This window comes from Paenibacillus pasadenensis (assembly GCF_023715725.1).
GTDB classification, from domain to species: domain Bacteria; phylum Bacillota; class Bacilli; order Paenibacillales; family Paenibacillaceae; genus Paenibacillus_O; species Paenibacillus_O pasadenensis_A.
This window is the reverse complement of sequence record NZ_JAMBOT010000005.1, coordinates 172,488-230,158: the sequence shown is the minus strand read 5'-3', so window position 1 is coordinate 230,158 and position 57,671 is coordinate 172,488. Positions and strand designations below refer to the sequence as shown.

Here is a 57,671-nt window from a genome sequence, read left to right as displayed (position 1 = left end):
CGCTCTTTTATAGGCCCTCCCCGAAGTGAGAACAGTCACATCGCGGCTGAAGGCCATTTGCTACAGTAAGGGCAAACGGGAGGAGGGAAGTATCATGGATCAAAACGACATCTTAGCGCCGGAAACTGCGCCCGGCAACTCGTCCGTCTTTTCCGCCGACAGCTTCAGCAAGCTGTCGGCGCTCATGCGCAAACACCGGATTGCTGAGGGAAGCCCAATTTTCTGGGAAGGTGAAGCGGCCGAGTACTGGTATTATCTAGAGCATGGGCATGTTAAAGGCACCAAATCGAGTGCGGAGGGCAGAGAATTTACAATGTACCGCTACAAACAAGGGGATTTTTTCGGCCAGCTCGGCTTTGACGGCGAACCGGTCCAGAATTTTAGCGCCATCGCCGCTACAGATTGCGTCATCAGCTTCCTGCCGCGCGGCGAGCTGGAGTTCGCGCTTTGGCGCTTCGGCAATCTGGCGCTGGAATGCATCGGTTGGATGAGCCAGATGAACCGCCTTACGCAAACGAAGCTGCGCGATCTGATGCTGTACGGCAAACCCGGCGCGCTTTGCTCCACGCTGATTCGCATGGCCAATACGTACGGAATTTCATGTGAGGACGGTACTTTAATCGGTCAAAAGGTAACTAACAGCGAGCTGGCGGACAGCATCGGCGCGGCACGCGAAAGCGTTAACCGGATGCTCGCCGACTTCCGCCACGCAGGCGCAGTGTCCATGCGGCAAGGGCATATCGTCATCCATGACCTAAACTACCTGATGCAGCAATGCCATTGCGAGAATTGCCCGAAGGAAATATGCCGGGTGTAACCTTACTAAAAATGCGGCAAGCCCCTTGTGGGACTGCCGCATTTTTGACCGACAACCGTTACCTTAAAACTCTTTCGCCATCTCCGAAGCCTGCTGCAGCGCTCTATCTTTGATTTCCTGCGCTTGCTCTTTATACTGCGCCATGCCTTCCACATAGATGCTTTGGAAATCCTCAATGCCAAGAAGCTTCAAAGCCGCTTTCAAGTAATGGCTGCTAAAGTTCAGCTCCTGATGCTTTCCATGCGACAACACGGTCCCGGAGGCTTGAATCTGAACAACCTTTTTTCCGGCAACCGCCCCAACTAAACCGTCCAGTCCTCTAAGGCCGTTATCGGCATGCATGATCGTCATACCGGGCACAGTAATCAAATCAAGATATGCCTTCAACACCGGCGGAAATAACAGATTCCATACCGGGTTCGCGATAACGATTTTATCCGCCGCGACGAATTGCTCGACCAGCCCCCATGCGCGAACGGATTTTGCCTTAGCCTCGGGGCTTAGCTCATCAAAGGACGGACCGCTTGGCGGCTGCCCCCAACGTTGCAGAAGATCGGCGTCTAGTTGCGGAATATCGGATTTATACAAGTCCAAATGTACAATTGTATCTTCCGGATTAAAATCGCGGTAAGTCTTCATAAATTGCCGGCTTACAGAGAGGCTAAACGTATCGGCCTCAAACGGATGAGCGGTTACATAAAGCAATGTTGTCATTTAAATTACCTCTGCTTTCATTGTTTGATTTGGGTTACACGGTGTTGCCTTGATCGAGTTGACAGGCATCAGAGCATCCCATTAAAATGATAGAGACAGGTCTGTATCATATTCCATAACGAAATAATACAGACAGGTCTGTACCGTGTCAACTCATTTTTATTTTGAGGAGGGTAATTATGACCAAAAAAGAATCCGCCAAGGAGCGGATTTTAGGGGTAGCCTCCGAGCTATTTTATACGGAGGGTATACGCGCTGTTGGAATTGACCGGATTATTGCGGAATCGGGAGTTGCCAAAGCCAGCTTTTACCGGAACTTTGCAACAAAAGATGATCTGGTTGTTGCCTTTCTGGAGCAGCGCCAGCTGCGCAGCCTGTCCAAAATTGAGGAGGCCAGAAAGCTTTACCCGGAGGAGCCGGTCAAGCAGCTTCATTTTCTCGTCAAAGTGTTGTCGGCAAGCATCCGGCAGCCCGAGTTTCGCGGATGCCCTTTCACGAATACGCTGCTTGAGTTCCCTGACTCCGCTCATCCCGGACACCGGACAGCTTTGCAATGCCGCGTAGATCATGAGACGGAAGTTTCCGAGATTGCCCGGCAAGCCAAGGCGAGGAATCCGGAGGCTTTAGCGGCGCAGCTGGAAATGCTTTACGGCGGCGCGATTGTGGACGCCTATATCCGCAAGCCGTCATCGGACAACGATAATTTTTATAACGCGGCTATGGTATTGATTGAATCTCAGTTGACCTAAACAAAAACGGCAGATTCCACCGGGGATCTGCCGTTTTTTCCAGTCATTATTTGCGGCCGTTAACCGCCTTCTCAGCCGCCTCAACGGTATGTTTAAGCAGCGTCGCAATCGTCACGGGGCCGACTCCGTTTACAATAAAGTCCGCTCGTTTGCCTACTCCTTCACGACAAGCCCAAATATGCCCGCTACTATAAAAGCCTGCTCCCGCGAAATGATGCAGCCCCGCAAATCCTCCGGCCTTGCCGCCAGGCTGTTGAATTCGCAATCGCTTAAGTCTATGCCCTTCAGCTCCGTGCCGAGCTGGGCCCGGTCAAGCTTGCAGCGGTGAAACTCCGTTTTGGACAGCTTGGACATGCCAAAATCGGAGCTGTTCATGGAGCTGTCCGCATAAACGATCCCTTTGGCCGTGGAGGCCCGAAAGTTCGCGTAATCGAGCAGGCAGTCCTCAAACAAAATATTGCGGAGCGTACAATCGCTCAGATCGACGCCGAGCATTTTGCAGGAACGGAACTCCGCCCGGTGAATAACCGCCCCGCTAAGGTCCACATTGGACAGATCGCATTTCTCAAAAACGACGTCGGTCAGCTCAATTTCCTGCAGCTTCACGGATGAGAACGTAACATGGCGGAATTTCACACCGTCAAAAACAACTCTGGACGCTTCCAGCTCCTCAATCCGCTGCTCCTCAACCAATCCCGACTCAAACATTTCTCTCGTGCCGAATGCCGCAGGAAGCGTCAGCTCGGACAGCTCTCCCGGCAGCCTCGGCGTTTCCAGCTTTAATCTTTTGCGTCCCTCGCTCATTTCAATCCCTACTCTCTAATCAGGTTCAGGTGTTACGATCCCAGTCTCTTTTGGAAGATTCGACGTTATTCGGTATAATGAAGTATATCGAAATGAACAGGAGATTTAAAATGAACCTGATTGGAAGAAACGACGCTTGCCATTGCGGAAGCGGAAAAAAGTATAAAAAATGCTGTCTGCAAAAGGATGAACAGCAAAGAAGAGATAACGTCATTCCTTTCCCAGGAGCCAAAAAAGCCCCGAAAAGCGAGTATACCCGGGAAAAGCTGCTGCAATCGATTCACACCGGCATGGAATGGAAATCGGACATTTATAAGGAAGTAGCGGCAACTTTCATTGAGGAAGTCTTCCAAAGCTATCCGCTTCATAACGAAATTTCACGTAAACTCGCCTCCGATATTTTAACGGATTGGAACCAGTATACAGCGAATGTTGAGCCGAACTTCCGGAAGCCTGGCGGGTATGCGGCGGCGCTTGAATACCTTTTTGCCAACAGCATCGAAGCTGAGGTGACGCAGCAAGAGCTGGCGAAAAAACACGATGTTTCCACGGGGACGCTGGGACGCAGCTTGAACCAATTTTATGACTATGTAGAGGAAAACGGCGCATTGGAGACAGTTCCGCAAGCAGGTGGCGCCGCTTCCTCCGTCGCCGTATCGATGCGGGAGAGCGAGGAGCAGATGCGGCTCATCCACGAGCTGCTGGCGCAGCAAAATTTTGAGACGGCTGAGCAAGCGCAATCGTTCGTGAACAATTTGCTGCGTCAGGGACCTCCGAAGCTGAAGGCCAATACCGGAAGCCCAGCTCAACAAGCCCGCGAGCTGCTTATGGAGGCCGACCGCGAGACAAGCCCGGCCCGTCGGAAAAAGCTGGCTCAACAGGCCATCGCCTTGGATTCCGGCAATGCCGACGCTTACCTGCTGCTCTCCCAGGAAGCGAATACGCTTGAGGAATCGCTTCGCCTCGCCCAAACGGGCATGAGCGCGGCAGCGGACAGTCTTGGCGAGGTTTATTTTAAAGAGAATACCGGCCATTTCTGGGGTCTGATTGAAACGCGTCCATTTATGCGCATCAAATTTGCCTATGCGCGTCTGCTGCAAGCGGCGGACAACGAAGCTGCGGCAGCCGGTCAATATGAAGAACTGCTCCAGCTATGTCCAAACGACAATTTGGGCGCTCGTTACGAGCTGCTGGCTATTTATTTAAATCAGGGCGAGCTGGAGCCTGCGCAGCGCCTGCTTGAAGAGCATCAGGAAGAGGCTTCGACTGTTATGGTATACGACCGGCTGGTGCTCGAATACCTTTTGAACGGCGAAAGCCGGGAGCTGGGTATCCTGGCCGATGCGGCCCGGAAGGCGAATCGGTTTGTGCCCGTGTATGTAACCGGCCAAAAGAAGCTGTCCCGAATCCGCAACGACTACGTTTCTCCTGGAGACGAAGGCGAGGCAGAGGAATATGCGTACAGCCATCGGCAGCTGTGGGCCAAGCCTGAGCTGGACGGGTTGAAAGTGTTGCTGACAAAAAGATAGGCGTCTCGCCATGAAAAAAGGACCTGTTCCGCTGTAATCACAGCGAAGCAGGTCTTTTCATGCTTCAGGCTATTGTGTGCAGGTGATGCCCTACTCCACGTTAAAGTCAAAATAACGCTTTGGATAAGGCTCTTTTTCCAGCGTGTAATGCCACCATTCCTTGCTGTACGCTTCAAAGCCGCTGCGCTCCATCGCCCGCTTCAGCACCGATCTTGCCAGCGCCTGTTCCTTGCCGATTTTTTTCGTGCCGTGGCTGGAAATGTCTCCGAAGAAATCATATGGAGAGCCCATATCAACCTCTTTGCCGGTTTTCAGGCTGTACAGCGTCAGATCCACCGTGCTGCCGCGCGAATGGCCGGAGCGCGAGGAAATATAACCAAGCTTGAACGTTTTGGACTTGTCCACCTGCGGGTAAAACTCTTTTTTCATCTTCTGGTCCTTCGGGTCCTTCGACCAGGCGACAAACTGCTGCACCGCCTTGGCCGGACGGTAGGCGTCGAATATTTTCAGCCCGTAGCCTTTGAGCGCGAGCCATTGCTGCACTTCCTTCAACGCGGCTGCAGCCTGTTTCGTCATGATCGCCAGCGGAGCATTGTACCCGTTAATTTTGCGCCCGACAAAGTTATGCTCGCCGAAGTACCGAATCTCGTATTGAGCATTCGGAATGACCTCGTCCAAATAAACAAAGCCGGACGGCAGCTTGTTCTTTTTCTGAACCGGCTGCGGTTTCGGCGAGGGAGACGGCTTAACCGGCGGCTGAGGCGAGACGGAAGGTTTCAATGTTGCGGAAGGCTGCGCCGTTGAGGAAGTCAGCGCTGCCGGAACGTTGCTTGGTGCCGAGGATTCGGGCAACTCCTGGCTCGCAGATGGCTTGTTTTCTGCTGCTTGAGTTGTTATATCCGCTGTGTCTGAATTGTTTGTGCGGCTACCGTCTGCTTGCCCGCCTGTCTCCGCTGCGCCGCAGCCCGTTAATAGAATAAGAGACAGCGGGAGGAGTACGGCGCTTTGAGTTAGGTATCTGCGCATCGGTTAAGACCTCCTTGGGTGCAAGTAAGTTCTTTTAGTATACCCTTAACCTTAGCGGGAGGAAAAATTGAAAAAGAAGAATTATCTGGAGCGCCGCCCCTTGGCCTTACCCGACAGCTTATTAACGCCAACGCCTCCGCTGCCTCCGCCAACCGCCTGCTGCTGCTTGGTTCTCGGGCTGTCGATAGCCGAGTTGGTGCCTCCCGTGCTGTACTTGCCTGCGCCGCTGGCAACCTGGGTTGCGGAAGCTTGACCGTCGCGCCGCACTAACTTCACGACCTGATCGTTAACAACAATTATCGCTTCTTTGCCTCTTGCGGATCGGCCTCCGTTTGTTCTGTTGCCTTTGGCTTTGCGCAGCTGCCCTTTATTCATTGCTTTTCCGCCAGCGCCGATGCTTTCCTGCTGAAACGTATCGGGAGAAGCGATAGCGGCGTTGCTGCCCGCTGCGCTGCTTTTTCCTGCGCCGCTCGCAATTTGCGTTGTGTTGGGAGCATTTGTGAATTGCCGGTTGTACACAACTACGACACGCTGCATGTCTTTTAGCGGAACTTTGGACACGATGCGGCTTCCCGGCTTTTTAATAACAACAATAAGCTCTAGCCCTTGACGGCTCACTTCTACCATTCCTCTCCATCTTTACAATCTAGTGTATCGTATGAAAGGCAGAAGGAAGTTGTACGGGCGTTTATAATAATTGAACATCAGCGTCCAAAGAAAATCAAAGTATGGATTAACAATAAAATGTTAGACTGAGAAAATTAGTATTAGAGGCAGCTAACGCTTCATTAAGCTAACGGGCAGGCTAATTTAACACAACTTTGATTTAAAGGCAGGAAGTTTAAACAGAAAGACAAATTGGGTTTTACAGATACAATTTTGAAGGAAGAGGTGCTCACAATTCGAATTCATATCATTGGGGGCTCAGGGAGCGGCAAATCTTATGTCGCGTCTTTATTGAGCGGAAAGCTCGGCATCCCGCATTATGATCTAGACGATATTTTCTGGCATAATCAGTCGAACGAATACGGAGTCAAAGCACCGGAAGAAGAGCGGGACCGTCAGCTCAAAGAGATCATCGGTTTCGATTCATGGATCGTTGAAGGTGTGTACAGATCGTGGGTTGAGCCGAGCTTTGCCGCCGCGGATAAGATCGTCGTTTTAATGACAACTTTACCCGTTCAGGAAGAACGAATATGGAGGCGCTATGAAGAGCGCATTACAGGGATCGATCCAAGCAAGAAGCGCGAGACATTAGAAGGTATCCACAATTTGTTGACATGGAATAAAGACTACAATTTGATAAAGCTGCCTGATTTGATCAGCCGATGGGAATATAAAGACAAAATGATTCTCGTTCACAACAACCTGGATCTTCTTGAACTTGAATTAATATGAATTCGAGCTCTCGTTATTAAACTAACGGGAAACGTTAGTTTAAGGCCAACAGAGGCAGTCTAAGACTTTATTTATCAAGTCTTGGTCTGCCTCTGCTTTTATTTATTAAATTAATAAACCGCGCTAAATCAACGACTCCCATCTAATACTTTATTTCGCAAGGTTCCCGGCCGGGGATGAGTCTAAAACCTTTTTTCTAACTACAAATGGTTACGAGTTTGCTTCGCTAACCAGGCGTGCAAGTCCGGGTTATTGTATGTTTCATACATGACCTGATGGTCGTGTTTAAGTCCCGTATAATAAGTAGCCTTCACCTTTCCGCCAGCTATTGTTAATGCCTCGACCATTTCCTCTGTTCCGGAGCAAGAGACAACATCGTCGTCTACACAGTGGAAGGCCCATACTGGCATGTCCATTAACGTACGGGCTCGGTCTGGATCGTACCATCCTGACAGCGGGACGGCCGCTGCAAAAAGTCCGGGCATTTTCGAAGCGTAATGCCACGCCCCGTTGCCCCCCATGCTAAACCCCGTTACGTAAATTCGTTTGGAATCGACCCTGTACTTCGTTACCGTTTCATCCACCAAAGCCATAACGGTATCAAATTCCGTGATCCAATCCGAATCGGCCGGACATTGCGGCGTAAGGACGATATACGGGAATTCCTGGTTGTTTTCCGCAATCCGGTTCATACCGTACCCGTCTAACTTATGAATATCCTCGCCGCGTTTTTTTGCCCCGTGAAGAAATAAGAACAACGGATAGTTGCTGTCATCGTGGACGAGATAGTCATGCGGCAGAAACAGCTGAAAGTTTAATTGTGTTTGCTGCGGCGAACTTTGTATGCAATTCTCAACCGGCATTTTTAAAACCTCCGTCCGCGTTCGGTTAATTAAACCTTATTTATTGACAATGCTCTCTACATCTGTTCGGAGCAATCCGTAGTATCTCAAATCCTCGTAAACGTCTCCCTTCCGTATATGATGGCGCAAAATACCTTCAAACCTCATTCCGATATTCTCCATTACTTTGTACGACGCCGGGTTGCGAGTCATCGCCGCGGCATATAACCGGTTCAGCTCCAGCTCGTCAAACGCAAACTGAACGGCGCGCGCCGCCGCTTCCGTGCAGTATCCCTTGCTCCAGTAAGGCTTGCCGACCCAATAACCAAGCTCCGCCATGTTATGGGTTTTGTTCACATGCAGCCCGACTGCTCCGAGAAATGCGCCCGTTTCAGCAAGGGTGATCGCAAAAGTGAACCCGTCTCCTTGCTCCGCCGCCTCCCGTCTTCTGGCGATAAACGCAGCTGCCGAGCCTGGGGGATAAGGATGCGGCATGTTCAGCGTTGTGTCGGCCACTTCCCTGTCTCCAGCCAATGTTTCAATAGACTCGGCGTCCTCGGGCAAAAGCAGTCGCAAGGTCAATCTCTCCGTTTGCAGCGTCAAGTCCATGTCATTCCCTCCGTCTCGAGTTGTTGCGCGGCTAAATGCAAAAAGCCCCCTCCCGTTAGGGACGGAGACTCTCCGCTAAATCAACTTTAATGGGCATACAGGATAAAATTAGAGTTACTATATATGAAAAGGGATAAATTGTAAATAAAAATTTCCTTCACCGCACAGCCGTCCGCAGCTCTGCCCCGTCCCTTCGGCCCTGCTCAATCCATTTTACGGCGCACTCCAATTCCTTGGCGTCCGGCTCGCGGTAGCCCTCCAGCGTGTACTCCCGTCCAAGCTGCTGCCACTTAAAAACGCCCATCCGGTGATACGGCAGCACCTCTACCTTTTCCACCTTTCGCAGACTGGACAAGAATCTGCCCAAACCTAGCAGATCGGCGGCGTTGTCCGTCAGCCCGGGCACCAGTACCCGCCGCACCCACATCGGAATGCCAAGCTGGGACAGATGTCTTGCAAAAGCAAGGATGCGCCCGTTCGGCTGCGTCGTCAGCCGCCGATGCCCTTCGGAGTCCATATATTTTAAGTCCAGCAGCACTAAATCCGTAACCGCGAGCAGCGGCGCCGCATGATGGATATCGCAAAAACCCGAGGAGTCGAGAGCGGTATGCAGACCCCAGCGCTCCTTGCAGGCCTGGAACAGCTTTGCCACAAATGGCGCCTGCAGCGTCGGCTCGCCGCCCGTTACCGTAACGCCTCCGCCGGAGCTTCTGTAATAATCTACGTACGGCTCAATCTCCGCCAAAATCTCCTCTACGGTATAAGGCTTGCCCGCAGCCGTATCCCATGAATCGGGGTTATGACAGTAGCGGCATTGAAGCGCGCAGCCCTGCATGAATAAAACAAAACGTATACCCGGCCCGTCAACCGTGCCGAACGTTTCGAGAGAGTGGATTCTCCCAGTATGCATGACGGCTCCCTCCCTCTCTCTATATTGTTGTTGATATATGGAATTTTCCAGTGACTTGGTTTTGGCGGGCTTTATCCCTGCACTCTGGCGAAATAAGTCCACTAATTTTGCGTTGAAAGCTCTGTTTTGGATTGAATAGGGCCAAAAAGGGGCTTATTTGTGTTGAATTTTTCAAATCCGGTTCATTTAAGACCAATAACGGGCTTATTTGCGCCTAAATCGATGAAATGGCCTTCAATAAGACCAAAAAGGGACTTATTTGCGCCTAAATTGATGAATTGGCCATCAATAAGACCAAAAAGGGACTTATTTGTGCTGGATCCTCACAATCCGATTGATTTAAGACCAAACGGACTTATACCGCTTATATTATTGAAATGGCCTATATCAAGCCCAAGAAATCGTCTTTGTCTTTCGCGAAAATTGCACTTTAAGTGTCCATCGCACATAGGGTTCCGGGTTCCTTCCCGCTTGAACATGCCAGGCGAGTCCACCCACTCTCCCTCCCAAGAAGGGATTTCTTGGGAGAGGAGCGGGCGAGCTTGCATCAAGCGGAGGCGGCAGAAGGCCCTGGAGAAGCGCAGCGGGTATGTGCGGCTAACCCAATTTCACTCGGCCTAACTGTCACACCGATCCATGGAAAGTCCGGTTAATTACATCCAACTGCTGCTCCCTCGTCAGCTTGATAAAGTTCACCGCATACCCCGACACGCGAATCGTCAGCTGCGGATACTGCTCGGGATGCTCCATCGCATCCATAAGCTGCTCGCGGTTGAACACGTTGATGTTCAGGTGGTGACCGCCTTTCAAGCTGTAACCGTCCAGCAGTGAGACGAGGTTGCGCACGCGAGAATCAGCTTCTTTGCCAAGCGCTTTTGGAATAATGGAAAAGGTATTCGAAATTCCGTCCTGGCTGCTGTCATACGGAAGCTTGGCAACCGAGTTGAGCGAGGCGAGCGCGCCTTTGCGATCGCGGCCGTGCATCGGGTTGGCTCCCGGCGCAAACGGCTCGCCCGCTTTGCGGCCGTCCGGCGTGCTGCCGGTTTTTTTGCCGTACACGACATTCGACGTAATGGTTAGCACCGACTGGGTATGCACCGCGCCGCGATACGTCTCATGCTGCTTGAGCTTGTTCATGAAACGCTCCGTCAGCTCTACGGCGATGCGGTCAACGCGATCATCGTTGTTGCCGTATTGCGGGAACTCTCCCTCAATTTCAAAGTCCACCGCCAAGCCCCGCTCATCGCGGACCGGACGCACCTTGGCGTACTTGATTGCGCTGAGCGAGTCCGCTACTACCGACAATCCGGCGATGCCGCAGGCCATCCTGCGTACGATGTCGGTGTCGTGCAGCGCCATTTCAATGCGCTCGTAGCAGTATTTATCATGCATATAGTGAATAACGTTCAACGTGTTCATGTACAGCTCCGCCAGCCAATCCAGCATACCGTTGTACCGCGCCAGCACTTCCTTGTAGTCCAGCACCTCGGACGTGATCGGCGCGTATGCCGGTCCGATCTGCTCGCCCAGCTTTTCGTCGACGCCGCCATTGATCGCATACAATAAAGCTTTGGCAAGGTTCGCCCGCGCTCCGAAAAACTGCATCTGTTTCCCGATGCGCATCGCCGACACGCAGCAGGCAATGCCGTAATCGTCGCCGTACAACGGCCGCATGACGTCGTCATTTTCATATTGGATCGAGCTCGTATCTATGGATACTTTGGCGCAGTATTCCTTAAAGCCTTTCGGCAGACGATTGGACCAAAGCACCGTCAAGTTCGGCTCGGGAGCTGGTCCCAGGTTATATAGCGTGTGCAAAAAACGGAAGCTGGATTTGGTGACGCGCGAACGTCCGTCCAGTCCCATTCCGCCAATCGATTCCGTCACCCAGGTCGGGTCGCCGCTGAACAGCTCGTTGTAGTCCGGCGTACGCAGGAATTTAACAAGCCGCAGCTTCATGACGAGATGGTCGATCAGCTCCTGCGCCTCGGCCTCGGTGAGCCTTCCTTCCTGCAAATCACGCTCGATGTAAATGTCCAGGAAGCTGGAGATGCGCCCGATGCTCATCGCCGCGCCGTTCTGTTCTTTAATGGCAGCAAGGTAGGCAAAATAAAGCCACTGCACCGCTTCCTGCGCCGACGCCGCAGGCTGCGACAAATCATAACCGTACGAAGCGGCCATAGTCTTCAGCTCCGCCAGCGCGCGAATCTGCTCCGACAGCTCCTCGCGAGCCCGGATTAGGCTCTCCGACATAACGCCGGTTTCGCGCTGCTTGAGGTCTTCCTTTTTGGCGGCAATTAAGCGGTCAACGCCGTATAGAGCGACGCGGCGGTAATCGCCGATAATGCGGCCCCGGCCGTAAGCGTCCGGCAGGCCGGTGATAATTCCGGCTTTGCGGGCCAGGCGCATTTCCGACGTGTAGGCGTCGAACACGCCCTGGTTATGCGTTTTGCGGATGTCGGTGAACAGCTTCACCATCTCGTCTTGGGCCTTGTAGCCGTAGGCTTCGCAGGCGTCCACGACCATGCGGATGCCGCCAAGCGGCTGCACGGAGCGCTTGAGCGGAGCGTCCGTTTGCAGGCCGACAATTTGCTCCAGCTCTTGGTCAATGTACCCGGGAGCATGGGAGGTAATCGTCGAGACGATGTCCGTCGACACGTCCAGCACGCCTCCGTTTTGGCGCTCGCGGCGCATCAGCTCCAGCACGTTGTCCCACAGCTTGCGGGTCGCCCCCGTCGGCTCCGCCAAAAATGCCTCGTCCCCGACGTAAGGGCTGATGTTCGCTCCGATGAAATCGTTGACATCGATGTGCCGCTGCCATTTGCCGGACCGGAAGCCTCTCCAGGCATCGCGGCCTACAGCCGTCCCGCGCAGTTCTTTTTCGTTAATCGCCATGTTGATGAACCTCCTCCTTCTTCTTGATTTAGACACGTAGGGCGAAAGGAGTGGGCCGCCTTAAAGCGGCGAGCCCTCTCGCTTCGCTCCGTAAGGGCGATTGACGCCCCTATTCCAGCCACTTTGCCCGCAAACTCACTCCGTAAGGGCGTTTGACGCCCTTAACACCGCCCGTTTACCCGCAAACCCGCTCCGTAAGGGCGTTTGACGACCTTAACACGGCCCGTTTACCCGCAAACTCACTCCGTAAGGGCGTTTGACGACCTTACCACCGCCCGTTTACCCGCAAACCCGCTCCGTAAGGGCGTTTAACGACCTTACCACGGCCCGTTTACCCGCAAACCCGCTCCGTAAGGGCGTCTGACGCCCTAAACAGCCCCCTTACTAAAACCGACCGTAAAAAGCGTTCCGGTAAACATCCGCCAGCTCCGTCACGAGCGGCATACGCGGGTTCGCGGTTGTGCATTGGTCCTCAAAAGCGCGGTCGGCAAGACCGTCGACGCGGGCTTCAAAATCCTTTTCGTCGAATCCAAGCGCCTGGAACGACTCCGGTATGCCGAGCGAGCGGTTCAATCCGCGCACCGCTTCGATCAGGCTGTTCACGCCCTCCTCTGTCGTGCGGGCCGGCAGCCCGAGCAGCCGGGCGATGTCCGCGTAACGTTTGTCAGCGACAAAATGGTCGTATTTCGGAAACGCGGCAAACTTGGTCGGAGCCGAAGCGTTGTACCGGATGACATGCGGCATTAAAATCGCGTTGGTCCGACCGTGCGCCGTATGATATTGACCGCCCCATTTATGCGCCAGGCTGTGGTTAATGCCGAGGAACGCGTTGGCAAACGCCATGCCCGCAATCGTCGAGGCGTTGTGCATTTTCTCCCGGGCGCGCGGGTCGGCTCCATGATAAGAGGCCTCCAAATGTTCGAACACGAGCTGAATTGCCTTGAGCGCCAAACCGTCGGTATAGTCATTCGCCATGACCGACACATAGGCTTCGATTGCATGCGTCAGAACGTCCATCCCTGTGTCGGCAACCGCCGTTTTGGGCAGCGTGTAAACGTAATCCGGGTCGACGATGGCGACATCCGGCGTCAGCTCGTAATCGGCGAGCGGATATTTCGTATTGCCTTTGTTTTTGTCCGTGATGACCGCAAACGAGGTAACCTCCGAGCCGGTGCCCGACGTAGTCGGAATCGCAACAAACTGGGCTTTCTGGCCAAGGCGCGGGTATTTGTAAATGCGCTTGCGGATGTCCATGAACTTCATTTTCAGCGAGTCAAAGCTGGTGTCCGGGTACTCGTAAAAGAGCCACATCGCCTTCGCCGCATCCATCGGGGAGCCGCCGCCGAGCGCGATGATGCAGTCCGGCTTAAACGCCGCCAGCATACGGGTGCCGCGCTCCACCGTGTCCACCGAAGGATCGGGCTCCACATCGGAAAAGATCTCGATGGCAACCGGAAGCCGGCGCTTGCGCAGGTAGTACTCGACCTTTTCGACGTAACCAAGCTTCACCATCGCTTCGTCTGTAATAATCGCCACGCGGCTTATATCCGGCATCTTCTCCAGGTACTGCGTCGCTCCGCGTTCGAAATAGATTTTCGGCGGAATTTTGAACCACTGCATATTGTTCGTACGAGTCGCCACCCGTTTGATATTAATCAGATTCACCGCCGACACGTTGTTCGTCGTGGAGTTGCTGCCGTACGAGCCGCAGCCGAGCGTCAGGGAAGGCAGGTTCGTATTGTAAATGTCGCCGATCGCGCCATGCGTCGAAGGGGAGTTGACGATGATGCGGCCCGTTTGCAGTCTTGTCGAGAATGCCGCAATAACGCTCTGGTCCTGCGAATGAATAACCGACGAGTGCCCCATGCCGCCAAAAGCGACAACCTGAGCGGCGCGCTCAATGCCGTCCTGCGCCGATTTAACCTTGTAACAAGCGAGCACAGGGCTGAGCTTTTCCGCCGATAGCGGATATTTTGCGCCGACTCCGTCCAGCTCGGCGACGAGCACCTTCGTATCGGCAGGCACGGTAATTCCGGCCATTTCGGCAATGCGAACGGCGGACTGCCCGACGATAACCGCATTGACCGCACATTTGTCGGTGTTGATGACCAGCTTGGAAACGGCGGCTTTTTCGTCCTCGTTCAAGAAATAACAGCCCTTCTGAATCATCAGCCGCTTTGCTTCGTTGTAGATCGGCTCATCCAGAATGACCGACTGCTCCGAGGCGCAAATCATGCCGTTGTCAAACGTTTTGGACAGAATCAGATCGGTTACTGCCTGCTCCAAGTTCGCGGTGCGCTCGATGAAACACGGCACGTTGCCCGGCCCTACGCCAAGCGCCGGCTTGCCGGTGCTGTACGCCGATTTGACCATCGCGGAGCCGCCGGTGGCGAGCACAAGCGCAATGTCCTTATGGTTGATCAGCAGCTGGGTCGCTTCAACGGACGGATGCTCGATCCACTGGATGCAGTGCTCCGGCGCTCCTGCGGCGACGGCGGCCAGCAGCAGCGTGCGCGCCGCTTCCACGCTGGATTTTTGAGCCGATGGGTGGAAGGCAAAAATGATCGGGTTGCGCGTTTTAGCGGCGATCAGCGCTTTAAACATGGTCGTAGAGGTCGGATTAGTGACCGGTGTAATGCCGGCAATAATGCCGACCGGCTCCGCTACTTTGCGGTAGCTTTCAAATGTGTTCTCCTCGATCACGCCGACAGTTTTTTCATTTTTAATGCTGTGATACACATATTCCGTGGCGAAAATGTTCTTTGTAATTTTGTCCTCGTACACGCCGCGTCCGGTTTCCTCTACCGCCAGCTTGGCGAGCAGCATATGTTTGTCGAGTCCGGCCAGCGCCATCGCCTGCACGATTGCATCAACCTGCTCCTGGTCTAATTCCATGTATGCCGCCTGGGCCTTGCGGCCTCTTGCAGCCAGCCGGGCTATTTCTTCCTGCGCGGATACTGCCGTTTGCTGAGCTTTCTCCTTCATCGCCATGCTCTCCTGCCTCCTGTTCGGCCCCGCCTTGGCGGCAGGGCCTTTTTTATTTGCATCATTAGTGGCGGGCTTCATTTCTGCCTAGCCATCCGCCGCCTCCGGCTGCCCCGTTCCGGCCTTCGCCCCTTGCGTTCCACCACTGCTTTACGTAGGGCTTCAGCAGGCCGTCAAGGCCGAACCTTCCGGCATTAGCGCCGGCCAGGAAAATGATGAAGCCGATCAGCAGCAGCCACGGGTTCGTGCTCACCGTTCCGGCGAACAGGAACAGGAAGTTCAGCATCATAGCGAAGAAGGTTGCGGTCAGCGTCAATCCGCCGACGATGAGTCCAAGGCCGATCAGAAATTCGCCGACCGGGATGAGGAAGTTGATCAGCTTCACGTTTGGCAGCGCAATGTGTTCAATGAACCAGGTGTAGGTCGGGAACAGCACCTCCTGCGTTGCCCGGTCAGCTACCGGTTTGGCGACGGCGTTTTGCAGGAATCCTCCCGCGTCGAAGCCGCCCGTCATTTTTTGCCAGCCATGGGTCATCCAGTCCCATCCGACATACAGCCTCAGCAGCAAAATTGCAGCTGCTGCCCATTTATTTTCCCGGAACCATTTGGCGACCATATCGGTCAACCCCTTTCGTATGTTGGCTCGTTGCTCTCATCCGGCCCTTGTCTTTTATAATCTTCCTTGCTCCTTCATTATGGGGCCGAAGCGATGCAACGGATGTGCGGTTTGTCACGTTTCCCAAGTTTAATTGTGAATAAATTCACTTACTTATCCAAACTAAAAATCGTACCGGTTGGACTGATCCTGCAGCTGCTGCATGATCTCCTCTTCTTCCAACATGCGGTTTTTCAGAACCGCGTACGCCTGCAGCAAATAGGAAGTCAGCCTGCGCGCCTCCGCCGGGTCGAGCGGTCCGTTGATACGGCCGAGCTGCTCCGTGAACCGGTCCAGCATTTTATCCGCTAATACATATTCATGATCGATATGCGCAAAAAGCTCCGGCTCCTCGCCCCAATACCACGCTGCATAGGGCAGGAATTCCGTCTCTACCCATTTTGTATGTTCCTGCCAGTCCTCTTGCAGCTGAAGCACCTGGCTCGTCAGCTTGCGGAATTCCCCATGCAGCCGGGACGGCTCCTGCACTTGGCGGACGGAGCAGGTTTGCCTGACCAGCTCCTGCAGCTCGAATTGCAGCCGTTCATGTTCGCGGGCCGCCCGCTCAACTGCCGTGTCCGCCGCCTGTACCGGCTCCGGCTCCTGTCTTTTTTCCAACGGGACTATGGTTGTCATTTAACACCAGCCTCCTCTGTTTCATGGCTTAAGTGTAACCGGAGGTTGGCAATATGTATGTGAAAAATATCACATTTAAATACTTTTACGTAAGGCACGCTCTGCTCACGCTCCGCAGCAGTGACTTATGATGCATGCCGCCGCTTCAAAAGAACTAAAAATCTCCCGAGTCCCAGTTCCCTATTCATCCAAATAATTGAATCGGGACCAAATAATCACTCCATTGGGTTCTAGATAATAATTCCAAGTAAACGTATCTTTAACAGTAAGCTTATCTATCCGTTCTACCAGCTTGCTAAAGAATGAAGGAGTGTTATGCGTGAGTAGAAGAAGAAAAAAACGAAAACAGAGACTTTACTTGAGCATCGGCGCTGTTTGCTTGCTGGTTTTATTGCTAGGCAGCGGATTTGTTCTGGCCGAAAGGAACCAAACTCAGCGGAGTCAAGCTATCGTTCATAACGATACGCCAATTACGTTTGACAACTCCAAAAACGTTTACGATAAAATGAAAGACAAAGATGTCATTCGTTATTTAATTATCGGAGATAGTATTGGGCAAAGCGACGGCGCCGCAGTTGATTCCAAATGGTTCAATCAATTAAGTTTGAAGCTCCAGACAAATCATGAAATAATCGCCTTTCCTTACCGGGTCACAACTCCGGGAGCTACAGTTTTTAACGGCTGGTATGACTTTAACGCCCGGGTCGTCGAAGACCGGATTGACCTGGTGTTTATCGTGTTCGGTCAGAATGATCAAGGCAGCATGTCGGAGGAGCAGTACGGGGCTGTATATGAAAAGCTCATTCGCGATATTAATCAGAAATATCCTCAGGCCGAAATTCTCCCTTTAATTGAAAGCAGCATAAAAACGGACAAATTTCCAAATGTAATCTTTAAGCTTGCCAAACATTACGGTATGACAGTTATTGATACGAGAGTTGCCTTTAAAAACTCCAATAAACCATACGATTCACTAACTAACGACGGCGTACACCCAAACAACGAAGGATATACTTATTATGCGAATCAAATTTATAAAACAATTACAAGCAAACAAACCGTTACAATCAATACGGAAAAGGATCCTCTATATTCTGAATCCGTTCACTACAATAAACCAACGGCTATAGCCGCAACAACCTTAGAAGAATTTAAATCCAAAAAACAAAAAGAGGTTAAAATTACCTTTACAGGAAAACTTGTTGGACTCTCTGTGAATAAAAATGAGTCAGGCGGAAAATTCAAAGTATTCCTTGACGGCAAACTCATCAGAGAGTTAAGTTCATACAACAAGTTCCCCGTTAACCACAAGATGCTACTTGCCGACAACTTGACCGAAGGCGAACATACCCTTGTCATCCAGCCGTCTGAGGATCCCGTTAAAAGCTCCAAAATAATTGATATTAAAGGAATTATCGTTTCCGAAAGCTAAGCAGCTATCCTAAACAATAACCCCCGGCAGACGACTGCCAGGGGTTATTTTCGTGTTCATTCCACAGATTCGGCTAAAACATCCGCGTCGCCGGAAGCATCAGCCTCACAACCGTGCCTTCGCCGGGAGCGGAACGCACCTCCAGTGTGCCGCCGGCGGCGCGCGCTCGCTCCTCCATGCTGAACAGTCCGACGCCGCGCTGCGGCTGCTTCGGCTCAAAACCCGCGCCGCTGTCGCGGATGACCGCTTCCAATACGCCGTCCCGCTCCTCCAGCGATACGGCCGCTTCCGACACTCCGGCGTATTTCCCCAAATTCGTGAGCGCCTCCTGCACAACACGGTACAGCGCCGTCTCTGCCGACAGCTCCGGCCGGCGGCTGAGGCTGCAGCTAAAACGGACACGAATGCCGTAATGCCGCTCGTAATTCTGGATATACGTACGCAGCGCCGGAACGATGCCGAGATCGTCCAACACGGAAGGTCGCAGCTCCCAAGCCATGCTCCGCACCTCTTCCATGAGCTGTGACACCTCGCCAAGCAGACCTTCCAGACGCGAATCCGCTCCATCGGAGAGCATCCGGTCAAGCGAAATTTTGAAGGAGAACAGGCTTTGCCCGATTCCGTCGTGCAGCTCCCGCGAAAATCGGCGGCGCTCCTCCTCCTGGATCTGCATCATGCCGGACATCGCCTGCTGCAGCTGCTCCTGCGTTTCCTTCAGCTCGGTTACCTCATGCCGGATCGCCAAATATTGATATGGCTTGCCGCTATCGTTCATAAACGGCACAATGGTCGTGTTCATCCAGTAAAGCCGGCCGTTTTTGGCCCGGTTGCGCACCTCGCCCTTCCATACCTTTCCGGAAGTAATCGTTCCCCACAGCTCTTCAAAAAATTCAGGGCGGTGGTGGCCTGATTTTACAATCCGATGCGTCCGGCCAATCAGCTCTTCCCGGTTATATCCCGAGATTTCACAAAACTTGTCGTTCACGTACTGGATGCGTCCGGCGGCATCCGTAATGGCGACGATCGACGCCTCGTCCAAAGCGAATTTGACGTCGGCCAGCTGCTTAAGAGAACGGCGCAGCTGCTCCTTGAATTGCGGATCTCCGATCCCTTGCTCGATCCCGTCCAGCAGCAGCTCAACGTTGGCGCCAAGCCCGCCCGACAGAGGGTTATTCCTAACATCCTGTTCACTCAAAGTTCAGCAGCCCTTTCTTGGCCGCGTATTTCACCAGATCCGGCCTTGTTCTCAGGTCCAGCTTTTCCATCAGATTGCTTTTGTGGGTTTCCACCGTTTTGACGCTTATAAACAATAACTCGGCAATTTCCTTGTTGGAGTAGCCCTGCGCCACCTTGGCGAGAATCTCCTTTTCCCGGTCCGACAGCGACTCAAAGCTGCCTGACTGATTGCCGCTGCGCACTTTTTCCAGGTAATCATTCATCAGCCGCTTAGTCGCCGACGGGTACAGATAGGCATTCCCTTGAGAAACATGCCGAACCGCTTCCAGCAGCTGCTCATAGGGAGAGCTTTTTAGAATATAACCCGACGCTCCCGCGTGAATGGCCCGGAACAAATATTCTTCATCGTCGTGCATGGTCAAAATAAGCACCGCCATATCCGGCAAAAGCTTGCGCAGCTCCGCTGTCGCCGTCAATCCGTCCTTGCCATGCGGCATGCTGAGATCCATCAGCACAACATCCGGCTGCAGCTCCTGCGCTTTAACGATTGCTTCGTCCCCGTCCGCCGCCTCGCCAACCGCCGTCAGCCCGTTTCTGCCGTCCATCAGCTGCATCAGGCCGGAGCGGACAACGGCATGGTCATCCACCACCAATACACGTATCAAGCCTCTGCCTCCTTGCTCGCTTCATCTACTATCTATTATATCCGACCGCGCAGCGGCCCGCTTGTTTCACCCGCTTTATCCAGAGCAGATCCGATCCGGAGAGCGCTTCTCTCAATCGCCAAACGATCCTCGGCGCTCAGCGTTTTTGGACGGCGGTAACCGGCAAGCAGCACACCTTTGCTTCGTCCGGCCGCTGTCATAATTGGGACTGCATACGCTGAGCGGATGCCCTCCACGATGATCAGCGGATAATCATGCAGCTGTTTTCCAGCGCCCAGCTCATCTGCTTGAATCAGCATCGGACGTCCCACCTTCAGCACCGAGCCAGCCAATCCGCGTCCTGGCCGCTCCGCCATCATCCGGTAACGGCCGCTGAATGCGCCTGCGGCCAGCTTCCAGCAAATTTTTCCGTCAGAGGACGCAACCGCAGCCAGCATGCTTACATCACAGCCTGTCTCGGCGGACAGCCGCTCCAGCTCTCGTTGCCCTTCCCGCTCCCACTCTTCCAACACGGCATACCCCTCCTTTTCCGCCGCACTTTCTGTTATGTACGATTGTAAATCTTCCGTTGCTTGGCGTAAGTCGGGGAGTTCCCTGATCCTGCAAGGGTAAATCCCCCGAATTGAGGCACCGGCGTGATATTCATCACACAAAAGTAAGGGAATTCCCCCCAAGCGGTTCAGGAGGTTCCCCGATAACGCTGCAGTCCCGCAGGAGGTATGCTGTAAACAGCTAAGAAACACGAGGAGTGAGCGGTTATGGCAATGAAACAACCGATGGAGCGTTCGGCTTATCACGACAAATCGAGCTTGGAAACGGAACAAACGGGATTTTCCGCTTTTTTTACCGAGGAGCAGTGGAAAAGCATTCAGGGGCTAATGTCGGAGCGCCGCGCGGAAGCAGGCCATTTCCTGTTCTGGGAAGGCGAAGCGGCCGATAAGCTGATCTTCGTCCTGTCGGGCAAGGTCAAGCTGCGCAAATCAACGGAGGACGGCAAGGAATTCATTCTTTCGATTTTGCAGTCCGGCGACCTGATCGGCGGCCCGGAGGCGGGACGCCATTCCGTTTACGGCTTCAGCGCTGAGGTTGCCGAGGAGGCAACAATTGGCGTTCTTCCTTGGATGGATCTGGAGAAGCTGCTCATGGCGAGCGGCGAGCTTGCGATGCGCTGGATGAACGGCATGGCGCTGCAGCAAAGAATTGCGGAATCCAAGTTCCGCGACCTGCTGCTGTACGGCAAACCCGGCGCGCTCGCCAGCACGCTGATTCGCCTTGCCAACAGCTACGGAGTTTTACGCAAGGACGGCATGGAAATTGGCCTGCGGCTCACCAACGCCGAGCTGGCCGAATTCATTGGCACGACCCGGGAAAGCGTCAATCGAATGCTCGCCTCGATGAAGGATGATGGAATCATTACCGTCCGTAATGGCCTCATTACGATTGTGGATCAAGCTGCGCTGCGCCGCATCTGCGGCTGTCCGCAGTGCCCGGCTTGTCCGAAGGAAGTGTGCCGGATTTAGTTGGATTAACTTCTCTAATATTTCCGATAAACGTATACTGTTGAGGATTCTTGATAGGAGGTGAGTTGTCCCGTAATGGATACCGTTAGAATCGACCTGCCGCCAGCCGTAACTTCCATCCTCATACCGGCAGTCCCTACGTCCTCCCCGATTGAATTGACTGCTTTGTAACGGGCAACGGCAATCAGTGATTTTCCGCTAAAATACTCGACTTGGAAATTATAGCTCCCACCGGGTGGAATACTATGCGGAGTGGGTACGGGACGCTCAAAATCTCCAATTAAAGTAGCTGAGTAAAATACCAAGTCCCCTGTTAAATTAATTATATTAAATCGTTTCGAAGCCGCTATGGCGGGTAATCTATCTCTTTGGCTTTGGCAGAGGTATAAATTCATTGGAATGACCACCTTAATCTACTTTTTAATCATTTAATTTTTTATGATAACCGCATTCGGTTTCTCATTCCTGAAGCCAATTCCTGTCCCGGTTGTCAAAATACCCAATTGCGCAGATCCGGCAAGCACGTACATATCCATTATGACCGTCCCTACCATATTGTCCTGATCATCTACGGCGTTGTAGTAGGCAGTCGCCACATACGCCTGATCTCCAGCAGCGCTCTTTACCTGAAAATTATATTTGCCTCCTGGTCTGATATTGTGTAATTGCGGTTTAGGCGACTCAAAGTCTCCCGTTAACGCCGTAGCTTTCAGCGTATAAATTCCCGTCCTGTTCTCAATGTCAAAGCTTTTGGAACCCATAATAACAATTGTATTATTATTGTGTGAATTCTTTGTAGAGGAAGAGGCTTCGATTATCCGGACTGAAATGACCAATAAAATAAATAAAACGATTACTAACCCCACCGCCATTCCTCTTCTATTTACTCCAGTTGATAACCTTTGATTTGCGTGCATTTAAATGCCTCCGTAAGTTCACTTAATCCTAATATTGCCTATAAATATACACTGTCGAAGACTCTTGATACGAAGTTAAACTCCCGCTTAACTCTGGCGTTAAAGCGAATCCGCTATCCCATACGCCCATTCTCATGCCGATATTCCCAAGAGTGCTCCCGGATGAATTTACCGCTTTGTATCGGGCTATTGCGACATTGTCTCCTTGCGTGGTCCCTACTACAAAGGAATAAAGTCCTCCCGGAGCGATGCTGGAAGGCAAGGATGGTACCGGTGATGCAAACTGTCCTAAAAACGTAGTGGCCTCCAATGTTAAATCACCCGTAAGATTATAAATCGTAAACCTTCTTGAAGCAGCAGAGCTGATCGAGCCTTCATCGAGTCTGCTTTCCTTTGGGAAATCAGGAACTATCGTACGCGATGCTATTATAATTAGGATGAACAGCACGCAGGTTATTCCCAGCGCTGCTCCCCTTTTCTTTTGTTCACTCTGCACTTTATGAAAGGATGGATTCATTTCAATTTCCCCTTTACGCATACTCAACGGTTAACTAATACGAATAGTGGCAACGTTAAAGTACCCATTGTTATTGCTGCTCCCGAGCTGTCCGTAGACGGGTCCAGTTGTCTCCACCGCTGTATCTGTTCTCGTCTGGTTGTTCTCCGTACCGCCGTATACGATCATATCCATAATGACAGTACCTACGTTTCCCGAGGTTGGATGAACAACATTATAATAAGCGGACGCCAAATAATTATAAGCTTTATACACAGATCTTTTTACCTCGAAGTTTTGTTCACTGCCCGGAGGAATGCTGGAAGGGAGTCCTGGACCACCCGTGGACTCATAGTCTCCTTTAAACGCTGTAGCAACTAATGTGTAGAGGCTTGTGCTGTTTTTTAAAATAAATCGTGTCGATAAGGCAATGGAAACCCGTTCATCGTCCTGGGCTTTTGCGTCTCGGGAAGGAATACAGAAGGTTTGAGCAGCCAAAACCAATAGAATAAATAAAACAAGAATTATATTCATCCGCATCCGGCTTTCGTTCATGCCGATTGACTTACTTCTAGATGTTAGGTTCATAATAAAAATCATCCTTTGTTCAACATAATTGCTAATCGTTTACTTTTGCTCAATTCTGCACTGCTCCCAGTCAATTACATTTACTCTCGTGTATGGCGCGGAGGGCTGGCTGGAGGTCCAACCGTCGCTGTTAAAATAAGGCCTGGCACAACCGTCATACCGCAGTTTGACCTTAATCGTACCGTAGCTCACCCCTCCTCCTCTTCCGTCAGGATAGATGAGTTCGTAGCTTAGTTCCGCCTGTTTGATAAATGCATTCACATCCAAGCAAGTGTACGTAACCTGCTGTGGAACAAATTGTTGAATACCTGTAAGGTAATCCCTGCTTACCGTTATCATTGTTGAGGGGGAAGAATCGCTCGTATAGCCGAGATATTTAAGGTCTAAAATGCCCGTATTATTATACAGCCGGATTGTGCTTACGCTGCTAGCTGAAATATCTTCAGAGCCCCCGGAGCCGCAGCAGGATGAAGCTCTCGAGAAGGTACTGGTCACTATAATGAGTAAAATAAACAATATGAGAAGAACTGCCGTACTGGCGCCGTTTGTATTTGAGATAGACAAAATAGATTCAAACTCTTTCATTTAAATAAGCTCCTTTTAAAATTAATCCGCTATCTCACAACAACGAACATGACCAACGGCGCATCATTCGTTCTCCTGCCAAACTGAGCGCCAAACGGCGGTGAAATGACCGGAAGCTGAATAAAGCTCAAGTCATTTCCATTAATTACATTACAATGGATTAGGCACTGTATTTCTCCTACTTTTGCGCCTGCTCCACCGTTTACCACCGAGTGCACATTGTAATTGACAGAGCCTATCATTCCAATGGGTACCCGAATAAAGTTCCGTATTCCTGGAAGTACAATATCCTCGTCTGGCGTTAGCCAGGTTGCATTGCTAATAGAATCGAGCACAAGAGCATATCGATAAGTGTCGTTGAAAATGACGAAATTTTTTACTTCAGGAAGATTTGCAGCAATAAAATCCTCCTCGGAAGCGCTATTGATGATTTTATTATTCGTAAAAACGCCTACAACAATTACCAACAAAATAAACAATACTATTGTGACGCTCAGCGGCATTCGACTTTCAGCGTTCATTTCTAACCTCCTAATTTTGAGCAGTAATAAAAGATATGTTTCTATAAGAAATGCGCATAAAGTACAAATTGACTATTCGATAGCCCTTTAGTTAAAAATAAGGCGATGAAATTGAGTGTTAATGCAAAGACCCAGCTACGGTTAACCGGAACTGGGTCTTTGCAATCTATGACAACCTATTCATCATCGCCATAACGTCACCTGGCACAATTGTTTGCTCTCTACCACAACCTCGACATGCTGGCTGGACAGCTGCCAGAGCTCCCCTTCACATCACAGCCTCCTTAACCTTAGCTTCGAATCCATACGCTCGTCGAGTAATTATCCCGCCTGTAAAAATTAATCGGCCCTGTTGTATAAAACCTCATATATGATGTTGCCCCTGGTAGTGCGGCCGTATTAGCAATCATATCCAAAATAAAAATTCCCGTTCTCGTCTGCCCGGCTTCCCGATACTCGTAACTGTAATAAACAGATGCTAAAGAGTTTTTATATAAACTTGTAGAAACCTGGTAACCATAACTGCCGCCCGGTAAGATGATATGCGGATCGGGCTTTCTTTCAAAATCCCCGGATATAGTGGTAGTCGTTAAGGTAAAAACAGATTCATTGTACACGTTAAAGCCTTGGGAAGAAGCGATTTCGATCGAGTTCCCTTGCTGAAGGAACTCCGCCCGAGCTGTTCTATCATAGACACGACTGACAACAACGGCTAGTATAAACAATATCAAAATAACGCCGAGCGAACTTTTAGAGCCGTTAAGTTCACCTTGAGATTTTCCTTTCATCTCCATTCATGCCTCCCTCATGCGGCCCTAATTAAGGCGCATATCTGTTTTTTATATACAAGGACCCAACATTTAAAGAATAAGAAAATCCCTCGATTTCCGTAACAATTATCGTTATATAGTTGGGAGTACCTGAAGTTCGCAGCGTCATATCAATGTACCGGCTGTTATCATTGTTAGCCGTATAGCGGACATAGGCGTTTCTGTCATAATTAGCTGTAACCTCTACCTGATAGTTGTAGCTCTCTCCCGGATATAGAACGTTGTTATTGGGCGGCGGCGAAGCGAAAGATCCGGAAAGCCGAGTCGTATCCACACGTACATTTGATTGATTATAAATATAAAAGTCGCCCACTGAGGCAATTGCGATTGGCGGTAAAACACCGCCATCCGTTGAATTAATTCGTTGCGTACGATCACTAAAAACACGGGTAACAATCGTTACTAGAATAAATAAAACTAATATAACGCCTAACGTCTTTCCGTTGATCAATTTTGGTGTTTCCTTCATGCCGCTGCCTCCTGATTCTCTATTGCTGCCAAACTGTGTCTACTATAAGAAATGCATGCAGATTCATCATTGACTATTCTATAGCCCTCACGTGAATAATAATTTATTGATAGTGACGGCCTTTCAACGCAAAGACCCTGCTCCGTTAAACGGAGCAGGGTCTTTGCGTTTCACCTTGACCTGGCGCGCAGATGAGAGGAGTGTTCGGCAAGGCTCAGTTTCTAATATACAGAGTCGCAGGAAAGTTCATGTCCCAGTAGTAGCTGATCGGTCCTGTGATATACAATCTCATACCTGGCATACTGCCGCCTGTTCCGTTCGTATTCACAATCAAATCCACGAAATAATTTCCCGTTCTCGCCTGTCCGGCATCCTGATACTCATAGCTGTAGTAAATAGTTGCAATAGATGTTTTATACCATGCGGTTGAAACCTGATAAATGTAACTTCCGTTGGGACGAATAGTGTGTCCAGGCGGTTTAGGCTCAAAATCTCCAAAAAGGCCGTTAGCCGGAACCGTTAAAGTGAAGTCGGATTCATTGTAAATGTAAAATAATACCAGTGAATCGATTCCAGCAGCGGGATTATCCTGTTGCGGATTTTTCCCTTGAGCGGATCTATAAAAGATCCGGCTAGCTATAACGGCTAAAATAAACAAGACTAACACAATGCCGAACGATTTCTTGTTATTACTGCTAGGTTCGTCTCGTGATGTTACAGGCATTATCCTTCCTGCCTCCCAATGCTGCGATTCACCCTACTCATCATCGCCTTAACGTTACCCGGCACAATTCTTTGCTCTCTACCACAACCGCGACATGCTCGCTGGACAGCTGTGCATCCGACCAGCCGGCTACGCCCAAATTGCAATTATCATACCTCAATCTAACCTGAAAGGTGCCGTAGCTTATTCCTTGCCCGTCACCAGTCGGATAGATGACTTCATATTTCAGCCGAGCATATCTTTTGTTCGGATATGAGGTCTGGCACTCATACGTTACTCTTTGCGGCACAAATGCGTCGTAAAAAGGTGTGTATATCGGACTAACCGCTATGCTAGTAGAAGTATCACTGGTATAATCAATAAACTTTAAATCAAAAATATTCGTGCTATTATAGAGTCGAGCATATCCCTCGCCGCCCGCCGGAGCAATACCGGGGTCTCCTGGTGATGGCGAGCTGGAGCCTATACTTGTTACAAGAACGAGTAAAATGAACAAAATCAATACAACGGTCCAACGGTTACCGCTAACTCCAGAAGTAAAAATCTGACGATCCGCACCCTCCAACCTAATCACCTCTTTCATCATCAACTTGGTCTGGTTATGAACAAAACCAATGGTGCATCCGACGTCCGTCTTCCCATATCAGCACCAAGCGGAACTGTGTTTACGGTTACTTTATAGCTGCTTAAATCCCGGTTGCCAGTCACGTTGCAAATAATCTGAACAGTCAGATCTCCGGCTTTAGCTCCTGCTGCGTTGATAACATCATATCGAGCCGTGGCCGTCGTTCTGTTCGGAACCCGAATATAACTGCTTTCTCCGGGGCCTTGGCGAGCCGGTGAGAGCAGTGTGCCGCCATCAAGTGAAACAAGATTAAGAACATACACGTACGTGTCGTTAAAAACAAGGAACACTCTTTCATCCGGAGCGACTGCGGAGCCAATATTCCCATCGCTCCCGCTGTAGCTATTCACGGTTCGTTCCTTTTTAAATACACCCACCGTAATGAACAATAAAATAAACAAAACTAATATTTTCCCCATCGTTAAACCTCCATTCGCATCGTTTAGTATTTCCTATATATATAGGCGATTCGATTTCCCGTATCCGTGAACGAGGTCAGTCCCGACGTGATAAATGAGACCGTTATTTCTGCAACTCCTGTTTTTGTGCGCATTGTTACCGTAACGATATTCCCGTTAGTTGTTGCGTATCGGGCAAAAGCGGCATATGTCGTGCCTGCTAAATATTTCACCTCAAAGTTCGCCTCTTGGCCTGGGGGAATTGAATTCAATGGAGGAAGCGGCGCTTCAAAATCTCCATATATATCCAAAGCGTTAAGGGTGAGATCATTCGTTAAGTTAATAATCGTAAATCTTCTGGATTGAGCGATGGAGAGTGACCCATCGTCATTTTGAATTTTTTCCGCGCCAGCTGGAGCGCAGAAAACGCTGTTTACAATAACGACCAGAATAAACAAGACCAAAACAAAGCCAAGGGTCCATCCCGTCTTGCTGCTGTTTTCCGTTGCGCGTTGATTATTACTCGGTTTCATTTCATTGCCTCCTGCTCAGTTTCTAATCTTGCGAAGTGGGCCAATCCTTCGACTAGCTATCAGCTGTATACTATAAGAGATGCGTATAGACTCAAAAATGACCGATGCAAAAGCCCTATTAGCCAAAATAAGGCTGCAAGAGGTCTGCACTCTATTGGCACAAGGCGCTTAACCAAACTAAAGCTAGTATTTCTCAACGCAAAAGACCCTGCTTCGACAGCCGAAACAGGGTCTTTTGCAAGACTGGAACAATGGAGCAATTGAAAATAAGCCGTCGTCATTCTGCATATTTTGCGTAAACAAGACTAAAATATAGTCCATGCTCTATCCAGTCTTACCGTTGTTGGCCGTCAGTTTATAATCCACACATTCTCGGGATAAGAGACTGCCCTCCTGTAGTTAATCGGTCCAATCGGATATAATCTCATAACTGTATAATAGGGGCCAAGTCCGCTCGTATTCACAACCAAATCTAGGATAAGATCCCCCTTTCTCGTCTGTCCGGCATACTGATACTCATAGTTATAGTAAATATTTGCAATAGATGTTTTAGATAAATTTGTTGAAACCTGATAGTTATAACTCCCGCCTGGAGGAATAGTGTGGGCAGGCGGTTTATGTTCAAAATCCCCAAACAAACCGTTAGTTGGAACAGTTAAAGTAAAGACGGATTCGTTGTAAACGTTAAAGCCTACTGAGCCAGCAATGCCGATAGGAATATCTCGTTGCGGATTATCCGCTTGGGCGGTTCTATTAACGATGCGGCTAGCTATAACGGATAACACAAACAAGACCAAAACAAGACCAAACTTATTATTGCCGTTACGTTTATCACGGGGTGTTGCGGTCATTTTCATACCTATCTCCTTAGGGGTCTTGTCAAGGAATATATCTATTTCTGATATATAATCTATCTCCATTTTGAGAGTAGGACAGCCCCTCTATGGCCGTAACAGTCAGAGTTTTAGTCTTATGAGTGTTATTTGTGCTCAGTGTAATATCAATAGAAACGTTTCGGTTGCCGCCGAATTCCACATAACGGATATAAGCGCTCCTGTCCGTATTACTTCTGAATGTAATCTGATAGTTGTAATTTTGTCCCGGATTAAGAACGTTTGGACTGGGACCCGGCGGTTCGAAGGCTCCCTCTAACTGCGTTGTTTCCAATGTGTAATTCGACTGATTATAAATGGTGAAACCTGCTGAATCAGCTATATTGATCGGAGACGAGTCCCCATTCTGCGAGTTTTCCAGTCGGGAAGCATCATGAAACACGCATGTTACGATAACGACCAAGATAAACAGGACCAACAGGACGCCTATCGCTGGGCCGCTTGGTTTCATTTCATATCTCCTCATGCTCAGTTTCTAATATACAAACTCGTAGAATTGCTTCTTTCCCTGTAGTAGTTGATCGGTCCAGTGATATACATTCTCATAGATTTCAGCTTGACGCCTAAAGCGCCCGAATCGACAATTAAATCTAGAACAAAATTTCCTATTCTCGTTTGTCCAACATTCCGATAATCATAGCTGTAATAAATATTCACGATAGATGTTTTATATAGATTTGTTGAAACCTGGTAGTTATAACTTCCTCCCGGAGGAATCGTATGTCCAGGCGGTTTTCGTTCAAAATCCCCAAACAAGCCGTTAGCCGGAACGGTTAACGTGAAGATGGATTCGTTATAAACGTTAAAGCCTACCGAAGCAGCGATTCCAATAGGACTATCCGGTTGCGGATTTTCCGCTTGAGCGATTCTGTTAAAGATACGGCTAGCTATAACGGTTAAAATAAACAAGACTAAAACAATGCCGAACGATGTCTTGTTAATACCGTTAAGTTCATCTCGGGGTGTTAAGTTCATATTGATTCCTGCCTCCTTAGTGGTCTACTTAAGGTTCATATCTATTTCTGATATACAATTTTTCTGCATTTTGAGAGTATGTCAGCCCCTGGATTGCCGTAACAAGTATGACTCTATCGCTCCCGTATGTCCTTAGTGTGATGTCAATATAAACGCTATTGCTGCTGGTTGATGTATAACGGACATAAGCGTTCCTGTAATCTGTATTTTTGATTGCGACCCGATACGTATAATTTTGTCCTGGATTAAGAACGTGGATAGGGGGACCTGGCGGTTCGAAGTCTCCGAGCAACCGCGTCGTTTCAAATGTAGAATCCGACTGATTATAAATATAAAAATAATTAAATTCAGCTATACTGATTGGTGGAGAGTCGCTGTTTTGTGAGCTTTCCAGTTGGGAAGAATCATTAAAAATGCGTGTTACGATAACGACTAAGATAAATAAGACTAACAGGACGCCTATCGACCAGCCTCTTCCGCTAATTGATGCGTTTCCTTTCATGTAAAACCCTCCTTGATGTTCCTATGGTTGAATTTTGCGAGGTGAACCGGTGAACCATATCCTTCAACTATCAACCAGCTGTATACCATAAGAGATGCTCGTTGGATCAATAATGACCGATGCAAAAGCCCTATTAGCCAAAATAAGGCTGTTAGCAGAGCTATTTTCTATTAAAAAAACCTTGCTCCGTTTACCGTAGCCAGGTCTTAAAATCTTTATGAACGAAAAGAACTCAGTTCCGAATATATACCTTGGACGAGTAATTTTCCGGTCTGTAATAGTTAAGTGGTCCTGTTGTATACAACCTTATATACGCTGTACTTTGATTAACCCCATTCGTGTCAGCAATCATATCTACAATAAGGGTTCCCGTCCTCGTCTGTCCGGCTTGCCGATACTCATAACTGTAGTAAACATTAACAATAGAGGTTTTATATAAATTTGTAGAAACCTGGTAGTTATAACTTCCACCCGGTAAGATGGTATGCGGTGCCGGCTTTTTTTCGAAATCCCCGAATAAACCGGTAGTCGTTAAGGTAAAGGTGGACTCGTTGTAAACGTCAAAGCCTCTGGAAGTAGCGACGCCAATAGGAACATCCTGCTGAGGAGGCTCCGGCCTTTGATCAAAAACATGACTGACAATGACTAATAAAATGAACAAGACTAAAATAACACCAAGCGAACCCTGTTTACCTTTAAACTCGCCTTGAGTTGTTGCCTTCATCGATTACTACCTCCCCTAATACAGCCTTATTAAGGCGTGAACCTATCTTTTACGTACAAAGATTCAACATTTAAAGAATAAGAAAAGCCCTCAATTGCCGTAACGATTACCGTTTTTCTGGAAGCGGCCCCTGATGTTCGTAGCGTTATATCAATATGGTTTCCATTAAGAGCCGTATAGCGGACATAAGCGTTTTTGATCGTTTTAGAGTCTACTGCAACCTTATAGTTGTAGCTCTGTCCCGGATTAAGAACATTGATACTGGGCAGAGTGTGGAAATCTCCATATAGAAGAGTCGTTTCCATTCGTAATTCCGATTGATTATAAATATAGAAATTACCAAAGTCGGCAATGGTAATGGGTGGATTTTCGCCATTAACTGTGCTGATTTGTTGAGGAGAGTCGCTGCAGACACGAGTTACGATCGTCACTAAAATAAACAAAACGAAGATCAAGCCTATCATTTTTCCGCTAGATGAAGCTTTTTTGGGTATTTCATTCATGCGATTACCTCCTGATGTTCATTTGCTGCTATACTTGTTCATTTCTATAGAGGACTTGTCAGCTGTATCTATTAGAAGATGCTGAATCACTCCCTATTGATTGTTATACTAGCCCTTCTAAAAAAATAGGGCTGTTGGTTCAGAACAAGATGCTTGACCATAATAAGGCTAGTATAATTTCTCAACGCAAAAGGACCCTGCTTCGGTTGTCGAGGCAGCGTCTTTGGCAAGATTCCATGATTAATATTTCAACAGCATACTATGCTGGCCGCGGGCCCGCTCATTATTTCATTAATTGTATTCGCTAAGGTTTGACTTCAATTGTTGCGAAGAGTTACAGACGAGCTCTCTAAATCAATGGCAGGTTTACTATCATTGCTATTTTCATATCTCCAATAACAACACGATTCGGCAATACTAAGTTGTAAGTGACTTCGGCAGTGTAAGTTCTAAAAGGACTGGATAGCACCTCAAAATGGTAACTCTTCCCTGCAGGGGTCGTATGTGGAGAGGGTCCGGGCGGTTCAAAGGATCCAGTGAAGTCGCTGTAGTTCGTCGCATTTAAAATGACCTCTTGTGAAAGAGATGTTCTATTGAGAACATTGAATCCACGGGAACCTTGTATGGTTGATAAATCCTCCTGCTGCACATTGCTATTTTCTAAAGGTCTATAAAATACTTTGGTAGCAATAACCATCAGAATAAATAAAACTAAGATTATTCCGAAGCTTAAGCCATTGCCATTACTTACTTTTGCCATTTCAAAGTTCATTTTAATGCCTCCTAATTGATTTCAATGAACAGAATATGCGGGTTAACAGCTATGATAAATTCCTCACATAGGCCCATACTTGTTCTGCATTACATTCAATTGGACCGCTTATAGATTCAACCACAGTTCTTCCGTAAAATCTCGACTGATTAGTTACAGTAAACCTGAGTTGAATATTTCCTACTGATCCGCCCTGCAATAATACGTTATAAAGAACAGAAGCGGTCGTATTGTTGCTTTTCGGAAGATGAAAACCATAATTTCCTCCGGGACTAATAATGTGCGCACTAGGATAGGGACGGATAAAACCTCCGCTTAAAGATGTTGTTACTAATGATATATCAGTTGTTTCGTTATAAACCGTAAATCCAACGTAGTCGGATTATACTGTTGAAAAGGAAGCTGACCTATACTCTAGCTGTCGAGAAAACAAAAGATTGACACGAATTTGACGAGCCTTGATACACAAAGACCCTGTTCCGATTAACCGGAACAGGGTCTTTTAAACAATAAAAGATTAGTATTTCATCAACAAAGCGATGTTCTGCCAACCAGCTCCGACCGTCCAGAACACCAGGTACTCTCCGCGCTCGACTTTACCGGCTTTCAAGGCGTCATGCAGCGCCAAAATCGGGCTGTTGCTTGCCGTGTAGCCGTATTTGTCGCCGACGTAGTGGACTTTGCTCTCATCCAGGCCAAGCCGGTCAACGACAAGCTTGTTATTGCCGACCGAGAATTGCGAGAACAGGAAATGGCCGACTTCCTCCGCCTTCACTCCATTCTGCTCCATAACCTGCTGAACGCACTCAACAGCGGAATCAACACATACCGAGTCGTCGAACGGCGTAAACTGGACGTGAACGTCCGTCGGAGCCACTCCGTCGCGGTACATGTTGGACAGGCCCGTTCCCGGGAACAGGGAGTTGTCGATAACCATCGTATTGGTTTGGGACACGGAATCGATGAAGCCGCCTTCGCCCTCTTCCGCCTGAAGCAGCACCGCCGCCGCAGAATCCGCAAAGTTGGAATGATAGACCGGGTTATCCGTGCTGTGCACGGAAAGCTGCTCAGCTCCGACAACTAGCGCCTTGCGGACGCGAGGGTTCGCCATCATCGTGCGGCTCGCCTGCTCCATCGCAACGAGAATACCCGCGCAGTTGGCGTTAATATCGTAACAGAGCGTGCTTTTACCCGCGCCGAGCGCCGCGTGAAGCTTCATCGATACGCTAGGGATCAGGTATTCCGGCGTCTGCGACGTGAAAATAATCAGGTCGAGCTCATCGGCAGAAATGCCTGCGGACTCCAGCAGCTTTTTGGACGCCGCCACGGACATCGTGAACGTATTCTCTTCCTGGTTGTCGATAATGAAACGCTTGTCGCGCCCCAGCGCCTTCAGCAGACCCGCTACAGGCACGCCTGCCTCGGCGAAACGATTAATGTAATACTCGTTGTCCACTTCATTGGATGGATGGTACATCTCGATACCGCGAATACGTACAGCTGTCATGTTGCCTTTTCCCCCTCTAATTCTTCGTTATACTTCGTTAATTTCGCAGTTTTCGAGACCGACAGTGCGGGCTACGCGTCCAAGCTGCATTTTGAGAATCGGGTTTTTCGCCAGCGTCAGCACGACATTTTTGAAGCCGTCCTGTTTGTACATTTGGAAGCAGCCTTCCAGAATCGGCAGCGTCGACGGGGAAGAAACGTTAAGCTCCGTGCAATCGATATGAATTTCGTATTCGGAAGGCGTAATGGAGGCAAGGCTTGCTTGATAAGCCTTGACCGATTCCATCCCGTCCTCAGGAGAGAACGTTCCCTCTACTTTTGCTTTAAAAATGTTGTTTGTGCGGTCAATGTCGATATTAAAGCTGCCCATTTTCAAAATCCTCCTCTTTTGTTATCACTAATTTAACCTGAGACCAGAGCCTTCAGGCGATCCAGAATTGGCGCCGGCTCGCTGCCGTCCGTTACAACCTCGATGATGCAAGGCCCTTGGAGATCGGACGTAAAATCTTTAATTCGAGAAAGATCTTCCAACTTCTCTACCGTCATGCCTCGCACGCCGGCCGCCTCCATCATCGCCGCAATCGAGATGCGCTCCTGCTTGTAATCCGGCAGAGACCTTTTGAACAGGAACTGCTGGCCGCGCTCCACATAGGAGAGCATCGCATTGTTGATAATGATATAAACGACCGGCAGGCGATACTCCTTCGCCGTCAAAATATCCATGCCGTTCATAAAGAAACAGCCGTCCCCGGCCAGCGCAACAACCGGCTTGTCCGGCTCCGCCACAGCAAGCGCGGCAGCACCGGCAATGGCCGAGCCCATCGCGCCGTAGTCAAGATTAATCTCGAAATCCCCGCCATTCGGAACGGACAAATATTTGAGAGCGAAGTTCGTGAACTCGCCGATATCGCATACGTACCGCGAGTTGGAAGGCATTACGTCTGTCAAGCCTTCCAGGAACAGGCGGAGCGACAGTCCGGTATGATTCCGCTCGTAAGCATCGTTGAAAGGACGCTCTGCCGTTTGCGGAGCTCTTGCAGGACCGCAATGCTCCAGCAAATATGGCAGAGCGATTGCGAGATCCCCCCATACCGGCGCATCCGTAGGAAATACCTTGCCAAGCTCGGCTGCGTCCTGGTCGATATGAATGACCTTTCTTCCCCTCACAAGCACATCATTGAAGTTGCAGGTAGACGCTTCTCCAAGGCTTGTGCCGAGCACAAGCAGGCAATCCGGCTCGCTGCCGTTCACATAACGGAATGCAGCGTCCGTGCTGGAGAAGCCGTAATTGCCAAGATTCAGAGCGTAGTCGGCAGAAATGACCCCTTTGCCGGCTGGCGTCGTAATAATCGGCCATCCAAGCCGGGAACTGAGTTCCTCGATCAACGGTCCAAAGCCCCTGCCGCCGCGGCCAACCATAATCAGGCCTTTGCCCGCACCGCGAATAAGCGATGACGCGAGCTCCAGCTCTGACGGGAGCGGTACGCCTACCGGCGTATGCTCGTCCAGAGCAGGAGGTTTCGGCAGCTCAAGCTGAGGAAGCACCGCACGCTGAAGATCAATCGGAACAGACAAATAGACTGGGCCGCAAGGTGGCGTCAGCGCTGCGCGAACCGCTCTGTCCAGCTCCGGCAGCAGATCCTCCTCGCGGAGGACTGTGGCGCTGTATTTCGTTACCACTTTGACCATCTGCTCGCCGTCCAGCTCCTGGATTGCCCCTTTGCCCATCTGCCAGCGATTAATAGCCCCGGCGATGACGAGCATCGGCGCTTTGGCCCGCTTGGCGTCCGCAATTCCGTTCATCATATTGCTGACACCGACGGCTCCTGCTCCGGCACAAACGGACAGCTTGCCTGTTGTGCTGGAATATCGGGCCGCCATATACGCGGAACCGGCTTCGTTCTTTGTAATAATCGGCTTGATGCCGACGTCAATCAAGGAATCGTAAATCGGTCCTATTATGCCTGCCGGGATACCGAATAAATGTTCAACACCTTGAGCTTTCAAATAACGAAGCATGGCCTCTGCTGCGATCATACGATCCACTCCTTTTCTCTCTTCTCTCTAGAATCAGTGAAAAGGAAGCGCTGCGCCAAAAGCTCGGCTCTCTGTTAATTGACCTCCCAAATGATGTAGAAACCCGTTGTCTTAGGCATTAACCAGGGCTCGACCTTTGGCTTGGCTGCTTCTTTCACCTACAGCAATGCTGCCAGCCGTTCCGCTTCCTGCGAACGGGGATTATTCGGCACATTCCGTAATCGTACGGATATGCTCTAAATCGAATGCTTACTTGTTTCCGTTGGCGCCGCGACCGACTCGCCTTTTAGTTTGACCGCCTGCTCGTTCAGCTGGCGCGCAATCTCCAGCGTCTGCTGTACCGATTGCAGCTGCTCTTCGACGCATAAGGCAATCTCATTCGAGCTGGCCATGGAAAGCTCCGTATTATCGGTCGTTTCACGAACCGAGACGAGAATTTCCTCCGTTCCAGCATTGACCTGCTGGGTGACGCTGGATATCTCTTGAACCTTTTCCGACACCCGCCCCGTTAAATCAACAATTTTGTGGAATGACTGGCCGGCTGCATTAACATGAGCAACGCCCGTCTCCAGCTCGGTGTTGAACTTGGACATCGCCTCCACCGAACGTACGGAGTTGCTGCGAATGCCCGCCGCCGTCTGACCGATACTGCGGGCCGAAGCCGCGGACTGTTCGGCAAGCTTGCGGATTTCATCCGCCACGACCGAGAACCCCCGCCCATATTCACCGGCATGAGCCGCCTCAATGGCTGCATTTAGCGAGAGCAGATTGATCTGACTGGATATCTCTCCTACGATAAGCGCGATTCCTTCGATTTCCTCATTTAACCGGTTCATCGTTTTCATCGCCTCAGCTTGCGACAAAGCATGCTCCGACACACGGTTCATCTGTTGAACCGCAATATCAATCGTGCTTAAGCCGTCAGCCGCTTTTTCCGCAACATCCGCCGTCTCCTGCGCAAGCTCGTAGGAAAATTCGGCAATATGGCTCATACCGAGCGATACTTCCTCCAGCATGGTGCGGTTGGCTTTCGCTCCGGAGGCGATTGCTTCGCTGCCTGTAGAAACCTGCTGAATGGCAAGAGCGATTCCAGCCGCCAAGTCGTTCGTGAATTCTGTTTCCTTCACCAGCTTCTTCGATGACTCCGCCATTTGAGTCGACAGAGCGGCAAGCTCTTGACGCCTCAGCTGCTCCGCCTCTTGAGCGGCGGCATTCTGCCCTGATTCCATGGGAACGGAGTCGTCCGAAGACGGCTGCGGCTGCGGCTTGCGCAGCGCACTAAACCATTCGGACCATTTCTTGTTCGTGTTCAAGCTATTCTCCTCCACACATCACATGTTCAAGCTCACTTCAGACCGGTAACGCCCCCCGGTCCGCTCATCCCCCCTTTCAACAAAGCCAGGGTTAAAGCCGTACCTTTTTATATCGGCCAATTTTTTTATAAATTACATCCATCTGAAAGAAATTTGCACTAAAGTTCATATTTAATGGACCGCGATGCGTTAAATCCGAACTTTCCCTCGTTTTCATTTGTAATTGTTTTCAACTAAATTAATCTTCCATTGGCACTAACCGAACCTGGTTCATTATTTCGGCATAACAAAAAGCCCTGTTCCGGATTCATCAGGAACGAGGCTTAGAGGCAATTTGCCGGTCCGTCAGATACACTCGCAGCAACTCTGGGAAGCAAACCGATCCTCTCAATTATATCTAATGCTTACATATAATTCATTAATTTTCTTTCGAATCCCTATTTTGCACAAAGAAGGTAAATACGGCGGCAATTACACGACCACGGCTGATCGCGTCCGGCTTATGAAGCGTTAAAAGCCGCAGAGGATCGCTCCTCTGCGGCATGGTAAATTAAACTTAGATTTTCACAAAACGCACCGCATCCGCCACGGTATAACCAGCAGCCGATGCCAGCAGCTTCACGGAATTGGCTGTAGAGGAGGCCGTCAGCACGTAAGTTCCAATCTCCACCCACTGGCTGCCGTTAACGGTCTGGTTGACGGTTTTGGACGTATCCAATACGCCGCCGTACTTGATTTCCAGCGGAGCTGCCGTTGGACGGTTAAACGATGCGGTCCATTTCATATACACCTTATAGGTACCCGCTTCGGTAATCGTTGGCGTCCATACCGCGAATTTATCCGCATTAGCCGCTTCCGCTCCGTCGTGCAAGTAGTTCGAGCCCTGATAGCCGGAATCGTACGTGCTTGCCGTCCAGGCTCCGGTCGTCGAGAAGCCCGAATCTCCGTTATCGACAATGACGACTACCGGCACACCGGCCGCTCTGAACTCGTCAATCGTTGCCGATTGGCTGTAGCTCCGAATGCCCGCCCTTCCAGCCGTCACGCCAGTGTCCGTCACCGAGATTTTCTCTTCACCGTTCAGATAACCTTTAATTGTGCTGCCGTTCATGGACAGCCTCAGCTTATACGTCGTATTAAGGGATACGGTTTGCGGCAAATTAGCGAGCAGCGTAAACGTTCCGTTCACCTTTTTGAGCAGCTGCAGCCTGCTCTCACCCGAATTCAACCGCAGATGATAATAGTTGTTGTTGTCCTTGTAACGTCCTAAGATGCCTGTCGCCGCCGTGCTGTTAGTCGACTTGAGGTTTACGTCCGCCAGCACGTCATAGTTCGTCCATGCTGCGTCTCCTCTCGTCGTCACCGCTTCGCTAGCTGCAGTTGCCGATTGTTGGTACACATTTGTGCCGTCGGCCACGACCGACCAGCTTCCGCTGCCGGCCGTCCAGCCCTGAGCGTCGCCGTCTTCAAAGTTATCCGTCATGAGAGTCTGCAATCCCGGCGTCGGGTCCACCGGAGGAGCCTCGATGCCGGTTACGCCCGTGACCACAAACGTGCTGACCGATTTAGCCGGAACCGTCGTTGTGAAGCTTTTGCCCGACAGGCTCAAGCCGGTAACAGGAACAAGGTTTTCGCTGCCGTTTGTCGTGCGGTATCCGGTAAGCGAGCCGGACACATTCGTGAATTGCGACAGATCGTACTTCACTGTATTAGAAGAGCTGCTCGTATTCACCGTTACGATGACAAGCTTGCCGCCCTCCGTGTCGTACGCCGCTACGGAGTTGTTGTCCAAAATATCAATGATTTGATAACCAGGGCGGATAAACTTGCTCCATTGAGAGAGCATATGGTATTTTTTCGAAACCTCATACGTGCCCAGATCAGCATTGGGATCGTTCAGCTGAGTGCCGATCATGCCCCAGCCGTTGTTCGTAATTTCAACCGCTTGCCAGTAGACCCAAGCGCTGCTTTTCATCTCCTTGATATCCTTCAAAATATTCGTGGACATCGTCAGGCCGTCCCACACGCCGTCGCCATGCTCGGAGTTCCAGATCCGCTTGCCGCCAGCGGCTGCTTTCAGCCCGGCGCGGTCGCTCCCCATATAGGAATGCGTATTGTACTGCACGAGCTTGTCTTTTGTCGCCTGAGAATAACTGTTGATCGTATCGCGGGCAACGTCGATATTCGTCTCCTCCGGTGCGCTGATGCCGGTCGGCAGTCCCTTTGCTGCCAGCTCGTCATAAAGCTCCCCGATCATGATCTGCTGATTAGGCGGATTCATACGATTGCCTTCCTGGCGGTTATCAAAATACCAATACCCTGCGCTCGGCTCGTTAAAAGCCGACAGCGTCCGGAAATTAATTCCCCAATTGTCACGGAAATGTTTAACGACTGTCGTTAAGTAGTCCGCAAAATCGTCGTACATGTCTTCCTTCAGGTTTTCCGTCCCGTTAAAATTGCCTGTAACGCTCCCGCTCTTCGTCATCCACCATGGCGGGGAGTTGGCGAACGCCTCCGTGATGAATTCGTTCTGGTCGATGCGCGATTTAGCCGCATCCAGCATCCAACGCTGATTGGCGTCCTTCGTCCAATCGTACGGCGCGCTCGCGGAAGCTTTAAAACCCGGGATTTGCGCGCGAAGATCCATCGGCGTCTGAAGCCCGATCGACTCGGGGTCCGGATTTTCGCCGCCGCCAATATTATATCGAACGATATTGAGATCAAGCCCTTCGTCGCTGAACAGCAAATCGGCATATTCGTCTCTGGAATAAACGTCGCCGCCTACGCGATTGGCCCACCAAGCGAGCGAGGTTCCCCAGCCTTCCCATTCCTGGTATTGCGTCGAGGGAGTAACTACAGCGGTGTAGTCTGCGGCATAGGCCCGCTGCTCCTGCACAATCCCAAGCCCCGTCCACAGAACGGCGCCTGCCGTCACCGTGCTGAACAATCTTATTCCAGCTCGTTTCATTACCTTACGCCTCCTCATAACTTTGATTTAAATTCCGATGATTGATCAAGCTTGACCTCGCTGCCCGCTTGCTCCGCTCCCACTCTCCTTTAGATCAATTCAACCCCTTATATGTAAACGGTTACATTTTATCGTTTCAAAATAAACCGGGTTACATATTCATAACACTTCATTATGTAAGGGGTTTCATAATTACATAATATTCCACCACTTTTAAGCTGTCAATAGATGGATTTAAGCTTGTTTTCCGACATCCTCGCATTTGCAAAAGACAGTTTTGTTCTATTAATGCGTTAAATCCGTTCCTATTTGTCGAAGTTTCCCGATGATATGCTTTGAATAAGGAAAGTTGACCGCAACAAAGAGAAAGAGGTGACACGATTATGGCCCTTCCATCTGCATCCAGGGCAAGCCGGACCGGCCTTCAACCGGGTAAAAAACCAGCTTCCTTATGGAAAAACCTGTGGAGCATGCGCTCCTTGTACTTAATGCTTTTGCCCGGAATCCTCTATTATGTCGTGTACAAATACGTCCCGATGTACGGCGTATTAATTGCCTTTAAGGATTACGACATCTTGTCCGGCATCGTCAAAAGTCCTTGGGCCGATCCCTGGTACAAACATTTTGTATTCTTTTTTGAATCCCCCTATTTCAACCAGCTGTTAACCAACACATTTCTAATCAGCTTGTACAAAACCGTGTGGGGAACGGCATTGGCCATTATTGTCGCCGTGCTTATCCACGAGGGACGCATTCCATGGCTGAACCGGTTCGTGCAAACGATCAGCTACATGCCTCACTTCCTGTCTTACGTTATCATTTACGGAATTTCAATCGCATTTTTCTCCGAAACATCCGGCCTGATTAACCGCTGGATTGTGGAAAACGGCGGCAGCGCTATTCCATTCCTCTCCTCCGAATCGTATTTCCGAAGCATCCTGGTCGGAACCGACGTCTGGAAGGATCTCGGCTGGGGAGCAATCGTGTATTTGGCCGCTATGTCCAGCATTGATTCCACCTTGTACGAGGCCGCCCGCATCGACGGAGCCGGCAGACTCCGCCGCATTTGGCATATTACACTGCCTGGCATTCGCAGCGTCATCATTCTGCTGCTCGTTCTCAAGATCGGCTCCGTGCTCGATGCCGGCTTTGAGCAAATCTATATCATGTACAATGTTCAGGTATATCCGGTAGCGGACATCATCGATACCTGGGTATACCGCGTAGGCCTGGAACAGCTTAACTTCAGCCTCGCCACAGCTGTAGGACTGTTCAAGTCCGTTATCGGCCTTATTCTCGTGTACTTTTCCAACAAGCTGGCCAGAAGGTGGGGCGGTAATCTATGGTAAGCCGCGGTTCAGAACGCTACTTCGATATTTTCATCTATGTGCTGCTGCTGCTCCTGGCATTTGTCTGCATCTTCCCGCTTCTGTTCGTGCTGTCGGTATCGGTTACGCCCTACAGCGAAGTGCTTCGTAACGGCGGGTTTATCCTTATTCCGAAGAGCATCACCTTTGAGGCTTACAAAATTTTGTTCGGGATGAAAGAAATTCCCAGAGCGTTTCTGGTCACCATATTTGTAACTGTTATGTCTACTGCGATTAACTTGATTTTGACGATTCCGCTGGCATTCGCTCTAAGCCGCAAACATCTGATCGGACGCGGGTTTTTCATCTTTATGATCGTATTTACAATGATGTTCGGCGGCGGACTGATTCCGACTTATCTCGTCGTACAAGCGACCGGACTGCTGAATACGGTGTGGGCTATGATCATCCCGACCGCAATCTCCACCTGGAACGTGCTCATCGTTAAAACCTTTTTTGAAAATCTGCCGGAGGAGCTGTTTGAATCGGCGCGCATTGACGGTGCCGGAGAATTCAAGGTGCTTTCCAGCATCGCTCTTCCCCTGTCCATTCCTGTTATGGTGACGATCGGGTTATTCTGTGTCGTAGGAAGCTGGAACACGTTTTTCGCGGCTATCTTCTACATTACCGACAACGACTTGAATCCGCTGCAAGTCATCGTCCGCAGATTACTGATGTCCGCCAGCGAGCTGAATACAAACGCAACCGATATCACGCTGCCGTCAACAACGCTGCAAATGGCTTCCGTCGTCATCGCCAGCCTTCCGGTTATCATCGTTTATCCTTTTGTGCAAAAACATCTGACAAAAGGCATGTTAATCGGGGCGTTAAAAGGTTAACTCCTTCCCTTCGGGTTTTCGTTTCACCAAATAGATCAACATATCGAGAGGGGCAATCATCCATGAAACTGAACCGAAAAAAATCATTAGCCTTCGCTATGCTTAACGTGCTTACCGCTGCTGCCGTATTGGCAGGCTGCAGTTCCGGCTCCAAATCCGGAGCTCAAAACAATACCAATCCGGAGCAATCCGCAGAGAAAAAAGACGAAAAAGTGCCAATCGAGGTCATGGTTGCCGGGTTCTCCACAACGCTGCCTGAAGACGACTTCGTGAAAAAAACGATCGATAAAGACCTGGGCATTGATCTGAAGCTGACGCTCACCAGCACAACGGACGAGCTCGTTCAGAAGCTGAACGTCCGCGCCGCCGGCGGCGATCTGCCCGACGTCATCTCCTTCACGGCTGCGCAAAAAAGCGTGTTTGAGGAGTATGTGAAAAAGAATTTGCTGCTTGAGCTGAATCCATACGAGGAAAAGCTTGCTCCGCTAAAAAGCTTTATTAGCGAGGATTTCCTTAGCCGCACCGCTATTAACGGCAAATACTACGCGATCTCGCTGAATACAAATCCAAATTTAACTACGTTCTGGGTCCGTAAAGATTGGCTGGACAAGCTTAACCTTGCCGTTCCGCAAACGTTGGACGAACTGCTGGAGGTATCTAAAGCGTTCACGGAGCAGGATCCTGACGGCAACGGTAAAAAGGATACGTTTGGCATCACCGGAAGGCTCGCCGATTTGGCCAACTTTGTAAACGTGCAGTACGGCAATTATGACGGATTCTATATTAAAGACGGCAAAATGGTAAACGGCCTGTCCCAGCCTGAAGCTAAGGAATCCATTGCTTATGTTCAAAAAATGCTCGCTTCCGGCTCCATCGATCCCGAAATTGCCAGCAACAAGCCAGAAAACGCCAAGGATAAAGCTTTCCAAGGCAAAGCCGGCATTCTGCTTACGGACTGGACCAGTGTGATGAAAGACGCCGAGAAAGCCAAATGGCAAGGCGCAAATCCAAATGCAGACTTTGTCATGATTGACAAGCTGCAAGGGCCAAAATCCGACTATATGGCAGCCGTGGGCCTTTCTGCCATCGGCGGACGGATGGTTATCTCCAAAAAGGTCGCCGAGGATGAAGTCAAGCTGCAGAAGATATTAGACCTGTTCAATTATGCCGCTCAGGGAAAAGGCGCCGATCTCGTGCAATTCGGCGTAGAAGGCACTCACTTCACAAAAGAAAACGGCAAAGTAAAACTGACGGACAAAGCGTCCGAAGCGTCCTATACGTGGGTATACCAAATGTCGGGACGTCCGGAAAAAGAATACCTGATTGCCAAATTCCCGGCCCAGGCTCCATATATTGAGAAGAACGACCAGATGAAAAGACTCGATATCTACTCGGCTTATGTTACTCTCCCGGCGGATTACAATGCCGCCGATGCCGACCGCTTCAAGCAGGAGGAGCTGCTGAAGTTCTACCTGGGCAAAAACAAGCTGGATAACTACGACAAGTTCTTGGATCAGCTTAATACAACGTTTAAATACCAAACGTATCTGGACAGCGGTTTTCAACAATTGAAAGACCTTGGATTCGCCAAGTAACGGACACTCGGCAGCGGGCGGGATGCGTCAAGCATCCCGCCTCACTGCTCCGTCCGCCGGCTTGGCGATAATTTTGCATGATTTCTGTAAGCGGATTCAAAACAGGGCTGCTCCTCCCGCTCCGGCTGCCAGCACGGCATCCGTTCTATGTTATACTGAATGTTGCTCAGCAATGGACTCTACTCCGGAGGAACCAGCATGAAATTTCTAAAGCTACTGTGGCCGGAAAAATTCAAACATCGCTTGTTTGCTGCCGTTTTAATCTTTATTTTAGTGCCCGTATTTTTCATCCAGATCTATAATTATCAGCTGATTCAGCGGTCCGTTTCCCAGGAATTCAGTGAAAAGGCCGCCAAGCAGATGGGTGTTGTACAAACAACGTTTATCAGCGCAATTCAAAAGCTGTTTCTTTATTATATTTATTTGGAAAGAGATCCCGCGACGCATTTGGCGCTTACGGAGCCAGCAGCTGTGGATGAGTCGGAACGCACCGCTCTGTTATGGAGCGCTAACCGGCCGGCATCCCAGGATTTGCCTTCATTTATTAACGTCACTTTAGCGGACCGGTTTGGTCATATATATGAAAGCAACGAACAGATGATATCCAACAAGGATTATAAAACGTTTTTAAAACATCCGGGCTTCAAAGGGCTTTCTGCCGACGGGGACAGCTACCGTTGGGTGTCCGGCGATAAACTCTCGCTGTTTGGCGTATTAACGGACAATACAGGACAGCAATACGGTTTTCTGCGCATCGATTTTGCCTATTCCAGCTGGTTTAGCGATATATCGGATGATCTGCTGCTGCTGCAGAATTACGCTCTGCTCGATAAGGACAAGCGGCCGCTCAGCCCGTCGGAATCACTTCGCTCTATGAACGTGAGCCTGGTGCAGGCCATGATTGACGATATGGGCTCACAGCCGGTCATCCAACGGACCGACGAGCGGCATTCCGCTATTTTAACCGCCAGTTCGATCTATAACTTTGATTGGTATATCGTATCTTCGCTTCCGCTCAGCACGTACTTGGGCAATATGAAAGAAGTCAGGAATCAAAATATAGCGACATTTCTGCTTTTTTCGCTCATTTGCGTCGCCATAACGTTTATTATCGCCAACGCCGTCTCGCGTCCGCTCGCTTTGCTGCAGCGCAACATGGCAGGCTCCGCCGCTAAAGAGCTGCAAACCCGCGTGCCGGAGCGGCTGTTTAGCGGAGAGATGCGCGATTTGGCGCTTACGTACAATCAGATGATGGAAGACATTCAAGGTCTCGTCCATAAGCTCAAGCTGGAGGAAAGGCAAAAGGAAGCACTGCATTATCAGATGCTGATGGTGCAGATGAACCCGCATTTTCTGCTGAACACGCTTAATACAATCAAATGGAACGCGCTCGACAAAAACGACAGCGATACGGCGGACATTTGCATCGCGCTCGGCAAGCTGCTGGAGACGAGCCTCAATTCCGATTTGGAGCTGATCTACCTCAAACAGGAGATTGAGCTGCTCCGTGCTTACATGTATATACAGAACTTTCGATTCGACGGCCTGGTAGAAGTTGAATTCCATCTTCAAGAAGGAACCGAGCATGCGCTCATCCCGAAGCTCAGCTCTCAGCCGCTTGTAGAAAATGCGCTGAAACACGCCTTTCCCGATCTGAACGGCGAGGCCCGGATTATCGTTCGCGGGTATGCAGAGCATCAGACGTTAATACTCGAAATTGAAGATAACGGAATCGGCCTTACGAAGGCAGGAGAAACCGCACGCAAGGACAGCCGCAAAGGCATCGGGCTGGATAATGTGCGCCATCGGCTGATGCTGCTTTTCCGCAAGGACGGACAGCTCCAGCTGACTGACTCTGGCAACGGCACAATCGCCCGAATTTCGATTCCGCTGCTCGTTTCCAATCCCTATCAGTCGGAAGGTGATTAACTTGTGGAAGATACTTTTGGTGGAGGATGAGGTTTTTGTGCGCCGCAAGCTGCGTAAGCTCATTCATTGGGAGCAGCATGGCTTTACCGTTGCGGGAGAAGCTTCGGACGGCGTAGAGGCGCTGGATTTTATCCGCCGGATGCAGCCTGATCTTGTCATCACCGATATTATGATGCCGAACATGGACGGCCTGGAGCTGCTTAGGCAGGTGCGCAGCGAAGGAGTAGATTGCCGATTCGTCATGCTGACCTGTATGGGAGAATTCGAATACGCGCGCAAAGCGCTGGAGCTCGGGGCCAGCGGTTACGTGCTCAAGCTGTCCATGAGCATCGCTGAGATGGAGGATATGCTGCATAAAACAGGCAAGGAAATTGCGCGCAGCACTCAGCAGGAGCAGCTGGTGCTTGTCCGGGAATTTGACCGTTATTATCGTCAGCTGCGGGACGCTCTGTCTTTTGGAAATACCGGCAGCTCCCCTTCTGCTGCTTCTGCTGCGGCCGCGCCTGCTCCTCCGGCTTTTTATAACCGGGTATGTCTGATGTCCTTTCTGTCGGCGCAAATCAAGCTGACCGGCGAGACTGTGATCGAATCCGGAGACGTTGCATCTTCGTCCAAAATATGGACTGGCACCTATCATGCCGACGGTATTACGACGCTGTTTTTTTGGTCCAACGATGAAATAACGCTGCGGGCGAAGCCGTTGTCCCAATCCCCTGTTAAAGGAGTGTACGGCCAGTCCGTGTCCCCGTCTTTGCTGAGGGAGGAGTGGCTGCTCCAGCTCCAGCTCATCAATAAACGCTGGTATGAGGAGACGTGCGGGCTGGCGGATGCCGCAATGATCCAGGCCGGCGATGAAGATGCGGCGGCTTGGGGCAGCGTTCCTTTCACCCCTTCATGGAAAAAGGAGAAAGAAATTATTGCCGCCTTCGAGCAGGCTCGTCCGCAGGAGCTTCGAACGGCGTTATCCGCTTATTGGCAGGAGCTGAGGGAGCACCGAGTCCCGATTGCACAAGTCTGTCAGACGGCCCGGTCCTTGGACCGCATCCTGACGAACATTGCGGGAGAAGCCGTTTCGGCTGGCAATCTTCAGCCAGAGCAGGCGCGGTCACATGAAGAGCTGTTTAAGCGGCTTGCGGAGCGTGCGAATGGAATGATGGGCCAGATGTCGTCCGAAGCGGCGCGCCAGGATACGAACCATCCGGAAATCAATCGCATTTTGGACTATGTTGAGCGCCATTACGGGGAAAATATTACACTGAAGGGCATGTCCCGGATCGTAGCGATGGATGAGCATTATTTAAGCCGTCTGTTCAAGCAAAAAACCGGTGAAACCTTCATCTGTTACCTGCAACAGCTGCGCGTTAAAAAAGCGATGCTGCTGCTTAAGGAAACCGGACAGCCAATTAGCGAGATCGGACGCAGCGTCGGCTTCCCGAACGACAACTATTTTGTGAAGACATTCAAAAAATGGGGAGACGTTACACCGGGACAATACCGAAAAATGTCGCAGCAGGTATAAAAAACAGCCATTCTCCCAATGGGAAAATGGCTGTTTAACCTTGCGTAACTTAAATGAAGTTACGGCGTAAGCTCTCTCGAGCTTTCCCGCACAACGAGCTCCGGCTCAATAACCGTTAGCCGTTTCACTTTTTCCTTCATAATGAGCTTATGCAGCACCTGGAAAGCTTGGCTTCCCAACTGGTCCATCTGCTGCTTCACCGTGGTTAGCTCAGGGAATATGGATGAGGCCAGCGGAATATCGTCAAAACCTACAATCGTCATATCGTTCGGTATGGACAACCCGGCCTTGATGGCTGTTTTGATGGCGCCAACCGCCGTAAAGTCATTCACGCAAAGCACCGCTGTCGGGCGTTCCGGGGCGCGCAAAATCTCGTCCATGAGCCGCTCGCCGGCCTCCATCGTGAAGTCTCCGTACAGCACGCGCTCCTTCGGCACATCCAGATTGTTCTGATTCATCACCCGCTTGAACGCCCTCAGCTTCTGCGCACTCGTCGTCGTTGTGCTCATGCCGGCTATGTATGCAATATCGCGGTGCCCTTGTTCAATTAAGTACTGGGTAGCCATGGCGGCCCCTTTGCCTTCGTCGGTAGCTACGCGATGCAGCTCCGTCCCTGGCAGGTTGCCGTTCACGAGCACCAGCGGAATTCTCGCTGCTGTCTCGGCAACTTCCTCCACCAGCTCCGGCGTGCATTTGGTCAGGTTGATGCGGCCGCCCATAAAAATGATGCCGTCTACCTGCTTCTCCCGCAATATGTGCAAATACTGAGATTCCCGTTCATATTCCCCATGCGTGTTGCACAGAAAAAAAGTGAACCCCTTGCCGCGCGCCTCATGGTCGATGCCGCTGAATACTTCGGGGAAAAACGGATTCGTAATATCCGGCACGATGACTCCAATCGTTCCGGTTTCTTTTTTCAGCAAGCTGCGGGCAAGCGCGTTCGGCTGGAATTGATGCTGCTTGATCAGCTTCATAATTTTAGAGCGCGTGCTCGCTTTGACAGGAGCCGTATTGTTCAATACTCGTGACACCGTAGCCACGGATACCCCTGCCTCGCTGGCAATATCATAGATCGTCACTTGTTTCATCGTTGGCAGCACCTGACCTCACACATCCAATTTAGTTAAGCATATCAAATGTTACCTGGAATTAAAACGGTTTCATTCGTGCTGGACGGCTTGTTTGGTGCGTGAGCGGCGCTCTTTGATGTTATGAAGACGGCATGTCCTTGGGTACCAGGGACAGCTCCTTCCGTTGCTCTTTATAATACAAGCCCCATTCTTCCAGCTTCAGCAATACCGGCAAAAAACTGCTTCCCAGCTCAGACAAGGAATATTCGACCTTGGGAGGAATTTCATGGTAAACCTTGCGTATAATAAGCCCGTCCTCTTCCAGTTCGCGCAGCTGTAAAGTAAGCATCCGCTGCGTTACCTCTGGAAACACCCGCTTCAGCTCGTTGAACCGTTTCGGCCCGTGGTAGGCAAGCTGATTCAAGATAACAATTTTCCACTTACCGCCAATTAGCTTTACGGCCATCTCAACCGGGCACTCGGATTTGGGTTCTTGCATCGAACTCCCTCCTCCAATCAAGTATAAAAAATGATACTACATATAAAAAATGTGCGTACTTATAAAATTTTATTTTATTTACTACTATGGTTATATCACAATAACCCCGTTATTAACAGACGGACAAAACGATGACAGGTCGCTGGACCTTTACAGAAAGGGTGCTCAACATGAGTGAAAACAAAAAGAATGTATTAGTATATGGAGCAACAGGCGTGCAAGGAGGCGCCGTTGCCCGGAAATTGGTCGAGGCTGGCTATCAGGTATCGGCTTTAGCCCGTACCGAAGAGAAAGCGGAGCAGCTTCGCTCGGCGGGCATTCGTGCCGTAATCGGCGAGCTTGGCAATCCGCAGAGCTTGGCAACAGCTCACGACGGTATTCATATCGTTTACCTGCAGCTGCCTGTTCTATTCAACCTGGATCAGGTCCGCCAATTCATCCGCAACACTGTTGACGCGGCCAAAAACGCAGCGGTTGAGCTGCTCGTTGTGAACACAAACTCATTCGTTCCCGAGTCTACAACCAACGCTAAAGCTGTAGAGCTGAAGCGCGAGTTGAAGGAAGCGGTTAAACAAAGCGGCCTGCCTTATATTTTCCTGCAGCCGACGCTTTATTTGGAGAATCTGTGCATTCCGGGCATCGTACAAGGCAATGTGCTGGCTTATCCCGTTCCGTCCGGCATGCCGATTGCCTGGGTAAGCAATGAGGATGCCGCTCAGTTTGCCCTTTATGCGGTTAATCATCCTGAGCTGGCGGGTCAAACCATCCAGGTTCACGGCCCTGAAGCGGTGACCGGCGAACGCCTCGCCGAGCTCGTTGGCGAAGCGCTTGGCCGGAATGTCGGCTTCCACTCCCTCGCTGTATCCGACTTCGAAGCTGCGCTTGCACCATTTATGGGTGCGGAAAACGCAGACGGCTTGGCTTCGCTGTACACCTGGATCGGTGAAAACGGCCTGTCGATGCCGCGACCGGACAGCTCCCCGTCGGTTATTTTGGACGAGGTTGGCGGCACCCCGATCGCTGCTTGGCTCAAGGACGTAGTTAACAAGGGAATTATTCAATAAGCGCATCGGGCGGGCCGGGCCGGCAGCGGTGGCGGTCCAAGGATGCGGGGAATATTGGGTGAAAGCCAACTATGCCGCTGGATTTTCATCGGTAGTTCCGGCCTTCATCCGGCTCTAACACAACTGACAAGCGTTATTCGTACGTTTTAAGCAAGTTTCCGGCTCTAACACAACTGACAAGCGTTATTGGACGGTTTACGGGGTTAATTAGCATCATAAAGCTTAAATAAGGCGTCTCAGTTGCGTTACGATTTCAAAAGCGGCTTTTTGCATCGAATAAGCTTTCTCAGTTGCGTTAGACGGCTCTGGGTTGGTGGAGACTCGCGATTAATGGAACATAGCGCATGGCAACCATGAATCAGATACATTTCACCAGCTAACAAAAAAGCTTCTAAACCGCTCATAAGCGGATTTAGAAGCTTTTTACGTTCTTACGTTCAATGAAGTTAATATTTCATAAACGTAATCGTAAACTGCGTGTAGGACCCCCGTTTGCTTTCGACTTTAATCAACCCGTCATGGGCCTCGATAATCGACTTCGCCAGCGCAAGTCCAATCCCCGTTGAATCTTTTCGGGAATGGCTTGCTTTATAAAACCGTTTAAAGATATGCGGCAGATCCTTCTCTTCAATTCCTTCTCCATCGTCCCGAATCGTCAGCTCCGCATACATCGGAGTATCTCTCGCTTGAATGACGATCGTTCCGTTCCAGTTGGAATGCTCAATCGCATTTTTCACGATATTTGTCAGCGCTTCTTGGATCCATAACGGATCATGGACAAGCATAATTTCCCGTTCCGGCTTAAAATCAAGCTTAATTTGCTTCTCCGTCAGCTTGGCTTGAAGCTGGTCCAGTGCTTCTTCTACCGTGTCGGCCAAATTGAGCTTTTCCCGTTTGAAGGAGATTGATTTGGCATCGATTTTGGCTACTTTGAGCAAATTTTGAATGAGATGGTTCATCCGGGTTACCTGACTCTGGCTGACCGTCACCCATTGCCGCCGTCCATCGGATAACGGCTCGTTCAGCAGCATATCGTTATATACGGTAATCGTCGACAGCGGCGTTTTCAGCTGATGGGAGATGTCCTGAAGGATGTGGACGAGAAACCGCTTTTCCTCCTGCAAATCGTCCATCTTCTGCCGGATGATATCCCTCATAGAGCGGAAAGCTTCCGCCAGCTTGGACAAATCTCCTTCCCTCTCCTCGCTGATCGTAACGGAGTAGTCGCCTTCCACGATTTTTTTGGCAGCTCTCGTAACGCCGCGAATTTGATGAAAGAAATGCCGGTATTGAGCGTAGCTGAACCCCAGGAGCAGCAGCGCGCCCGCCACGAGCCCGGAGAAGAGGGCGAGAGCGTGATCGGCAAGCAGCCGGTTTAAAACAGGAAACAGCTTCGTATCCAGATCCTCGGTCAGCCCGTATTGCCGCAGAAGCTCCTTTCCCCGAAAGGCTGTTTCTGGGGCAGGCTCTGGATTTCCCATAATCGTATCCATAATTACGGCTTCGCTATCCGGGAACTTCTCTGTCAGCCGGGCAGCAATCATGCCGAAGGAGTCCACGTAATCGCTTCGCAGACGTTCCGAGAAAACGTTCATCAATATAAGCTGGTATACAAGCAGGAGCAGCATCATGAACGAAAGCACAGCCAAGTTCAGCCGAATTTCCGAATTTTTAAGCATTACTCCGAGTTCACATCCTTGTCCCATCGATAACCTCGTCCGCGCTGCGTCACGATAAATTCAGGCTGTTTAACGTCATCCTCGATTTTGTCCCTAAGCCGTTTGATATAGACCGAAAGCGTGTTTTCGTCAAAAAATAATACATCGTCCGCATCCGTAATGCTGCTAAGCAGCTCATCTCGGGTCAAAGTGCGGTGGGCATTTTTCATAAATAATAACAACAGCCTGTACTCTTGGCTTGTTAACAGCAGCTTACAGCCCTCTTTGAACACCTTGCCTCCCGCGGCCTCAACGGTTAAATGGCCTGACTTCAACACGAGATCCGGCAGCTCTTTCTGTTTTTTCCGCCGCAGCTGCACCTTCACCCTGGACATAAGCTCTTTGACCCGAAAAGGCTTAGTCACATAATCGTCCCCGCCTATTTCCAGTCCCATAACGACATTGGCTTCGTCATCCAGTGCCGTAAGGAAAATAACCGGGACCTCGCTTACAGCCTTGAATTCCCGGCAAAGATTATAACCGCTGCCGTCTGGAAGATTCACGTCCAGAATGGCCAGGTCAAAGATCTGTTGAGCGAACCGCTGCTGCGCCCCTTTGACATTGGTTTCACGGAATACACGGTACCCTTCGCTCGTCAGGGAGAATTCAATGGCCGGACCTAACGCCTCATCGTCTTCCACGAGCAGAATCAGCTCCGTCATTGCAAATTCTCCCTTCCATTTGGTTTATTCTTCGCGAAGAGCCTCGACAACATTGTCCCTGCTTATCGTGCGAAGCGGGAGCAACGTAGATAGATAACAGATGGCGAGCGATGCGATGAATGCTATCATACAGGACATATAAGGTGGTTGCCATTTCAAAGCATCGTTATTTTCAGCAGCCAGGGTAAACAAAATATAGGATAAAACAACGCCATACACGATGCCCTGCAGGCTTCCAAAGAAGCCGTAAATCAATCCTTCAAATCGAATCATGCTTTTCAAATCCCGCTGGGACATGCCGATTGACTTTAATGCAGCCAATTCCTTGCGGCGGTTAATGATACTAACGGTCAGCGTGTTCATAATATTAACACTGCCAATCAGCGAGATCACGATCGTAAATCCATTTACCAACACCTTTGTCAACAAGTCGGACGATTTTATTTTGTTGTTCCTGTCGATATGATCAAAAACGGTAAGGCTTGAATCCATGGTACGGATCGCTGCCGCAGTTTCGGCATGCTTCGTTTCATCGGCCAACTCCACATTAACGGCGGACGGCATAAGCTTCTCCACAAGCAATTTTTCGGCAACGGAGCGGCTCATCAATATGCTTTCATAATTGCTTTCATAAAAATACTTTGTATATTCCTCCGCATCCATAAGCGCAGCAACTTTCACGGTGTGAACGGTTCCTTCGCCAAATCTCGTCGTTGATTCGTCGTTTAATTGAATACGGAGAGACTCTCCGGCAGCGAATTGGCGAAACGTCCCGTTGCTTCCCTCGCCTGCAATAAGAATGACTCCGTTATCCCGCTGCGATTGCTCGAAATCAAACCGCCCTTTTAAAACTTCAGCCGTCTTCTTCATCGTCTCGTCATCAAAGATCGTGATGTTGAGCCGTGCGATAAAGGCTCCATCTGCATTGGCTGCGTCAATCGCCCGAGTCAGACCGTAGTTAGGTTTACCCTTAGGAACTTCCAGCCAAAAGGGGTTTTCGGAATATTTAATTTTTGTTTCTGAAATATTTGGAGTCAATTTTAATTGTTGAATGATCTCTTCCCTATGCTGCAGCTGAGACGTATTAGCAAACGTCACAGCCAGATCAGACGAAGGACTCTCCATTCTCTCCATTAGTTGAAGATTCAACAAATACGTAAACGTAATAAAAAGCACACAGCTGATGATAATGGATAGAATTGTGGCAGCATACCGGACGGGGCTCCGCTTGACGTTTTTCATAGCCAGACTCAGTACAAAGGAACGCGGCTTGCGGAAGCTCTTGCTGCGATTGCTGCGTTGGACTTTTTCCTTCGTAATGGCAAGTCTGCTGCTAATGGCCAATAGGGGAGATATCCTGCCTGCCATAATAGCCGGTATAAAGCCGGATAAAAAAATCGAGGCTAGCGAGATCAATACGCTGAAGAGTAATATTTTCCAATCCAAGGAAAACAACATATTTGCATCCGCCAGTTGATGTTTCAGGACTGCGTTCATAACGGCGATGGCTAACAAACATAGTGCAAGCCCTATTGGAATTCCGATTGCTGACATTAAAGTCGTTTCCCGAAATACAATGCCGCGTATTTGTTTTTTCGTGGCGCCGATGCTCCGAAGCATGCCAAATTGCCGCATTCGATCAACGATGCTGATCTGAAACGCATTGTAAATCACCACAATTGTGGAGACAACCACAATCCCAACGACAATCATTAACATGACATATAAGGAATCGTTACGGCTCGGCTTTAATAAAGTTAACACTTGATCTGGAACATTGACTTTACCGTTACCGACGATAGCCTTTAACTCCGCCAAGGTTTCGTCCAAATTGTACTTAGGGTTCAATTGAAGAAGAATGGAGCCTTCTCCGGAAGAAAATTGCTCCCCGTAGGTTAACACTCGGCCTACTTTCTTTTCCTGACTAAAATCTGCATTTTCCAGGATGCCCGAAAGCCTATAGGTTTTTCCATTAAATTGAAACGTCTCACCTAAAAAAAGTCCTTCTTTCAGATACGGAAGCACCCATTCTTCGACGGCAGCTTCATCGCTCCCAAGAGGCGCGTTACCTTCTTTAATGCCGTACTTCAAAAATTCGAGCGCCTGCCGATCGGCTTCATATAGAGCAAGCTTAACCGTGTTAACCGCTTTGTTATTCTTCTGCGACATACGGCCGTAGGCGCTTAGTTTCGGATTATGGCTTATTTTATTCAGGACATCATCGGTATAAGGCTGGATTACCGCATGGAATGATCCTCCATTCCGCTTATACGCATTTTCAAGCTGGGCCTGCTGCGCGCCCTTCATAAAAGATCCGATCGTGGCAATTAAAGCTACGGATAATACAATGCCGAGCAGCGTGAAAAGCGTGCGTTTTCGATTTGCTTTTAAATAACGGTAGCTTAATTGTTTGTAGCTGTTCATCTTTCTATCCCCTGTCTCCCCCCGGCTAGATCAACGATTGATCTGAAACGATAAGGCCGTCGGCAATGGTAATCACCCGGTCGGTATTGGCTGCAACCGATAGATCATGCGTAATGATAATGACAGTCTGATTGTATTTTTTGGCGGTATATTTTAGCAGATCCAGCACTTCCTTGGTGTTTTTAGTATCGAGATTGCCGGTCGGCTCATCAGCAAGAATAATGCTTGGCTTGTTCATGAGCGCTCGGCCGATCGATACCCGCTGCTGCTGTCCGCCTGAAAGCTCCGACGGCAGATGATTCCTTCTTTCCTTGAGCCCCAGCACCTCAATCATTTCATCCATATAACCTCGGTCCACAGCCTCATTGTCCAGCAGCGCCGGCAAAGCGATATTTTCCTCTACGTTCAGCACCGGAATAAGATTAAAAAATTGAAAAATGAATCCGACCTGTCTCCTTCTGAATATGGAAAGTTTGTTGTCGTCGAGCTGGTAAATTTCCTTGTCGCCAATGACAACCTTGCCTGAAGTAGGCCTGTCCAGACCTCCTAAAATATGAAGCAAAGTGCTTTTGCCTGAGCCGGAGGCTCCTACGATCGCCACCAGCTCGCCCCGTTTAATGCTTAGATTGACTCCCTGCAAGGCGTAAACCTGATTTTCCCCTTGACCGTAACTTTTGACGACATTTTCAATATGAACCATTTCCATCACCGATTGCTCTCCCTTTTGGTTACTTTACGTCAGCAAAGTTAACGTTTTGTTCGCTGCCAGGATAAACCTCATCGATCTGCTTCTGGATGGCGTAGATCTTATTTTTGTCGTTTTTGTAGTCAAATTTGGAACCTTTTAGTTGAATGACGGAGAGAATCGTCTCTTCCAATTTTATTTTTTGATACAAATCATCACGTACAATCAGCAGATTTTGGTTTCCATTTACAGGACGGTAACCGATCCAGGAATGAGGCTCAACTTTTTTTACTGGAATAATCTGCCCCTCCAGCTCAATTTCCTTCGTATCAAGATTGCTAAAAAGCAAATTATCCTCGCCCTTCAGTTCAGGCATCGTTTTTCTGGGATTGGAAATGATGGAGCTGCCTGCTGGATCTTTTTGCTGACGAATTAATTCTTTCTCCAACAGCTCCGTCACAGTTGTTTTACTGATCATGACAAAGAGCTGTTCTTCCCTCTCTGTACCGGTGACCGCCTTGATTCGCTTGTACTTGTATTCCATCGTTCTTTTTGTCTCGTCCTTATACAGCTTTTTAACCGCCGCCACATTCTGCTCGGTTCCGCTCACCAGAAGGCTGTCCGCAGGCTGCGACGGCCCGTCTATATATTTTTTGGCGCCGTATCCTATCCCGACCAGCACCGCCAGTGTACAGACAAACCAGGCTAACTTTTTAATCATATTTTTTCCTCCTGAGGTTTTTTTATTTTGAATTTGTTTTCTAACGACATCCTTATCTTATCCCGCAGCGAGCCATAACTTAATGACTGCTGCCTAACAGTTGCAGCCCGTTTATTACGGAATAGTAAGATAGCGGAAATAACAAAAAACCGGCCCTATTAGGACCGGTTCAAGCGGGGCTGGTATTATATGAGAAATTTAGACGGATGGTTTGTTAACAACGAATGAATAGAAGATAACAAGGAGCCCTTGGACTGAACAAGCCGGTCCAGTAAACCGTTCACTGCAGCTTTCCAACCGGCCTCAGAAACTTGCTCATCAGAGTATTTGAAATAATCAGCCCCTCTTCCCCAGAAGCTGCGGGAGCTGAAATAAGGTATCTATTATCCAAGTTCCAGGACTGGCTCCCTTTCGCAGGGGTATTTAAAAGGAGAGTTACCTGGCTGAAATCTTTGTTAGCGAACAACAGATGCGAATGGTGCGTCAAAATCCCTTTGGTAGCCCCATTTTCGTTATAAGTATAATAAGAGTACATCATCGAGCCCCAACCGTCCGATGAAAAAGGAATTTCCAGTTCCCGCTGATCTAGAGGAACCGGGATTTTTTCCCCTGCGATAGAAATTTCCCCTTTGAATACTCTGTCGCCCTTCAAGCTCGTGCGCAGCACACCTTGAATGACCACAGTCGACGGTTCCGTCCCCGACTTTGCTCCTTCGGCGCCTGCCTGATACTTAACCCCAGACAGCTTTACATCAATCGTACGGGGATATTTCAAATATGTGATCCAAGCTGCGCCAGCAATGACGATGATCAAGCTCAGGGATATGATCCACTTTTTCATTTACGGCCGCCCTTCATAGTGCTAATGATGAAGATCGGACTTGTTTTTAACTGCCATCCTGGCTTGAAGCTTATGAAACGCAATAAATGCGGCAGTGCATAATCCCGCAGCAGCACCGATGACAGCCCAGACGGATACCGCATCGGCGGCGATAACCCGCAGCCATACATATAAACCGAGCAAAGCAATGAATAACGTGGGCACCGTCAAAATAACGCCTATTTTAATATAATAGCCCCAGCGGATTTTAACCCCTTTTTGCGAAAGAACATGCAGCCATAACAAGGTTGCGAGAGACCCAATCGGGGTCATCTTTGGGCCCAGATCAGAGCCGATTACATTGGCATAAATGAGAGCTTCCCGCAGAATGCCTTCCGTTGAAGTTCCGTCGATGGCAAGCGCGTTAATCATAACGGTCGGCATGTTATTCATACCGGAGGACAGAAGAGCAGCGGCAAAACCGGCGCCTATCGTGGCAACGAACAAGCCTTGTTCAC

Annotated in this window: 57 protein-coding genes (1 of these 57 only partly in view); 12 read left to right on the top strand and 45 right to left on the bottom strand. The window is 49.9% G+C overall.

What is annotated here, in order from left to right; all coding sequences use genetic code 11:
* Positions 1-94: 94 nt before the first annotated feature.
* The gene (locus tag M3223_RS14755) at positions 95-817 is read left to right on the top strand and encodes a Crp/Fnr family transcriptional regulator (RefSeq protein ID WP_251562750.1); all 723 of its coding nucleotides are present in this window, start codon (positions 95-97) and stop codon (positions 815-817) included.
* 63 nt (positions 818-880) lie between these two features.
* Here M3223_RS14755 and M3223_RS14750 read toward each other — a convergent pair whose 3' ends face one another.
* Positions 881-1,531: an FMN-dependent NADH-azoreductase gene (locus M3223_RS14750; RefSeq protein ID WP_251562748.1), complete on the bottom strand. Its 651-nt coding sequence runs from the start codon at positions 1,529-1,531 to the stop codon at positions 881-883.
* A gap of 179 nt (positions 1,532-1,710) precedes the next feature.
* Here M3223_RS14750 and M3223_RS14745 point away from each other — a divergent pair, with 179 nt between their 5' ends.
* On the top strand, positions 1,711-2,280 hold the full coding sequence (locus tag M3223_RS14745; RefSeq protein ID WP_251562746.1) for a TetR/AcrR family transcriptional regulator: 570 nt from the start codon (positions 1,711-1,713) through the stop codon (positions 2,278-2,280).
* A gap of 153 nt (positions 2,281-2,433) precedes the next feature.
* On the opposite strand, the gene M3223_RS14740 is transcribed toward M3223_RS14745, so the two are convergent.
* Positions 2,434-3,084, bottom strand: a complete 651-nt coding sequence (locus M3223_RS14740; protein ID WP_251562744.1) for a pentapeptide repeat-containing protein — start codon at positions 3,082-3,084, stop codon at positions 2,434-2,436.
* Between the two features lie 110 nt (positions 3,085-3,194).
* Here M3223_RS14740 and M3223_RS14735 point away from each other — a divergent pair, with 110 nt between their 5' ends.
* Positions 3,195-4,613 (top strand): SEC-C metal-binding domain-containing protein, encoded by a 1,419-nt coding sequence (locus M3223_RS14735; protein ID WP_251562741.1) that lies wholly within the window; start codon positions 3,195-3,197, stop codon positions 4,611-4,613.
* A 90-nt stretch (positions 4,614-4,703) separates the two neighbouring features.
* On the opposite strand, the gene M3223_RS14730 is transcribed toward M3223_RS14735, so the two are convergent.
* Complete coding sequence (locus tag M3223_RS14730) at positions 4,704-5,639, bottom strand: M15 family metallopeptidase (RefSeq protein ID WP_251562740.1); 936 nt, start codon at positions 5,637-5,639, stop codon at positions 4,704-4,706.
* Positions 5,640-5,720: 81 nt separating this feature from the next.
* Positions 5,721-6,266, bottom strand: coding sequence for a hypothetical protein (locus M3223_RS14725; protein WP_251562738.1), 546 nt, complete (start codon positions 6,264-6,266; stop codon positions 5,721-5,723).
* A 231-nt stretch (positions 6,267-6,497) separates the two neighbouring features.
* Between M3223_RS14725 and M3223_RS14720 the strand changes: the two genes are divergently transcribed.
* Positions 6,498-7,037, top strand: a complete 540-nt coding sequence (locus M3223_RS14720; protein ID WP_251562736.1) for a hypothetical protein — start codon at positions 6,498-6,500, stop codon at positions 7,035-7,037.
* A 200-nt stretch (positions 7,038-7,237) separates the two neighbouring features.
* On the opposite strand, the gene M3223_RS14715 is transcribed toward M3223_RS14720, so the two are convergent.
* The 7 genes from M3223_RS14715 to M3223_RS14685 form a co-directional block, all read right to left on the bottom strand.
* Positions 7,238-7,900, bottom strand: coding sequence for an alpha/beta hydrolase-fold protein (locus tag M3223_RS14715; protein ID WP_251562733.1), 663 nt, complete (start codon positions 7,898-7,900; stop codon positions 7,238-7,240).
* A 36-nt stretch (positions 7,901-7,936) separates the two neighbouring features.
* Positions 7,937-8,488: a GNAT family N-acetyltransferase gene (locus M3223_RS14710; RefSeq protein WP_251562731.1), complete on the bottom strand. Its 552-nt coding sequence runs from the start codon at positions 8,486-8,488 to the stop codon at positions 7,937-7,939.
* 157 nt (positions 8,489-8,645) lie between these two features.
* Positions 8,646-9,398: a pyruvate formate-lyase-activating protein gene (gene pflA / locus M3223_RS14705; protein ID WP_251562729.1), complete on the bottom strand. Its 753-nt coding sequence runs from the start codon at positions 9,396-9,398 to the stop codon at positions 8,646-8,648.
* Between the two features lie 624 nt (positions 9,399-10,022).
* Positions 10,023-12,293: a formate C-acetyltransferase gene (pflB, locus tag M3223_RS14700; RefSeq protein ID WP_251562727.1), complete on the bottom strand. Its 2,271-nt coding sequence runs from the start codon at positions 12,291-12,293 to the stop codon at positions 10,023-10,025.
* A 384-nt stretch (positions 12,294-12,677) separates the two neighbouring features.
* Positions 12,678-15,284, bottom strand: coding sequence for a bifunctional acetaldehyde-CoA/alcohol dehydrogenase (adhE, locus tag M3223_RS14695; protein WP_251562725.1), 2,607 nt, complete (start codon positions 15,282-15,284; stop codon positions 12,678-12,680).
* 58 nt (positions 15,285-15,342) lie between these two features.
* Positions 15,343-15,894 carry a DoxX family membrane protein gene (locus M3223_RS14690; RefSeq protein WP_251562723.1) on the bottom strand — a complete coding sequence of 184 codons (552 nt, stop codon included), beginning with the start codon at positions 15,892-15,894 and terminating at the stop codon, positions 15,343-15,345.
* A 162-nt stretch (positions 15,895-16,056) separates the two neighbouring features.
* Entirely contained in the window at positions 16,057-16,569 is a 513-nt protein-coding gene (locus M3223_RS14685) for a hypothetical protein (RefSeq protein WP_251562722.1), read from the bottom strand.
* 319 nt (positions 16,570-16,888) lie between these two features.
* Between M3223_RS14685 and M3223_RS14680 the strand changes: the two genes are divergently transcribed.
* Complete coding sequence (locus M3223_RS14680) at positions 16,889-18,001, top strand: GDSL-type esterase/lipase family protein (protein ID WP_251562721.1); 1,113 nt, start codon at positions 16,889-16,891, stop codon at positions 17,999-18,001.
* A gap of 73 nt (positions 18,002-18,074) precedes the next feature.
* On the opposite strand, the gene M3223_RS14675 is transcribed toward M3223_RS14680, so the two are convergent.
* The 3 genes from M3223_RS14675 to M3223_RS14665 are packed head-to-tail and all read right to left on the bottom strand — an operon-like array spanning position 18,075 to position 20,354.
* Complete coding sequence (locus M3223_RS14675) at positions 18,075-19,196, bottom strand: PAS domain-containing sensor histidine kinase (protein ID WP_435368019.1); 1,122 nt, start codon at positions 19,194-19,196, stop codon at positions 18,075-18,077.
* Complete coding sequence (locus M3223_RS14670; protein ID WP_251562719.1) at positions 19,189-19,842, bottom strand: response regulator; 654 nt, start codon at positions 19,840-19,842, stop codon at positions 19,189-19,191. The genes M3223_RS14675 and M3223_RS14670 overlap by 8 nt, the downstream gene beginning before the upstream one ends.
* A 35-nt stretch (positions 19,843-19,877) precedes the next feature.
* On the bottom strand, positions 19,878-20,354 hold the full coding sequence (locus tag M3223_RS14665) for a GAF domain-containing protein (RefSeq protein WP_251562717.1): 477 nt from the start codon (positions 20,352-20,354) through the stop codon (positions 19,878-19,880).
* Positions 20,355-20,600: 246 nt separating this feature from the next.
* Between M3223_RS14665 and M3223_RS14660 the strand changes: the two genes are divergently transcribed.
* Complete coding sequence (locus M3223_RS14660) at positions 20,601-21,362, top strand: Crp/Fnr family transcriptional regulator (RefSeq protein ID WP_251562715.1); 762 nt, start codon at positions 20,601-20,603, stop codon at positions 21,360-21,362.
* 428 nt (positions 21,363-21,790) lie between these two features.
* Here M3223_RS14660 and M3223_RS14655 read toward each other — a convergent pair whose 3' ends face one another.
* The 22 genes from M3223_RS14655 to M3223_RS14550 all read right to left on the bottom strand — a co-directional run bounded on the left by M3223_RS14655 (position 21,791) and on the right by M3223_RS14550 (position 40,241).
* Positions 21,791-22,279, bottom strand: a complete 489-nt coding sequence (locus tag M3223_RS14655; protein ID WP_251562713.1) for a hypothetical protein — start codon at positions 22,277-22,279, stop codon at positions 21,791-21,793.
* A gap of 28 nt (positions 22,280-22,307) precedes the next feature.
* Positions 22,308-22,796 carry a hypothetical protein gene (locus M3223_RS14650; RefSeq protein WP_251562711.1) on the bottom strand — a complete coding sequence of 163 codons (489 nt, stop codon included), beginning with the start codon at positions 22,794-22,796 and terminating at the stop codon, positions 22,308-22,310.
* Between the two features lie 30 nt (positions 22,797-22,826).
* On the bottom strand, positions 22,827-23,363 hold the full coding sequence (locus M3223_RS14645; RefSeq protein WP_251562710.1) for a hypothetical protein: 537 nt from the start codon (positions 23,361-23,363) through the stop codon (positions 22,827-22,829).
* A 39-nt stretch (positions 23,364-23,402) separates the two neighbouring features.
* Entirely contained in the window at positions 23,403-23,948 is a 546-nt protein-coding gene (locus M3223_RS14640; RefSeq protein WP_251562708.1) for a hypothetical protein, read from the bottom strand.
* A gap of 29 nt (positions 23,949-23,977) precedes the next feature.
* Positions 23,978-24,469, bottom strand: a complete 492-nt coding sequence (locus tag M3223_RS14635; RefSeq protein ID WP_251562706.1) for a hypothetical protein — start codon at positions 24,467-24,469, stop codon at positions 23,978-23,980.
* A 290-nt stretch (positions 24,470-24,759) separates the two neighbouring features.
* Entirely contained in the window at positions 24,760-25,263 is a 504-nt protein-coding gene (locus M3223_RS14630; RefSeq protein WP_251562704.1) for a hypothetical protein, read from the bottom strand.
* Between the two features lie 25 nt (positions 25,264-25,288).
* Complete coding sequence (locus tag M3223_RS14625) at positions 25,289-25,768, bottom strand: hypothetical protein (protein ID WP_251562702.1); 480 nt, start codon at positions 25,766-25,768, stop codon at positions 25,289-25,291.
* Positions 25,769-25,982: 214 nt separating this feature from the next.
* Positions 25,983-26,492: a hypothetical protein gene (locus tag M3223_RS14620; RefSeq protein WP_251562700.1), complete on the bottom strand. Its 510-nt coding sequence runs from the start codon at positions 26,490-26,492 to the stop codon at positions 25,983-25,985.
* A 40-nt stretch (positions 26,493-26,532) separates the two neighbouring features.
* Positions 26,533-27,057, bottom strand: a complete 525-nt coding sequence (locus M3223_RS14615) for a hypothetical protein (RefSeq protein WP_251562698.1) — start codon at positions 27,055-27,057, stop codon at positions 26,533-26,535.
* Between the two features lie 20 nt (positions 27,058-27,077).
* Complete coding sequence (locus M3223_RS14610) at positions 27,078-27,536, bottom strand: hypothetical protein (RefSeq protein ID WP_251562696.1); 459 nt, start codon at positions 27,534-27,536, stop codon at positions 27,078-27,080.
* A gap of 23 nt (positions 27,537-27,559) precedes the next feature.
* Positions 27,560-28,048 carry a hypothetical protein gene (locus M3223_RS14605; protein WP_251562694.1) on the bottom strand — a complete coding sequence of 163 codons (489 nt, stop codon included), beginning with the start codon at positions 28,046-28,048 and terminating at the stop codon, positions 27,560-27,562.
* Positions 28,049-28,398: 350 nt separating this feature from the next.
* A complete protein-coding gene (locus M3223_RS14600; RefSeq protein ID WP_251562692.1) occupies positions 28,399-28,905 on the bottom strand; it encodes a hypothetical protein in 507 nt (168 codons plus the stop codon).
* A 504-nt stretch (positions 28,906-29,409) separates the two neighbouring features.
* The gene (locus M3223_RS14595) at positions 29,410-29,916 is read right to left on the bottom strand and encodes a hypothetical protein (protein WP_251562690.1); all 507 of its coding nucleotides are present in this window, start codon (positions 29,914-29,916) and stop codon (positions 29,410-29,412) included.
* A gap of 28 nt (positions 29,917-29,944) precedes the next feature.
* Positions 29,945-30,418, bottom strand: a complete 474-nt coding sequence (locus tag M3223_RS14590) for a hypothetical protein (protein WP_251562688.1) — start codon at positions 30,416-30,418, stop codon at positions 29,945-29,947.
* A 232-nt stretch (positions 30,419-30,650) separates the two neighbouring features.
* Positions 30,651-31,142, bottom strand: a complete 492-nt coding sequence (locus M3223_RS14585; protein ID WP_251562686.1) for a hypothetical protein — start codon at positions 31,140-31,142, stop codon at positions 30,651-30,653.
* Positions 31,143-31,171: 29 nt separating this feature from the next.
* A complete protein-coding gene (locus M3223_RS14580) occupies positions 31,172-31,645 on the bottom strand; it encodes a hypothetical protein (protein WP_251562684.1) in 474 nt (157 codons plus the stop codon).
* Between the two features lie 349 nt (positions 31,646-31,994).
* Positions 31,995-32,417: a hypothetical protein gene (locus M3223_RS14575; protein WP_251562682.1), complete on the bottom strand. Its 423-nt coding sequence runs from the start codon at positions 32,415-32,417 to the stop codon at positions 31,995-31,997.
* A 517-nt stretch (positions 32,418-32,934) separates the two neighbouring features.
* A complete protein-coding gene (locus tag M3223_RS14570) occupies positions 32,935-33,924 on the bottom strand; it encodes a ketoacyl-ACP synthase III (protein WP_251562680.1) in 990 nt (329 codons plus the stop codon).
* Between the two features lie 27 nt (positions 33,925-33,951).
* Positions 33,952-34,293, bottom strand: a complete 342-nt coding sequence (locus M3223_RS14565) for a hypothetical protein (RefSeq protein ID WP_251562678.1) — start codon at positions 34,291-34,293, stop codon at positions 33,952-33,954.
* A 32-nt stretch (positions 34,294-34,325) separates the two neighbouring features.
* Positions 34,326-35,960 carry a thiamine pyrophosphate-binding protein gene (locus M3223_RS14560; protein ID WP_251562676.1) on the bottom strand — a complete coding sequence of 545 codons (1,635 nt, stop codon included), beginning with the start codon at positions 35,958-35,960 and terminating at the stop codon, positions 34,326-34,328.
* 236 nt (positions 35,961-36,196) lie between these two features.
* Positions 36,197-37,273, bottom strand: coding sequence for a methyl-accepting chemotaxis protein (locus M3223_RS14555; protein ID WP_251562674.1), 1,077 nt, complete (start codon positions 37,271-37,273; stop codon positions 36,197-36,199).
* 556 nt (positions 37,274-37,829) lie between these two features.
* A complete protein-coding gene (locus M3223_RS14550; protein ID WP_251562671.1) occupies positions 37,830-40,241 on the bottom strand; it encodes a glycoside hydrolase in 2,412 nt (803 codons plus the stop codon).
* Between the two features lie 383 nt (positions 40,242-40,624).
* On the opposite strand from M3223_RS14550, the gene M3223_RS14545 reads away from it, so the two are divergent.
* The 5 genes from M3223_RS14545 to M3223_RS14525 all read left to right on the top strand — a co-directional run bounded on the left by M3223_RS14545 (position 40,625) and on the right by M3223_RS14525 (position 47,490).
* Positions 40,625-41,590 (top strand): ABC transporter permease, encoded by a 966-nt coding sequence (locus M3223_RS14545; protein ID WP_251562669.1) that lies wholly within the window; start codon positions 40,625-40,627, stop codon positions 41,588-41,590.
* Complete coding sequence (locus M3223_RS14540) at positions 41,584-42,447, top strand: carbohydrate ABC transporter permease (RefSeq protein ID WP_251562667.1); 864 nt, start codon at positions 41,584-41,586, stop codon at positions 42,445-42,447. Before M3223_RS14545 ends, M3223_RS14540 begins: the two co-directional genes overlap by 7 nt.
* Before the next feature lie 62 nt (positions 42,448-42,509).
* Positions 42,510-44,042, top strand: coding sequence for an extracellular solute-binding protein (locus M3223_RS14535; protein WP_251562665.1), 1,533 nt, complete (start codon positions 42,510-42,512; stop codon positions 44,040-44,042).
* Between the two features lie 198 nt (positions 44,043-44,240).
* Complete coding sequence (locus M3223_RS14530) at positions 44,241-45,971, top strand: sensor histidine kinase (RefSeq protein ID WP_251562663.1); 1,731 nt, start codon at positions 44,241-44,243, stop codon at positions 45,969-45,971.
* Position 45,972: 1 nt separating this feature from the next.
* On the top strand, positions 45,973-47,490 hold the full coding sequence (locus M3223_RS14525; RefSeq protein WP_251562662.1) for a response regulator: 1,518 nt from the start codon (positions 45,973-45,975) through the stop codon (positions 47,488-47,490).
* Between the two features lie 59 nt (positions 47,491-47,549).
* On the opposite strand, the gene M3223_RS14520 is transcribed toward M3223_RS14525, so the two are convergent.
* Positions 47,550-48,578, bottom strand: coding sequence for a LacI family DNA-binding transcriptional regulator (locus tag M3223_RS14520; protein WP_251562660.1), 1,029 nt, complete (start codon positions 48,576-48,578; stop codon positions 47,550-47,552).
* Between the two features lie 121 nt (positions 48,579-48,699).
* Positions 48,700-49,059, bottom strand: coding sequence for a winged helix-turn-helix transcriptional regulator (locus M3223_RS14515; protein WP_251562658.1), 360 nt, complete (start codon positions 49,057-49,059; stop codon positions 48,700-48,702).
* Positions 49,060-49,229: 170 nt separating this feature from the next.
* Here M3223_RS14515 and M3223_RS14510 point away from each other — a divergent pair, with 170 nt between their 5' ends.
* The gene (locus M3223_RS14510; RefSeq protein ID WP_251562656.1) at positions 49,230-50,123 is read left to right on the top strand and encodes an SDR family oxidoreductase; all 894 of its coding nucleotides are present in this window, start codon (positions 49,230-49,232) and stop codon (positions 50,121-50,123) included.
* A 446-nt stretch (positions 50,124-50,569) separates the two neighbouring features.
* On the opposite strand, the gene M3223_RS14505 is transcribed toward M3223_RS14510, so the two are convergent.
* From M3223_RS14505 to M3223_RS14475, 7 genes are all read right to left on the bottom strand, one after another.
* Positions 50,570-51,802, bottom strand: coding sequence for a HAMP domain-containing sensor histidine kinase (locus M3223_RS14505; protein WP_251562654.1), 1,233 nt, complete (start codon positions 51,800-51,802; stop codon positions 50,570-50,572).
* The gene (locus M3223_RS14500) at positions 51,802-52,503 is read right to left on the bottom strand and encodes a response regulator transcription factor (protein ID WP_251562652.1); all 702 of its coding nucleotides are present in this window, start codon (positions 52,501-52,503) and stop codon (positions 51,802-51,804) included. The genes M3223_RS14505 and M3223_RS14500 overlap by 1 nt, the downstream gene beginning before the upstream one ends.
* Positions 52,504-52,527: 24 nt before the next feature.
* On the bottom strand, positions 52,528-54,927 hold the full coding sequence (locus M3223_RS14495) for an FtsX-like permease family protein (protein WP_251562650.1): 2,400 nt from the start codon (positions 54,925-54,927) through the stop codon (positions 52,528-52,530).
* A gap of 25 nt (positions 54,928-54,952) precedes the next feature.
* Positions 54,953-55,633 carry an ABC transporter ATP-binding protein gene (locus M3223_RS14490; RefSeq protein WP_251563008.1) on the bottom strand — a complete coding sequence of 227 codons (681 nt, stop codon included), beginning with the start codon at positions 55,631-55,633 and terminating at the stop codon, positions 54,953-54,955.
* 22 nt (positions 55,634-55,655) lie between these two features.
* Positions 55,656-56,333 carry a lipoprotein BA_5634 family protein gene (locus M3223_RS14485; protein ID WP_251562648.1) on the bottom strand — a complete coding sequence of 226 codons (678 nt, stop codon included), beginning with the start codon at positions 56,331-56,333 and terminating at the stop codon, positions 55,656-55,658.
* Between the two features lie 280 nt (positions 56,334-56,613).
* Positions 56,614-57,174 (bottom strand): hypothetical protein, encoded by a 561-nt coding sequence (locus M3223_RS14480; RefSeq protein ID WP_251562646.1) that lies wholly within the window; start codon positions 57,172-57,174, stop codon positions 56,614-56,616.
* A gap of 21 nt (positions 57,175-57,195) precedes the next feature.
* Positions 57,196-57,671, bottom strand: the end of a protein-coding gene (locus M3223_RS14475; RefSeq protein ID WP_251562644.1) for an arsenic transporter. The gene runs 940 nt beyond the window's last position; only the last 476 of its 1,416 coding nucleotides appear in the window; its start codon lies off the right edge, out of view; its stop codon occupies positions 57,196-57,198.

Excerpts from the sequence above, each read along its gene's own strand:
- M3223_RS14540 (WP_251562667.1), top strand. The coding sequence starts at position 41,584 with ATGGTAAGCCGCGGTTCAGAACGCTACTTCGATATTTTCATCTATGTG.
- M3223_RS14560 (WP_251562676.1), bottom strand. The coding sequence starts at position 35,960 with ATGATCGCAGCAGAGGCCATGCTTCGTTATTTGAAAGCTCAAGGTGTT.
- M3223_RS14735 (WP_251562741.1), top strand. The coding sequence starts at position 3,195 with ATGAACCTGATTGGAAGAAACGACGCTTGCCATTGCGGAAGCGGAAAA.
- M3223_RS14590 (WP_251562688.1), bottom strand. The coding sequence starts at position 30,418 with ATGAAAGGAAACGCATCAATTAGCGGAAGAGGCTGGTCGATAGGCGTC.
- M3223_RS14715 (WP_251562733.1), bottom strand. The coding sequence starts at position 7,900 with ATGCCGGTTGAGAATTGCATACAAAGTTCGCCGCAGCAAACACAATTA.
- M3223_RS14545 (WP_251562669.1), top strand. The coding sequence starts at position 40,625 with ATGGCCCTTCCATCTGCATCCAGGGCAAGCCGGACCGGCCTTCAACCG.
- M3223_RS14725 (WP_251562738.1), bottom strand. The coding sequence starts at position 6,266 with ATGGTAGAAGTGAGCCGTCAAGGGCTAGAGCTTATTGTTGTTATTAAA.
- M3223_RS14645 (WP_251562710.1), bottom strand. The coding sequence starts at position 23,363 with ATGAACCTAACATCTAGAAGTAAGTCAATCGGCATGAACGAAAGCCGG.
- M3223_RS14625 (WP_251562702.1), bottom strand. The coding sequence starts at position 25,768 with ATGAAGGAAACACCAAAATTGATCAACGGAAAGACGTTAGGCGTTATA.
- M3223_RS14495 (WP_251562650.1), bottom strand. The coding sequence starts at position 54,927 with ATGAACAGCTACAAACAATTAAGCTACCGTTATTTAAAAGCAAATCGA.
- M3223_RS14500 (WP_251562652.1), bottom strand. The coding sequence starts at position 52,503 with ATGACGGAGCTGATTCTGCTCGTGGAAGACGATGAGGCGTTAGGTCCG.
- M3223_RS14535 (WP_251562665.1), top strand. The coding sequence starts at position 42,510 with ATGAAACTGAACCGAAAAAAATCATTAGCCTTCGCTATGCTTAACGTG.
- M3223_RS14620 (WP_251562700.1), bottom strand. The coding sequence starts at position 26,492 with ATGCCTGTAACATCACGAGACGAACCTAGCAGTAATAACAAGAAATCG.
- M3223_RS14710 (WP_251562731.1), bottom strand. The coding sequence starts at position 8,488 with ATGGACTTGACGCTGCAAACGGAGAGATTGACCTTGCGACTGCTTTTG.
- M3223_RS14585 (WP_251562686.1), bottom strand. The coding sequence starts at position 31,142 with ATGAAGGCAACAACTCAAGGCGAGTTTAAAGGTAAACAGGGTTCGCTT.
- M3223_RS14630 (WP_251562704.1), bottom strand. The coding sequence starts at position 25,263 with ATGGAGATGAAAGGAAAATCTCAAGGTGAACTTAACGGCTCTAAAAGT.
- M3223_RS14650 (WP_251562711.1), bottom strand. The coding sequence starts at position 22,796 with ATGAATCCATCCTTTCATAAAGTGCAGAGTGAACAAAAGAAAAGGGGA.
- M3223_RS14570 (WP_251562680.1), bottom strand. The coding sequence starts at position 33,924 with ATGACAGCTGTACGTATTCGCGGTATCGAGATGTACCATCCATCCAAT.
- M3223_RS14575 (WP_251562682.1), bottom strand. The coding sequence starts at position 32,417 with ATGAACTTTGAAATGGCAAAAGTAAGTAATGGCAATGGCTTAAGCTTC.
- M3223_RS14600 (WP_251562692.1), bottom strand. The coding sequence starts at position 28,905 with ATGAAAATGACCGCAACACCCCGTGATAAACGTAACGGCAATAATAAG.
- M3223_RS14520 (WP_251562660.1), bottom strand. The coding sequence starts at position 48,578 with ATGAAACAAGTGACGATCTATGATATTGCCAGCGAGGCAGGGGTATCC.
- M3223_RS14565 (WP_251562678.1), bottom strand. The coding sequence starts at position 34,293 with ATGGGCAGCTTTAATATCGACATTGACCGCACAAACAACATTTTTAAA.
- M3223_RS14635 (WP_251562706.1), bottom strand. The coding sequence starts at position 24,469 with ATGAACGCTGAAAGTCGAATGCCGCTGAGCGTCACAATAGTATTGTTT.
- pflA (WP_251562729.1), bottom strand. The coding sequence starts at position 9,398 with ATGCATACTGGGAGAATCCACTCTCTCGAAACGTTCGGCACGGTTGAC.
- M3223_RS14740 (WP_251562744.1), bottom strand. The coding sequence starts at position 3,084 with ATGAGCGAGGGACGCAAAAGATTAAAGCTGGAAACGCCGAGGCTGCCG.
- M3223_RS14640 (WP_251562708.1), bottom strand. The coding sequence starts at position 23,948 with ATGAAAGAGTTTGAATCTATTTTGTCTATCTCAAATACAAACGGCGCC.
- M3223_RS14690 (WP_251562723.1), bottom strand. The coding sequence starts at position 15,894 with ATGGTCGCCAAATGGTTCCGGGAAAATAAATGGGCAGCAGCTGCAATT.
- M3223_RS14595 (WP_251562690.1), bottom strand. The coding sequence starts at position 29,916 with ATGAACTTAACACCCCGAGATGAACTTAACGGTATTAACAAGACATCG.
- M3223_RS14510 (WP_251562656.1), top strand. The coding sequence starts at position 49,230 with ATGAGTGAAAACAAAAAGAATGTATTAGTATATGGAGCAACAGGCGTG.
- M3223_RS14610 (WP_251562696.1), bottom strand. The coding sequence starts at position 27,536 with ATGGGGAAAATATTAGTTTTGTTTATTTTATTGTTCATTACGGTGGGT.
- M3223_RS14730 (WP_251562740.1), bottom strand. The coding sequence starts at position 5,639 with ATGCGCAGATACCTAACTCAAAGCGCCGTACTCCTCCCGCTGTCTCTT.
- M3223_RS14580 (WP_251562684.1), bottom strand. The coding sequence starts at position 31,645 with ATGAATGAAATACCCAAAAAAGCTTCATCTAGCGGAAAAATGATAGGC.
- M3223_RS14530 (WP_251562663.1), top strand. The coding sequence starts at position 44,241 with ATGAAATTTCTAAAGCTACTGTGGCCGGAAAAATTCAAACATCGCTTG.
- M3223_RS14745 (WP_251562746.1), top strand. The coding sequence starts at position 1,711 with ATGACCAAAAAAGAATCCGCCAAGGAGCGGATTTTAGGGGTAGCCTCC.
- M3223_RS14755 (WP_251562750.1), top strand. The coding sequence starts at position 95 with ATGGATCAAAACGACATCTTAGCGCCGGAAACTGCGCCCGGCAACTCG.
- M3223_RS14685 (WP_251562722.1), bottom strand. The coding sequence starts at position 16,569 with ATGACAACCATAGTCCCGTTGGAAAAAAGACAGGAGCCGGAGCCGGTA.
- M3223_RS14490 (WP_251563008.1), bottom strand. The coding sequence starts at position 55,633 with ATGGAAATGGTTCATATTGAAAATGTCGTCAAAAGTTACGGTCAAGGG.
- pflB (WP_251562727.1), bottom strand. The coding sequence starts at position 12,293 with ATGGCGATTAACGAAAAAGAACTGCGCGGGACGGCTGTAGGCCGCGAT.
- M3223_RS14485 (WP_251562648.1), bottom strand. The coding sequence starts at position 56,333 with ATGATTAAAAAGTTAGCCTGGTTTGTCTGTACACTGGCGGTGCTGGTC.
- M3223_RS14605 (WP_251562694.1), bottom strand. The coding sequence starts at position 28,048 with ATGAAACCGAGTAATAATCAACGCGCAACGGAAAACAGCAGCAAGACG.
- M3223_RS14750 (WP_251562748.1), bottom strand. The coding sequence starts at position 1,531 with ATGACAACATTGCTTTATGTAACCGCTCATCCGTTTGAGGCCGATACG.
- M3223_RS14660 (WP_251562715.1), top strand. The coding sequence starts at position 20,601 with ATGGCAATGAAACAACCGATGGAGCGTTCGGCTTATCACGACAAATCG.
- adhE (WP_251562725.1), bottom strand. The coding sequence starts at position 15,284 with ATGGCGATGAAGGAGAAAGCTCAGCAAACGGCAGTATCCGCGCAGGAA.
- M3223_RS14480 (WP_251562646.1), bottom strand. The coding sequence starts at position 57,174 with ATGAAAAAGTGGATCATATCCCTGAGCTTGATCATCGTCATTGCTGGC.
- M3223_RS14550 (WP_251562671.1), bottom strand. The coding sequence starts at position 40,241 with ATGAAACGAGCTGGAATAAGATTGTTCAGCACGGTGACGGCAGGCGCC.
- M3223_RS14655 (WP_251562713.1), bottom strand. The coding sequence starts at position 22,279 with ATGCACGCAAATCAAAGGTTATCAACTGGAGTAAATAGAAGAGGAATG.
- M3223_RS14505 (WP_251562654.1), bottom strand. The coding sequence starts at position 51,802 with ATGCTTAAAAATTCGGAAATTCGGCTGAACTTGGCTGTGCTTTCGTTC.
- M3223_RS14515 (WP_251562658.1), bottom strand. The coding sequence starts at position 49,059 with ATGCAAGAACCCAAATCCGAGTGCCCGGTTGAGATGGCCGTAAAGCTA.